The sequence below is a fragment of the Pseudomonas sp. ME-P-057 genome, from assembly GCF_030208975.1.
GTDB classification, from domain to species: Bacteria; Pseudomonadota; Gammaproteobacteria; order Pseudomonadales; family Pseudomonadaceae; genus Aquipseudomonas; species Aquipseudomonas lutea.
Genome location: NZ_JARVSX010000039.1, coordinates 55899 through 98618, shown reverse-complemented (window position 1 = coordinate 98618; position 42720 = coordinate 55899). Strand labels below are relative to the sequence as shown.

Below are 42720 nucleotides of genomic sequence, written 5' to 3'. Positions count from 1 at the left end.
CAATGGCGATGGCGCTGACGGATCGCGTTCGCGGGCAAGCGCGCTCCTACAGTGGGTTTGGGTCATCGCCCAATTCCGCGTTCGGCACCACGTCTTTAGCCGGCTTGCTGGCGAACGCGGTCGGTCAGAAACGTAGATGTCAGGCGATACAGCGCCTTCGCCAGCAAGCCGGATCCTACGGGAGATCTCCGGTGTAGACACGTCGGGCCAGGGCTGAAGCCCGAAGTCGACAAGACTGCGCCCCTCATCTGATCCGTATTTATACGCCTTAGCTGGGTCTGTACTGAAACAGCCTGAGCCCTGACAATCCTCCCAACCCCGGCCGATGGAGCGAGCCCGACCGGAGGGTGTCGCACCGGCTCGCCTCACTCTGTATCGCACGCTTTGCGTAGGAGATTTCATGGCCAAGCTCGCCATCTTTTTGTTCGGATTTCTTGCCCTGACCCTGATGATCGGTGCGCTGGCCACCATCTCGCCCGTCTGAACAGACCCATGCCCGCCACACCCCCGCAAACGGCAGATTGAAATCTGCTGTTTTCGTTTGCCTCCCTCCAACGCAAGCCTCCCATTCGCCATTCGCCATTCGCCATTCGCCATTCGTCCGTAGATCCCGGCGCACTCCCTTGACGGTTTTTTGTAACGGGACAATACTCGGCGCAGATTCATATAGATGACTACATAACTACAACAGCGAAGCGCCTCCATGAACCGACTCTCCAGTGATGTCCGCCTGCCGCTCTATCAACGTCTGCGTGACCAACTCGCCGAACAGATCGCCAACAATCGATGGCGGCCGGGCGAAGCCATTCCTACCGAAGCGGCGCTGTCGAGCGAGTATTGCCTGTCGACCGGTACGGTGCGCAAAGCCGTGGACATGCTGGTCAGTGAAAACATTTTGGAGCGGCAGCAGGGCCGCGGCACCTTCATCAGGCGGCCGCAGTTTCAGTCTTCGCTGTTCCGGTTTTTTCGTTTTCAAAGCGTCTCCGGCGAGCGCCAGGTGCCAGAGAGCCGCATCCTCTCCATCGAAGCGGTCAGCGCACCGTCTGCGGTTTCCCATGCCTTGGGCCTGCCGCTGGAGGCATCGGTCATTCGCCTGATCCGTGTGCGTCTGCTCGACGCTCAGCCGGTGCTTGCCGAAGAAATCTGGCTGCCGCAAGTGCAGTTTCAGACGCTGCTGGAAGTCGACCTGAGCCGCCAGGGCCCGCTGCTCTATCCGATTTACGAAGAGCTCTGCGGACAGGTGGTTGCCTACGCCGAAGAAACCCTGACCGCCGAAGCCATCAACGAGGTACACGCTCGTTTGCTGCAGGTGCCGGTCAACAGCCCTGTGGTGGTGATTGAGCGCCTGGCGCGCAATTACGCCGGGCAACCGCTGGAATGGCGCCGCTCGCGTGGGCATGCCAGCCACTTCCGTTACAGCGTGGACATCCGCTGAGCAGCGGACCCTGCTCACCGACATCAGCGCTCAAGCCCGTCATCAAAGAACAGGCTCTGCACCCCTGCCGCTTCACACTCATAAGGACAAAAAGCATGTTCAATTGGTATCGCCAAGTCACTCCGCGTGAACGCAAGACGTTCTGGGCCTGCTTCGGCGGGTGGTCGCTCGACGCCCTCGAAGTGCAGATGTTCGGCCTGGCCATTCCGGCGCTTATCGCCGCGTTCGCCTTGAGCAAAGGCGACGCCGGGCTGATCAGTGGCGTGACGCTGGTGACTTCGGCCCTCGGCGGTTGGGTCGGCGGTACGCTGTCGGATCGCTACGGCCGGGTGCGCACGCTGCAGTCGATGATCCTGTGGTTCTCGTTTTTCACCTTCCTTTCGGCGTTCGTGACCGGCTTCAGCTCGCTGTTGATCGTCAAGGCGTTGCAGGGTTTCGGCATTGGCGGGGAGTGGGCTGCAGGGGCGGTGCTGATGGCCGAAACCATCAATCCCAAGTACCGCGGCAAGGTCATGGGCACCGTGCAAAGCGCATGGGCGGTGGGCTGGGGGCTGGCGGTGGGTGTGTTCACCCTGATCTATTCGTTCGTGCCTCAAGACATTGCCTGGCGGGTGATGTTTCTGGTCGGCCTGCTGCCGTCGCTGCTGATTATCTGGGTGCGCCGCAATGTCGAGGAGCCGGACAGCTTCCAGCGCCTGCAAAAAGAAAACGCCATCCCGCAGAGTTTCTTCAAGTCCCTGGCCGGTATCTTCCGCCCGGAGCTGATCCGCGTGACGCTGCTCGGCGGTTTGCTGGGGCTCGGTGCTCACGGCGGTTATCACGCCGTCATGACCTGGCTGCCGACATTCCTCAAAACCGAGCGCAACCTGTCAGTGCTCAACTCCGGCGGCTACCTGGCGGTGATCATCGTCGCGTTCTGGTGCGGCTGCGTGGCCAGCGGCTTTTTGATTGACCGCATCGGCCGACGTCTGAACATCGTGCTGTTTGCCCTGTGCTGCGTGGTGACCGTGCAGTGCTACGTGTTCCTGCCGCTGACCAATACGCAAATGCTGTTCCTCGGCTTCCCGCTGGGGTTCTTTGCGGCGGGCATTCCGGCCAGCCTCGGTGCGCTGTTCAATGAGCTTTACCCCGCCGACGTGCGTGGCGCAGGGGTGGGCTTTTGCTACAACTTCGGCCGGGTGCTGTCTTCGGTGTTTCCGTTTCTGGTGGGCCACATGAGCGAATCGATGTCGCTGGGCTCGGCCATCGGCATCGATGCCGGGATCGCCTACGGCGTGGCCGTGATCGCCGCCCTGTGCCTGCCGGAAACCCGCGGCCGCAGCCTGGAGGGCAGCGCTTCTTCCATTCCTGCGGCAGACCCGCGCAGCGAAACCGCCCGCGCCTGATTCTTCCCGCCCGCGCGACGCCCTGTGCGTCGCGCATCTTCAGACAGATGAGATCAATGTCCGACATTTTTTCCACGCCCCTCGCGCCCATTCTTGGCATTGACGGCCATGCACACGTATTCAGCAGGGAGCTGGACCTGACATCGGCGCGACGCTACACACCGGGTTACGATGCCACGCTGGCGATGTACCTGGAACAACTTCAGCAGCACGGTCTGAGCCATGGCGTACTCGTGCAGCCAAGCTTTCTCGGCACCGACAATCGCTATCTGCTCGACGCGCTGCGGCAGGCGCCGGGGCAGTTGCGCGGGGTGGTGGTGGTCGAGCCCGACATCAGCCGCGCCGCGCTGGAGGAGATGTACCAGCTGGGCGTTGTCGGTGTGCGGTTGAACCTGATGGGGAAGGCGCTGCCGGATTTTGCCGAGCCGCACTGGCAGGGGTTTTTCGCCCACCTTGCCGCGCTGGACTGGCACGTCGAAGTCCATCGGCACGTCACCGACATGCCGGCGCTGCTGTCGGGATTGATGCCGTTCGGCGTCAGGATCGTCATCGACCATTTTGGCCGACCGGATGCCCGCTCCGGCCTCGATCAGCCGGGCTTTCGCGAGATGCTGGAGCTGGGCCGAGGCGGCCAACTGTGGATGAAAGTCTCCGGCGTTTATCGTCTGGGAGGCAGCGCGCAGGAAAACCTCGATTTCGCCCGCGCCGCGCTGCCGCTGTTGCTGGACACATTGGGCCCGCAACGCCTGGTCTGGGGAAGCGACTGGCCCCATACCCAGCACGAGGAACAGATCAGTTACGCCTCCGTGGTCGAGCAGTTGCGCGCACTGGAGTGCTCGCCACAACTCATGCGCTCATTACTCATCGGCGCGCCGCAGGTGCTGTTTGATTTTGCCCCGGTCGAGGCCTGATACCGCTGGAGCTGCCGAGACCCGGTCCGGTCCGGGCAACGTCAGCCTGCGCAGCCTGGCTCATGGGCGGCTGATGAAGGGCCGGTCAGGCGCGTCGCCTGGGCTCTGAATGTTGATGCGTCGGGCCTTCGCCCCCTGCGGCTCCACACGCAGCAGGAAAATCATCAGCAAACCGTTTTTGAAGGTCGCGCCTTGCACCTCGATGTGGTCAGCCAGATGGAACACCAGTCTGAAAGGCCCGTGCGCAATGCCCTGATGCAGGTAGGTCACGCCACCGTCGGTATGCGCCTCGCCGCCGCACACCGTCAGCACGTCTCTTTCAAGTGTCAGGTCCAGGTCGGCGGCGGCCAGGCCTGCCGTGGCGATCACGATCCGGTAATGATCGTTGCCATAGCGTTCGACGTTGTGAGGCGGGCCGCTGGCGTTTATCTCGCTGTGCAGCGCAGATTCGAAGAAGTCATTGAAGCGATCGAAGCCCACTGATTGCCGGAACAGCGGAGCCAGTGAAGCGGTGGTGGCCATGCCTGAATCTCCTGGAGATTGCCACGGTGGTCGAGAAGGCAATCGAGGCCGACTCTGCATTTAGAGTTAGGCTCAAGCGCCGCAAAATACAAGCACCGGCGTTAAATACTCCCCTGACAGAAGCGCTCTATCGTGCCCCAAGCATTTGCCTATTAGACGGCTGGCCCGAGTCGGCTAGTCTTGTGCGGGTGCTAGTCCGGGCCGTTTCGCTTACGGCCAAATAAAAAAGAAGGTGAGTAGACCATGTCGACCGAATCGAAATGCCCGTTCAACCACGCAGCCGGGGGCGGCACGACCAACCGTGATTGGTGGCCGAACCAGCTGAATCTCAAGATTCTGCATCAGCACTCGCCGCTGACTGACCCGATGGGCGAGGCATTTGATTACCCCAGCGCCTTCAAAAGCCTGGACTACGAAGCCGTAAAACGCGACCTGCTGGAAGTGATGACTCAGTCCCAAGACTGGTGGCCGGCCGACTTCGGGCACTATGGCCCGCTGTTCGTGCGCATGGCCTGGCACAGCGCCGGCACCTACCGCACCGGCGACGGTCGCGGCGGTGCAGGGGCAGGGCAGCAGCGATTCGCGCCGCTCAACAGCTGGCCGGACAACGTCAACCTGGACAAGGCCCGGCGACTGATCTGGCCGGTCAAACAGAAATACGGCAGCAAGATCTCCTGGGCCGACCTGATCGTGCTCACGGGCAACGTGGCGCTGGAATCCATGGGCTTCAAAACCTTTGGCTTCTCGGGCGGCCGTGCCGATGTCTGGGAACCGGACGAGGACGTGTACTGGGGCGCTGAAACCACCTGGCTTGGTGGTGAGGATCGCTACGGCGCGCACAAAGACATGCAGCAGCCCGGTGAGGGCACGCTGGTCGCCGAACCCGAGCATCACAGCGAAGAGCAGACCCGTACCGCCAACGGCGAACGCAACCTCGAAAACCCTCTCGCCGCCGTGCAGATGGGCCTGATTTATGTCAACCCCGAAGGCCCGGAAGGTGTGCCGGATCCGGCCGCATCGGCGCGTGACATTCGCGAAACGTTTGGCCGCATGGCCATGAATGATGAGGAAACCGTCGCCCTGATTGCCGGCGGTCACGCGTTTGGCAAGACCCACGGTGCAGGGCCTGCCGACAACGTCGGTGCGGAACCGGAAGCGGCCGGTCTGGAGGAGCAAGGCCTTGGCTGGCGCAGCAGCTACGGCTCCGGCAAGGGTGGCGATACCATCACCAGCGGCCTGGAAGTGACCTGGACCTCGACGCCGACCCGCTGGAGCAACGAGTATCTGGAAAACCTGTTTGGCTTCGAGTGGGAGCTGACCAAGAGTCCGGCCGGGGCGCATCAGTGGAGACCTAAAAATGGCGCCGGTGCAGGCAAGATTCCCCATGCCCACGACCCGGCCAAGCGTCAGGAACCGCGCATGCTGACGTCCGACCTGGCGCTGCGCGTGGATCCGGCTTATGAGCAGATATCCCGTCGCTTCCTGGAAAACCCGGATCAGTTGGCAGATGCCTTCGCTCGCGCCTGGTTTAAATTGACTCACCGTGACATGGGTCCGCTGGCCCGTTACCTCGGCCCGGAAATGCCTGCCGAAGAGCTGCTCTGGCAAGACCCGATTCCTGAGGTCAATCACCCGCTGGTGGATGCCACTGACGTGGCGGCGCTGAAGGAAAAAATTCTTGCTTCCGGTTTGTCGGTGTCGCAACTGGTCTCCACGGCCTGGGCAGCCGCTTCGACCTTCCGCGGTTCCGACAAGCGCGGCGGCGCCAATGGCGGTCGTCTGCGTCTGGCCCCGCAGAAGGACTGGGCGGTCAACCAGCCGGCGAATCTGGCGATTGTGCTGGAAGCGCTGGAGCGGATTCGCAGCGAGTTCAATACCTCACAGGCAGGGGGCAAGCAGATATCCCTGGCTGACCTGATCGTGCTTGGCGGCAGCGCGGGTGTCGAACAGGCCGCGAAAAATGCTGGCCACACCGTCAGCGTGCCGTTTACCCCAGGACGCATGGACGCTTCTCAGGAGCAGACCGACGTCGAGTCATTCAGCTTCCTTGAGCCCATCGCCGATGGCTTCCGCAACTACCTCAAGGGTCACTATCGGGTTTCGGCCGAGAAGCTGCTGGTCGACAAGGCGCAATTGCTGACCCTGACGGCGCCGCAGATGACCGTGCTGTTGGGCGGCCTGCGGGTTCTGGACATCAACGCCGGGCACAGCCGTCATGGGGTGCTGACCGACAAACCGGGTGCGCTGAGCAACGACTTCTTCAAGAACCTGCTGGACATGGGCGTCGAATGGAAGGGCGTTTCGGGTGGCGATCAACTCTTCGAAGCTCGCGACCGCAGCACCGGCGAAGTCAAATGGACCGGCACCCGGGTCGATCTGGTGTTCAGCTCACACGCTCAACTGCGCGCGGTGTCCGAGGTGTACGCCAGTGCGGACGGGCAGCAAAAGTTCGTCGAGGATTTCGTTGCCGCCTGGACGAAAGTGATGAACCTGGACCGCTTCGACCTGGCTTGATATCAGGTTTATGCGCGGTTGAGGGCTTCATAGCCGAGGCCTCCTAAACGGAGGCGCGGTTCAGCACGCCATAACAACGCCTCCGCAATGGAGGCGTTGTTTTGTTCGCTAATGATGGGGCGCTGCCGAAATCAACTGTAGGAGCCGGCTTGCTGGCGAATGCGGTGGGTCAGCGCCGCAAGTGCCGACTAACGAAATCGGTTCGCCAGCAAGCCGGCTCCTACAGGTTTGAACATGTGAGACCTGAACCCCTTCGCCCTGGCTTGAGGTCAGGGTTTCCCGGCGTTCAGCACGCCATAACCAACGCCTGCGAAATGGAGGCGTTGTTTTGTGCGCTGATGATGGATGCTGCCGAGCTCAAGTGTAGGAGCCGGCTTGCTGGCGAACGCGATGGGTCAGAACCGCAAGTGCCGACTGATAGAGCCGTCTGGCCAGCAAGCCGGCTCCTACAAATGCGTGGCGTTGCGGCTGACGTGTATTTGCCCGGATCCCGCCCCCCGCTGATGCCGAGTCGGTAATGCTCAGCCGCGCATCTGTTTCATTTTGTGACGTCGGATAGGCGCCATTCAGCTGCTTGCGAATACTGCACGGCGCTGGATTGTTGTGAGTTCCTGAAACGACGGGTGTGACAATGGATACGAATGAAAGACGGATCTCGGATGAAGCTGTTGTGTTTGCCAAGGCCAACAGGAAGGTAATTGCCAAGAGGCTAACGGATCCTTCGGTATACCTTTCAGAGGATGCGCCAGTTTCAGTATTTATGGCGGGATCGCCTGGGGCCGGGAAGACCGAAGCGTCATTGGAGTTCCTCTCGCGATTCGGCGGCTCTGTGCTGCGCATTGACCCTGATACCTACCGCACGGAATTACCCGGTTATACCGGCAGCAATTCATCACTGTTTCAAAGGGCAGTGTCTGTTTTGGAGTCCGCCGTTCTTGATAAGGCACTGCGGTTGCAGCAATCTTTTCTGCTGGACGGGACAGCGTCAAACTTTGACACGGTCTCGCTCAACATTCGGCGCTCGCTGAAACGGGGTCGGTTCGTGCTAGTGCTTTATGTTTATCAAAATCCGGAAAGAGCTTGGGAGTTCGTCCAGGCGCGAGAGCGAATTGAGGGCCGGAATATCCCGTTGCGAGGATTCCTGGATCAGTATTTCGCAGCTCGAGAAGTGGTCAATCGTTTGAAATACGAGTTCGGGCGTACCGTAACCGTGGATATTTTCATCAAGAATCATGACGGTTCTACGAAGGCTTACCTTTAGAACATCCAGCAAATTGACACCCACATACCCGAAACCTATGATCGGGCTTCGCTTGAGCGCAGGCTTAACTGCATGAGGTACGAATGATGGCCGCTCCACAAAAACTTAAAACAGTGAAGTCGACGCCGTTTTCCGACTTTGTCCGCAACGCCACCTTCGAGGAGAAGGAACGGGTTTACCTGGAGGTCATGGAGAAAGCCTGGGCGCGGCAGGAAAAGATCATCGAGCAAGCCCGGAAAATGTAACACCCCCCAATAAACGAAGCTGCCCTTGAGGCGGCTTTGTCGTCTCAGCGGCCCAAGCCGCAAGCATTCAAGCCAGTGCCAACACCCGTCGACACTCCAGCACCAGACTCGCGCCGCCCGACGGGCTGCTGCCGATGCGCAGTTTGAAGCCGTGCAGGTTGACGATCGCGGCGACGATGGACAGGCCCAGGCCGAAGCCGCTTTGCTGATTACCGTTTTCGCTGCGGTAGAAACGTTTGAACACCGCCTCGCGCTCGGCGTCCGGGATGCCGGGGCCGGTGTCCTGTACTTCGATGAACGTGGTGTCGCCTTCGGCGCGAGCGATGAGCAAAACCTGCCCGCCCGGCGGGGTAAATTTGATCGAGTTGCTCAGCAGGTTGGACAGTGCCTCGAACAACAGCGCCCGATCGCCCACCAGCGGGGGCAGCGTTTCGGCCACTCTGAGTTGCAGGGAGACGCGGCCTTCCTCGGCCAGTGGCAGGTAAAAATCGTGCAGCTCCTGCAACAGCGGCTTGGGGTCAAGCTGCCCGAACGCTGAACGGCGCTGATGATCCTCAAGCTCGGAGATCCTCAGCAGGCCCCGGAAGCGTGCCATCAATGTGTCGGCATCGGCGATCACCAGGGCCATTTGCTCGCCCAGTGGCGAGTCTTCCGGCGACTGCTGTTGAATCCGGTAAAGCTGCGCGCGCAGGCGGGTGAGCGGAGTACGCAGATCATGGGCGATGTTGTCGCAGACGCCTTTGACTTCGTTCATGAGCCGCTCTATGCGGTCGAGCATGGCGTTGACGATGTCGGCGAGCATGTCCAGCTCGTCGCGACGGTCCGACACCGGCAGGCGCTTGGCCAGATCGCCGGTGACAATCGCCTCGGCGCTCACCTGTATCGCCCGGATACGCCGCAGGGGCCGCCGACCCAGCAGGTGCCATCCGGCGATGCCGGGAATGATCGTCAACGATATGCCCCACAGCAGCGCGCGCAGGATAAGCGTCGTCACGGCAAACAGCGAGCCGTTGTCGCGCACCAGCACCAGCCAGCGATCATCCATCGTGTGAATGGCCACGGCATCGCAGCCGGAGCTTGGCAGATCAGGGTCGTCGGAATCGATGCATGTCTCGAGCTCCTGGATCGCTCCGGTCAGCTTGAGGCCCTGAGGAATACTTTGGATCGGGCCGCTGATGGGCTGCAGGTCTTTGTCGAACAGGCCGTAGGCGTCGACCGAGCGGATGTCGAACTTGTCGCTGGTTTTGAGCGCATCGTCCAGTTGCGCGCCCTCAAAGCGGGAGAACAGCTGTTGGCGCTGCATCAGCGAGTGGCGGGCGAGGGTGTTGAGGTAGCTGGTGACTTCCCAGTACAGCACCCCCATCAGGATGCTGCTCCAGGCAACGAACAAGAAACTGTACAGCGCCAGCAGCCGGCTGCTGGAGGAGCGCCAGCCCTTAGACGGGTTCGGCAATGACATAACCTGAGCCTCGAACGGTACGTATCAGCGGCGTCAGGGTAGGGGGATCGATTTTCTTGCGCAAGCGCCCGATGTGGACGTCGATCAGGTTGGTGCCGGGGTCGAAGTGATAACCCCAGACTTCTTCGAAAATCATCATGCGGGTGATGATCTGGCCGCTGTTGCGCATCAAAAATTCCAGCAGCTTGTATTCGGTCGGCAGCAGGTTCAGGGGCTGGCCGGCGCGGCTTGCTTCACGGGTGATGAGGTTGAGCTCAAGGTCGGCGACCTTGAGCATGGTCTCGGCCTGAGTCCCCGCATTGCTGCGGCGCAGCAATACTTCTACCCTGGCCGCCATCTCATCGGAGGCGAAGGGTTTGGACAGGTAGTCGTCGCCGCCGGCCCGCAACCCGCGCACGCGTTCATCGACATCGGACAAGGCGCTGATCATCAGGATGGGCGTAGCGATACCCAGGGCGCGCATGGTGGTGACAATGGCCAGGCCGTCGACTTCCGGGAGCATGCGATCAAGGGTAATCAGGTCGTAATCGCCGCTCACGGCACGCACCAGGCCCTCGCGACCGTTGTCGACCCAATCCACTTGCAGCCCGTGGCTGCTCAGCTCGGCAACGATTTCCTTCGCCGTGACGGCATCGTCTTCGATTGTCAGAATTCGCGTCATGGGAAGTCAGGGCCATGTGAGGGACAGAAGGCTGCAGTTTGCCTCTAAACGCTGTCGGTTTTTCTTAAAAATAATTTAAGAAGGGCATGAGGCCATGTTTGATGCTAGCGGGCGCGCCGAAGGAGGAGCACGCCGCGCCGTCAACCTGTGGGAGTGAGCTTGCTCGCGAATGCGTCCTGTCAGGCAATCATTCACCAACAGGTCCGACGCCTTCGCGAGCAAGCTCACTCCTACAGGATAAGTGCCAGGCTGACACGCAGCCACCCGCCCGGGCCTCAAGCGCCTTTACGTTCAGTTTCAGCCTTGGTCGGTGCGTCTTCTCGCTGATCCTTCTTCAGCGCTTTTTTCGAGCCTTTCTTGTCCGGCGTGTCGCCCTCGCTTCGGATCTGCGCGTGGCTGATCAACGCGAAGATAAAGCTGCCGCCGATAATGTTGCCGGCCAGGGTCGGGCCTGCGAACACCAGCCAGAAGTCTTTCCACGGCAGTTCACCGGCGAACACCAGGTACGACACTTCCGCCGAGCCCACGACGATGTGGGTGAAGTCACCCAGCGCCATCAAGTACGTGATCATCACGATGATGCCGATCTTGGCGGTTTCCATCGACGGGATCATCCACACCATGGTGGCGATCATCCAGCCGGAAATGATGCCCTTGGCGAACATCTGACCGCTGTCGTTCTCCATCACCTTGCGGCCGATTTCGAGGAAGGCCTGGTCGGTCTTGGTATCAAAGATTGGCAAGTGCAGCATGACGTACGCCACCAGCAGCGTGCCGCACAGGTTGCCCACCAGCACCACGCCCCACAGCCGGAACAGACGGGCGAAGTTGTTAAGGGTGGGTTTGCTCATGACCGGTAGCACGGCCGTGAGGGTGTTTTCGGTGAACAACTGCTGACGCGCCAGAATGACCGCCAGGAAACCTGCGCTGTAGCCCAGGCTGGCGATGACTTTAAAACCGTCGCCGTCGGGCAGGCGTGAATTCAACAGACCCATGGCCATCAATGACAGCCCCATGGTGAGGCCAGCCGCGAGGGCCGACCAGAACAGCGCTGCCACGTTGCGCTCCAGTTCCTGATCGCCCTGCATGCGGATCGTTTCATGGAGGACGGCTGCACGGGGTGGCTGGTTTTCGTCGATTTCACGTTCTTCTTCCGGCGTCAGGCCGGGGGTCTTGCCGTCTGGTTCGTGTTCCATGGTGATCCTGTGGAGAGGCGGAGGCATGCGGTCGATGGGAGGCGGCGGTTCACTTGCACAAGCTTGCTGCGCGGCGCTGATGCTTCAGACACAATCCGTTACCCGTCGTTCGCCAGCGGCGACTGCCTTTTCACTGACCCTGGAGACCCTCCGTGACCCTTCATATCCGCGACGCAACCCGAGCCGACGCTGCCGTCATCCTGGGATTCATCACCGAGCTTGCGATCTACGAAAAGGCCGAACACGAAGTGACGGCCAGCGTTGCCGACATCGAACGCAGCCTGTTTGACGAACCGTCGCCGGCCAAGGCGTTGATCTGCTTGCAGGACGGGCAGCCTATCGGGTTCGCGGTGTACTTCCTCAGCTACAGCACATGGCAGGGCCGCAAAGGTCTTTATCTGGAAGACCTGTTTGTGTCAGCCGCCCACCGGGGTGTCGGCGCCGGCAAACGGTTGTTGCGCCACCTGGCGAAGATTGCCCACGACAGCGGCTGCGGCCGGTTTGAGTGGAGCGTGCTGGACTGGAACCAGCCGGCGATCGATTTCTACCAGTCAATCGGCGCCGCGCCACAGGACGAGTGGGTCCGCTACCGGATGGAAGGGGAGGGATTGAAGCGCTTTGCGTTGGGGCTGGATTGAAGCGCTTATCGAAGGTGCGCACATCGTGCATAGACCCTGATGTTGATCGCGACCCGTTGTAGGAGCGCGCTTGCCCGCGAATTGCGGTGGGTCAGTCGCACCTGTTCGGCTGACCCTCCTCGTTCGCGAGCAACCGCGCTCCTACAATAATTTGCGGTGAGTCAGGCAGATCGGCGATGCCGACCCGTGGACACTGGATGTTTAGCTGGTCAGAGCTGCGCTGTCGATCCAGGTGACCCCCGCCAGCGCCATGTCCTTCCAGGCCTGGTCCAGCGAGCCATTCAGGTCGATGGCCTTGCACGCGTCGGCAATCACCCAGGTGTTGAACCCTGCAGAACGCGCATCCAGCGCAGTCCATGCCACGCAGAAATCCAGGGCCAGTCCAACCACGTAGACGCTGTCGATGCCGCGCTCGCTCAAATACCCCGCCAGACCGGTACGCGTGGCGCGGTCGGCTTCGACAAACGCCGAATAGCTGTCGATGCCGGCATTGCAGCCTTTGCGCAGGGTGAGTTGCGCATGAGGAATGTCCAGGCCGGCATGCAACTGCGCCCCGTGACTGCCTTGCACACAGTGATCAGGCCACAAGGTCTGTGTGCCGTAAGGCAGCGTGATGTTGTCGAACGGCGCGCGGCCGGCGTGGCTGGAAGCAAAGGACACATGGCCGCGGGGATGCCAGTCCTGCGCCAACACCACATTGCGAAACTGCGCCCCGAGCCGGTTGATGATCGGCACCAGCGCATCGCCCTCGGCCACGGCGAGCGCACCACCGGGCATGAAGTCGTATTGCATGTCGATTACCAGCAAGGCGACACGCGGGTCGTCGGGGAGTCGGGAAAGTGGCGGGGTCATCATCGAATCCTGCATGCAATGGAGGGGGCGGCGTCAGGCAAACACACGAATCGCTGCGCCGGCGTGCCAGGCCTGGATGTCTTCGATCATCTGTCTGAAGAACATCCGGTAGTTGTTCTCGGTGACATAGCCCACATGGGGCGTGGCCACCACGTTTGGCAGCGTGCGGAACGGATGGTCGGCAGGCAGTGGTTCGACGCTGTAGACATCCAGGGCAGCCCCGGCAATCTTCCTGTTTCTGAGCACGTCGATCAGCGCGTCCTCGTCGACAATCGGGCCGCGGGCGGTATTCACCAGATACGCCGTTGGCTTCATCCGGTTCAGCGAATCGGCGTCGACCAGGCCACGGCTGCGCTCGCTGAGCACCAGGTTCACCGACACTACGTCAGCCTGCTCGAACAGCGCCTGCTTGCTCACACAGGTCACGCCATGCTCGGCCGCGCGTTCAGGGGTAAGGTTTTCGCTCCAGGCGATTACCTTCATGTCGAAGGCTTTGCCGTAACGAGCGATTTTATGGCCGATGCTGCCCAGCCCGACGATGCCCAGGGTCTTGCCGTACAGGTCACTGCCAATGCCGATCTGCCAGTTGCCGGCGCGCAGGGAGTTGGCTTCGTCCACCAGATTGCGCGTGACCCCCATGATCAGCGCCCAGGTCAGCTCCGGCGCCGCGTATTTATAGCTGTCGGTGCCGACCACCGTGATGCCCAGGCGAGCAGCGGCTTTGAGGTCCAGCGCGGCATTGCGCATGCCGCCGGTGACCAGCAGTTTCAGGTTGGGCAATTGGCTCAGCAGGGCGTCGTCAAAAAGGGTGCGTTCGCGCATCACGCAGATGATCTGGAAGTCTTTAAGGCGGGCGACCATGGACGCCGTGTCGGCCGGGTAGTCGTGCAAAAAGCTGACCTTGCCGATGGGCTTCAAGACCCCCCAGTCCACAACGTTTTCAGCGACCGATTGCCAGTCGTCGAGTACGGCGATGTTCAGCCCGGAATCCTGAGTCATTGAGCGAGGCCTCGTTCAGCAGCGATGTTGGATTTTGTGGCGCTCACAGTACGCCTGAGCGGTTCACTCTGGAACCCCGAAACCGAGTCGACCGATTCAACTCGATCTGTAGGAGCCGGCTTGCTGGCGAATGCGTCGGGCCAGGGGCGGAAATGTCCGATGACTCAATGGGTTCGCCAGCAAGCCGGCTCCTACAGGTCCGCCAATGGCATCAATTAAACAGCCCCGCCGCGATGTTGATCGAGAAGCCCAGAATGGAGGTGTTGAAGACAAACCCGATCAACGACTGCGCCAGCACCACTTTGCGCAGGCCGCGCGTGCCCACACCGACGTCCGACGTTTGCACGGCGACGCTCAGTGTGAACGAGAAATACAGAAAGTCCCAGTAGTCGGGGTTCTCCTCGCCATCAGCAAAGCGCAAGGCCGGCTTCTCCCCGCTCCAGGTGTAGAAGACCCGCGCGTAATGCAGGCTGAACACCACGCCAATCAGCAGCCATGAGCCGACGATGGTGAACCCGGTGAAGGCGTAATGCAGCGCCTTGTCACTGTCTTTCATGTCCTGAATGCCGGCCAGCTCAAGAATGATTGCCGCCAGGCTGGCAATCGCTGCCACGCACACGACGAACAGCACCAGACCGGCATTTTCGTCCTCGATTTCCGCGACCCGGCGCACGTCTTCAGCGCTGGATTTGAAGGTGCGCCGCATGATCATCGCCATGTACAGCCAGCCGGCGACGTTCCAGCCAATCAGGCATTTGCTGATCACCGAAATGTCGGGGGCAACGACCGCGCTGGCGATACCCGCGGCGAAGCCCAGGGCAGTGGCAATGGTCAGGCGAGGGTGAGTCTTGGTCAGGCGGGGCATGGAGGACGTCACGGCAGTGAGATGCGCGAACAGTAGCACGCGGCCGCTACAGGGGAAGATGAAGAAAAACGGCGCGCAAGGGGTTACGCGCCGGTCGCCATTTGGCAGTGTACGTGGGCCCGCTCAAGCAAGCGTCCAAGGGTCAGGCCCGGACGCTCAGCATGAACAGGTCGGCTTGAGGGAATCAGCGGACCAGGCAAGGCTGCTTGTTGTTGAACGCCCAGTTGGGCACCAAAAATTGCATCGCGACGCTGTCGTCCCGCGCGCCCAGGCCCATGCCTTTATAGAGCTCGTGGGCCTTGGCGACTTGGTCCATGTCGATCTCCACACCCAGCCCCGGCTTCTTCGGCACCTGCACATTGCCCCCAATGATCTGCAGCGGCGCCTTGGTCAGGCGCTGGCCGTCCTGCCAGATCCAGTGGGTGTCGATGGCGGTGATGTTGCCCGGCGCGGCGGCAGCGGCGTGGGTGAACATGGCCAGCGAGATGTCGAAATGGTTGTTGGAATGCGAGCCCCAGGTCAGGCCCCATTCGTTGCACATTTGCGCGACCCGAACCGAGCCTTGCATGGTCCAGAAATGCGGGTCCGCCAGCGGGATGTCCACCGACTGCAGCTGAATGGCGTGGCCCATCTCGCGCCAGTCAGTGGCGATCATGTTGGTCGCGGTGCGCAGGCCTGTGGCGCGGCGGAACTCCGCCATGACTTCGCGGCCCGAGTAGCCGTTTTCAGCGCCGCATGGGTCTTCGGCGTAAGCCAGCACCTTGTGCTGATCGCGGCACAGCCGTACGGCTTCCTTCAACGACCATGCGCCGTTGGGGTCCAGGGTGATGCGCGCTTTCGGGAAGCGCTCGGCCAGCGCAGTCACCGCTTCTATTTCCGCGTCGCCGCTGAGCACGCCGCCCTTGAGTTTGAAGTCCTCGAAGCCGTATTGCGCATACGCCGCCTCGGCCAGACGCACCACGGCTTCCGGGGTCAGGGCTTCTTCGTGGCGCACGCGGAACCACTCGTTGTCGGCATCGGGTTCGGTGCGATAAGGCAAGTTGGTTTTGTGCTGGTCACCGACGTAAAACAGGTAGCCGAGCATCTTCACTTCATCACGCTGCTGGCCTTCACCAAGCAGCGCCGCCACCGGCACTTCAAGGTGCTGACCGAGCAGGTCCAGCACCGCCGCCTCGATACCGGTGACCGCATGGATGGTGATGCGCAGGTCGAAGGTCTGCAGCCCGCGGCCGCCCGCATCGCGTTCGGCGAAGGTACGGCGCACGTCGTTGAGAATCTTCTGGTAGTTGCCAATGCTGCTGCCGACCACCAGCGAGCGCGCGTCTTCCAGGGTCTGGCGGATCTTCTCGCCGCCCGGTATCTCGCCCACCCCGGTGTGGCCGGCGTTGTCCTTGAGAATCACGATATTGCGAGTGAAATACGGGCCGTGGGCGCCGCTCAGGTTGAGCAGCATGTCGTCGTGGCCAGCGACCGGGACGATCTGCATGTCGGTGATGACGGGGGTGCTGCCGGAATTCTGTGCGTTCATGGCTAAATCCTTAGTGATACCGAGCGCGGCGGGCGCGCTGTCTTAACGGGTTCAGAGGTCGCAGGCGTTAGGTATGGCTGGGTGTCACGTCGGCCTTCGCCACTGGCAATGCACCGGGCTTTGGCGTAGTGCGCACGGTGAACACCAGAATCGCGGCAATGATCGAGGTGGCGGTCAGGCCATACAGACCGCCCTGGATCGAGCCGGTCTGCTGCTCAAGAATGCCGAAGGTGGTCGGTGCGACGAAGCCGCCCAGGTTGCCCACCGAGTTGATCAGCGCGATGACCCCTGCGGCAATCCGCGCATCCAGGTAGCCCTGAGGGATGGGCCAGAACAGCGACGATGCCGATTTGAAGCCCATCGCCGCGAAACAGATGGCGACGAAGGCAAACACCGGCCCGCCCGTGGTCGACATGAACATGCCGGCCGCCGCAATCAACAAGGCCACCGCGACCCACGCCTGCTGGTGCTTCCACTTGGCCGACAGCGAGGCGAAGCCGTACATGCAGACGATGGCGATGAACCAGGGGATCGAGTTGAACATGCCAACCTGGAAGTCCGTCAGGTCGCCCATCTTCTTGATGATGCTCGGCAGCCAGAAGGTGGCGGCATAGATGGTCAACTGGATGAAGAAGTACATCAGGCAGAACAGGATGATCTGCGGGTCCTTGAGCAATTTGCCAATCGACAGTTTCACCGGGTTGGCCGCTTCGCGCGCCCGTTGCTCCTCGTCGATCGCGCCGACCAGCGCGTCTTTTTCGGCCTCTGTCAGCCACTTGGCGTCATGGGGTTTGGAGTCCAGCCAGAACCAGACAAAGAAGCACAGACCGACCGAGAACATCCCTTCGATGAAGTACATCCACTGCCAGCCGTGAAAGCCCAGGCCTTCGATCTGCAGCAGCAGGCCGGACAACGGGCCCGAGATCAGCGAAGCGAATGCCGAGCCGCTGAGGAAGATGGCGATGGCCTTGCCCCGTTCAACGCCAGGCAACCAGCGGGTGAAGTAGTAGATCACGCCCGGGAAGAAGCCGGCCTCGGCCACGCCCAGCAGAAAGCGCAGGATGTAAAAGTGGGTCTCAGTCTGGATGAACGCCATGCCGGCCGCCACCAGGCCCCAGGTCAGCATGATTCGGGTCAGCCAGATACGCGCGCCGACTTTTTGCAGGAGGATGTTGGAGGGCACTTCGAACAGCGCATACGCGATGAAGAACAGGCCGGCACCGAAGCCGTAGGCCGCCGCACCAATACCCAGATCATGTTCCATGTGGCTACGCACGAACCCGATATTGACCCGGTCGATGTAGTTGACGATGAACATGATGACGAACAGCGGCAGGATGTGTCGTTTGACTTTCGAGACCGCCGATTGCAGGACGGAATCGTTGGCGTCATCCGCCCGTGATGAGGATGTGTTCACTCTGGTAACTCCCACTGATTATTTTTATGCGGGTGGTTAAGCTTTTGTGTGTGACAAGGTGTGACCCTGTTGCCAGTCATCATACAAGTTGGGCTTGGGTTGGCAACCGTATTTGTTAGGGTTGTCGCAGGTATTTCATCGGCTTAGTCTGGCCTGTCTGACAAGTTGAATGAGTGCAACGCGGCGCTCGAAATCCTGTATTTTCGGGACTCCCAACGGTGTTCTGTTGGCCTGACCGCGTTAGCTGCAGAGCGTCTGCGAGCGAGTACCGGTCAAGAAAATACAAGTGGACAGCCCATCACGAGTTCGGTCGTTGATCGACTGCTTATAGGACAACCCCATGAATACCGTCGAACCGTTGCCGCCCAAGCGCCGCCAGCACAGCCTGGCCACCGATCTGGTGACTGATCTCAGTCAGCGCATCCTGATGGGCACGATTGCGCCCGGCGCAAAGCTGCCGTCCGAGAGCGAGATCGTTCGAGAGCATGGCGTCAGCCGCACGGTGGTGCGCGAGGCGATTTCCAAGCTGCAGGCGTCCGGGCTGGTCGAGACGCATCAGGGCAAAGGCACCTACGTGCTGGCGCGTGCGGAGCAGAGCGCGCTGCATTTGAAGGTCGAAACCGCGTTCAGCGTGCGGCATATCATCGAGTTGCGCATGGGCCTGGAAACCCAGGCAGTCGCACTGGCTGCGCAGCGGCGTACCCATGAGCAACTGGCGGCAATGCGTCTGGCGCTGGACGATTATCAGGACCTGCTGGCGAAGGACGACAGTTGCGTCGAGGCCGACCGCCGCTTTCATCTGCTGATCGCTGAAGCGACCGGCAACCCGTATTTTCTGGAGATCCTGCAGAACCTCGGCAACGCCGTCATTCCCCGCAGCCGCATCGCCTCCAGTGAGCGTGCCGGTGCGAGCCTCACCCACCATGCGTACTTGGCCAACCTCGAACACGAGGCCATCCTCGCGGCCATCCGTCGTCAGGACCCCGACGCCGCTCGTGCCGCCATGTGGACACACCTGAGCAACAGCCGCGAACGGCTTGCGCCCGCCGAGTGACAAATCGACGCGTTACTGGACGTGGCGAGGTGCCTGACCCCGCCCGGGTCCTTCCGGCCGGGAAGCGGCAGGGCGGATCAGCGTCGTTCTGGGTGATGGCATGTGACGCTTTCCCGGCTAAAGCCGGTCCCACAGGGGGAACGCATTCTGATAGTGGGTCCGGCTTCAGCCGGGAAGAGGCCGTTGCGATCACTCCCAATTTTGGGGCGTATGGCTTGCCCGGCTAAAGCCGGTCCCACAAGGGGTACGCATTCTGATAGTGGGTCCGGCTTCAGCCGGGAAGGCGTCGGGTGTTACACCGTCACAGGTAAGGCATGTCGACTGGCACATTCGTCCGCCAACGAATCAGCCAGCCGGTGCCTACAAGCTGGATTATCTATGCCCCAACACCTCCAGCATCACTCTGGACTGCCATTCGAAATATGGATTGAAGGTCAACCGGGCAAATATTTTGCCCGGTTCGCGATGACCCCAATCGGAATACCACACCGGCTCGCCACTCAGGCATTTCTGCATGTCCGCCGCCTGCTGACCGTTCCAGCAAATTCGCTGGCTGCCGTCGACGCCATACAACGGATCGGCAGGGGTAAACATCAGCCCCATGTGGGAAAACTGCGCGATTCGGTACTCGGGCAAGTAGTCGTTGCGCACCAGCACCCTGGGCGATGCCTGGGAAGCTGCCGGGGCATTGCCATACCAGATCAACCGACTGGCCGGGCTGGTGAAGCGTGCATTGAAAGTGTCCAGCACGTAGCCCGTATCAAGCACCGAATCGTGTTCGGTGATTGCCACAAACACCGGCTTGTCATAGACCGCCTGATGCACATGCTTCTGGGCCAGCAAGGCACTGCGATAGAACTGGGCGAAGCCATTGGTGGGCACGTTGAGGTAGCGCACCGGCGTCTGCATCGGACGTACGCCATCATCGGGCTTCGCCAGCCAGGGGCGGAACCAACCAATGTATTGGGTGAGCCAGGCGTAGGTGTTTTCCGGTTTGAACGCAGGGGAAAACAGCACCAGCCCGGCGATTTCAGGATGCTCGTAGGCGTAGTCCACTACCAGATTGGCGCCTGTCGAAAACCCGCCCAGATAGACTGTCGGCACTTCCTTTTCAAGAATTTGAATCTGCTCGCGGACCACACGCTGCCACTGCTTGAGGGTGACATCCAGCATGTCGGCGGGCTTGCTGCCATGCCCGGGTAGCAGCACCGTGCGCACCAAAAAGCCCTGCGCTGCAAGGGACGCACCGACATCGTTGAATGACCAGGGCGAATCGCCCAGGCCATGGACCAGGAGAATGCCGCGAGTGGCAGGTGTTTGAGGTCGCCATTCCTGCGGCGCGTTCCATTCGATCTCGGCCGCATGATTCGAGGTCTGGAACGACCGGTTCGCCTTCATCCACGCGATGGTCTGCTGGCGATACTCGGCAAAACTTGCCTGGCCCAGCGGCTGATCGCTCGCGGCGCAGGCCTGCAGTGCCAACGCGCAGAGGAGGAGGGGGAGGCGGTGCAAAACCAATTCGAACTTCACCCGCTCAGATATCGAGCTGATCAGGACGAATGCCGAATGCCTGGGCAATTTTTTCACGCGTCAACTTGCGCGGGCGGGCCACTGATTCCTGCTGCGCATAGGCGGGCTGTGAGATGCCAAGGCGGCCTGCGACTTGTTCCTGGGTAAGTTCGAGATATTCACGCCACGCGCGGATGGGGGTGGCGCCATCTACAATTCGGCTTACGACTTCGTGGGGAATCAGATCCCCAGTACCCTGTTGGCTGAGGTACTGCTCGTAAGGGATGACGACAAACGCAGGCCTGCCATCCGGGCCGTTGATTATCTGGATGTTGTTAATAGGTGCGCTCATCGCGTTTTCTGACCTCCTGAACACTCACAATTCTCACCCCGCCGTCCCAGTCAAATAGCACACGGTAGTCACCTACTCTTAACCGGTAGCCATGTGACTGATCAGCGATTTGACCTGAGCGACATCTGGCATCGACTCCAGCTTGCTCACCGCGTCTCTGATATGTACTTGATGCCTTGTGTGGAGCTTCAAGAGTTGTTTCACGGCTTTCCTCGTCCATGCAATTCTATTCATGCGTCCTTATAAGACTTCCATAAGTCTGGGCTGGATATTACTTATAGCGGAGGGGCCATGCTAGTCGCCAATCGCGCCGGCACCAAGATTCAGGCAGACTCCAGACACCCCAAAAACAAGACCTGATGTGTATGACCTCCAATTCACACTGCTCCACGGCGGCCTCTCATGTTCGCCCTTGATCACACCCTTGCTCAGGACATTGTCGATCGGGCGATGGCGATCCTGCCGTGCAACGTCAACGTTATGGACTACCTCGGCATTATCATCGGCAGCGGTGAGGCCGAACGGCTGTACACGCGTCATGAAGGTGCGCAACTGGTGCTCGCCAACCGCCGTGTCGTGGAAATCGATTCACACGCGGCAACCCAGCTCGACGGTGTGCGTGCCGGGGTCAATCTGCCGCTCATGCTGGATGACAAACTCATCGGCGTGCTCGGCATTAGCGGTGATCCAGACGAGGTGCGGGTGTACGCCGAGCTGGTAAAGATGACCGCCGAGATGCTGATGGAGCATCGACGCCAGCAGGCCGATCGGCAGTGGCGGCAGCAGCGTGGCGAAGACCTGCTCTCGCGGCTGTTGCTCGGCGACAGCAATGCGCACTTGATTGCCGAGGCTGAGCAGTTGGGGCTGCAGCCGCAGTTGCCGCGCCAGGCGGTCGTGTTCGAACTGCCCGAAGGGGCGACCTGCGCCGGTTCGCTCTGCGCATGGCTGAGCGCCCGTTACGCCAACAGTTGGTGCCTGCCCTGCGAACCGGGACTGATCCACTGGTGCCGCGCGGTCGGCAAGGATCGCGACGACGCCCTGTTGCTGGAGCAATGTGCCGAGCAGGGCTGGCCCGTGGAGCGGATGGCGACTGTCGAGCCTTCGTCGGATTTGGCCTCCCTGCGCAGCGCGTGCACCGCCGCGCGTGATCTGATTGATTACGCCCGGCATGTCTGCCCGTCACTGAAATTACTTCGCCTGCCCAGCCATCGCCTGGCGTTGTTGTTCTGGCGCAATCGGCACGACTGGCTGGCCGAAGGCATCGCTGAGCCCATCCAGCGCCTTGAAGATAACCCCCAACTGCTCGACACCCTGCGCGCCTGGTTCGACTACAGCGGCGAGAGCCGGGCGTGCGCCGACGCGCTGGGCATCCACCGCAACAGCTTGCGCTACCGGCTTGAGAAAATTGCCGAACTGACCGGCTGCGACCCTTATCGGACCGAAGACCTGTTGCGCTTGTACCTTGGCGCGCAGATCGTGCCCCGCTAGGTAGGCCTCTACGACGATCACCACCCGCCTGCAGTTGTTCAAATGACCGACCGTTGGCGCGCTCCGTTGTGCAAGCGTAAGGCGCCGCGGTCGGGCGAAAGTGCGACCATCGGGTGAACGGCAGGTTTCGCCGTCCAGTCAGTTCCGACCGTGCAGTCAATTACGACCGTCCAGTCGGCCAGACGCGTCCAAAACACAGATCGGCCATCGCCAAGGAGAATCGCATGAAAGTCGTCATCGCCCCGGATTCGTTCAAGGACAGCCTCAGCGCCCAGGCCGTCGCTCAGGCCATTGCCGGAGGGCTCAGGGAGGTATGGCCGGACGCCCGGCTGATCGAATGTCCGATGGCCGATGGCGGCGAGGGCACCATCGACGCGGTACTGGCCGCCTGCGACGGGCAATGGATGAGCGTGCAAGTCAGTGGCCCGCTGGGGCAGCCGGTTCAGGCGCAATGGGGCTGGCTCGCAGCATCGCGCACCGGGATCATCGAGATGGCCATGGCCAGTGGCCTGCAGTTGTTGAGCCTGGAGCAGCGAGACGCGACAGTGACCAGCACGTTCGGCACCGGTCAGCTCATCAACGCCGCGCTGGACGCTGGCGCCGAACGGATCATTCTGGCCATCGGCGGCAGCGCGACCAACGATGCCGGCACCGGCATGCTTTCGGCGCTGGGCGCGCGTTTTGTCGATCAGCACGATCAACCACTCGTTGCCGGCGGCCTGGCCTTGCAGCAACTGGCGCGCATCGACCTGAGCGGTCTCGACCCACGATTGAGCAGCGTGCAGTTCGAGGTGGCCGCCGACGTCAACAACCCATTGTGCGGCGTGCAGGGCGCTTCGCACATCTTCGGTCCACAGAAAGGCGCTTCCCCCGAGCAAGTGCTGGCCCTGGACGCCGCTCTGGCACATTTCGCCCGTCACTCTGCGCAGTCGCTGGGCAAAGACGTAAGCGAATACCCCGGCAGCGGCGCGGCCGGCGGCATGGGCTTTGCGGCAAAGGCTTACCTGAATGCCTCGTTCCGGCCAGGCGTGGAGGTGGTCGCTGACCTGACCGGCCTGGCCGAAGCCCTCGAAGGCGCTGATCTGGTCATCACCGGTGAGGGCCGCTTCGATGCGCAGACGTTGCGTGGCAAAACGCCGTTTGGCGTCGCCCGGATTGCTCGGCGCAGCAACGTGCCGGTCATTGTGTTGGCCGGCACGTTGGGCGAGGGATACGCCGAGCTCTATGGGCATGGCATCAGTGCGGCGTTCGCGGTGACCAGCGGGCCGATGACGCTGGAGGCTGCCTGCGCCAACGCGGCCACGCTGCTGCATGACCGGGCGCGCGACCTGGCGCAGCTGTGGGCCCTCGCCGCTCGCTGAGCTGAGCTGAGCTGGGCATGGGCAAGCGCGACACGTGCAGTGATCGCGCCCTGCAACCTGCTTGCCGATCAGGCAGTTTTCAAGTGCGTGACAGGGATCGGGCTGCGCATCAACCCGCCGACCAGCGCCGCCGCGAACAGCGCGACAAGGCCGGAAACCCAGAGCACCGAGCCGAAGCCAGTGACGAACGCTTCCCGGGCCAGCGGTTGAATCATTGCTCGTGCGCCGGGCTGCAGTGTTTGCAGCGCGGCGGCCATGTCGCCGGCCACGACGCGCGATGCGATGTATTGTGCCTGGCTCAGCAGATCGGGCGCGGTGCTCGCCAGTGTGTCGTTTAACTTGGCCAGCGTTGCGCTGGCCAGCAGCGCGCCATACACCCCGATGGCCAGCATGATCGCGCTGAAGCGCATGGTCGTGCTCATTCCTGAGGCCATGCCCGTGCGGTCGCGGGGAACGCACGCCATGATGTTTTTCTGCGTATCGCCATTGAGCAGTCCGGCGCCGGCACCGGTCACCGCCATGGCCGCCGCGAACGCAGGATAACCCCCAACGCCGGTTGCCCAGGCGCAGACCAGGTTGCCCACTCCCACGAGGGTCAAGCCCAGCGCCATCATCGCCGCCGGGGACAAGTGCCGGGACAGTGTCGGCCCCAGACGGGGCAACAACAGCATGGTGACCGCGAAGGGCAGCATGCCCAGGCCCGAGTCGATCGCGCTGAAACCCAGACCGTTCTGCAGATAAAACGGCAGCAGCGTCATCATCACCTGGGCGCAGCCGGCGTAAGCGAACATGCCGAGCAAAGCGCCGATGAACCTCGGGTATCTGAACAGCTGCAAGTCGACCATGGGCCGACGCTGCATGCGTTCCACGATTACAAACAGGGCGAGTAACAGTGCGCCTGCGGCCAGGCGCACAGAGGTGAGCGGGGCGCCCCAGCCGATTCGATTGGCCTCGATCAGCCCCCAGATCAGGCTCAGCAGGCTGGCGCTGAAAAACAGGCTGCCCCACGGATCAAGTCGTGCCGACTGCTCGTTGCGCGACTCGTCGATGTTGCGCATGACCAGTGTCAGCAAGCCCACGCCCACCGGCAGGTTCAGGTAGAAAATCCAGCGCCAGCCCATCAGCTCGGCGATCAGGCCGCCGATGGTGGGCGCCGCCGTCATCGCCACGCCCATGCATGCACCCCAAAGCGCCCAGGCCCTGGCGCGCTCGGCTTCGTCGTGAAAAACATGGCCAATGGTCGCCAGCGCCGAGGTCAGCAGCAGCGCGGCGCCAATGCCTTTGATCGCCCGGGCGATGTCGAGGTAAACAATGTCAGGCGCCGCGCCGCAACCCAGCGACGCCAGGATGAACAGCACCAGCCCCGTCAGCAGCATGCGCTTGCGGCCGAACCGGTCGGCCAGGCTGCCGGTCGGCAGCAACAGCGCGGCGAACGCCAGCATATAGGCGCTGATCACCCATTCGATGTCGGCGAACCCGGCGTTCAGATCGCGGGCGATGCTTGGCAGCGTGACGGCGACAATGTTGGTGTCGAGCACGATCAACGCGCACACGCCGGAGGCCGTGAGCAGGGTCTTGCGGGGGCTGGCGTGAGACATGTTCGGGACTCCGGGGCCGTTAGGTGCTGGCTAAGGGGGCTGGCTGACGATGCAAACGTGGAGACACGTCCACGTCGTCGATCCAGCGCTAGAGTAAGCGCGCATGGCCTATGCTCTGTTACCCGTCGTCCGCTATTTCATTACCTGAAAGGTAACGCTCCATGGAAATACGTCACTTCCGTTACTTCCTGGCGGTCGCCCGGCACCGGCATTTCACCCGCGCCGCCGAGCAGCTGGGCATCGCGCCCCCGACGCTCACGCGCCAGATCCAGGACCTGGAAAACGCACTGGGCACTCGCTTGTTTCTGCGTGAGCAGCGGGAAGTCAGGCTGACCGAAGCAGGGCGGGCATTGCAGATCGAAGCGGAGCTGGCAGTGCGGCAATTTGAAACCGCGCAGTTCAATGTCCAGCGCGCCGGACGCGGCGAGGCCGGCCGGATAGAGTTGGGCTATGTCGCCTCAGCGGTGTTTTCGGGGGTGCTGCAACGGCATGTGGGTGAGTTTCGCCAGCGCCATCCGGACGTCGAGTTCAGCATCATCGAACACCTCATGCCGACGCTGCCCCGGCGAATAGAAGAAGGCCGGCTGGATGTCGGGTTCATCCGCTCCCCCATGCAATTGCCCGACGCCCTGAACGCCGTGGAACTGTTGACGGAAGGATTTGTGCTGGCGCTGCCGGACACCTGCTGGCTCGGCAAACTCAAGGTCATCAACGCGCAGCATGTGCAAAACGAGACTTTCATCCTGCCCGAGCAAATCTCCGGCACCCTCGAAGTTGCAGCCCATGGCGGCTTCGCGCCAACACTCGGCCCGCAACCGGGAAGCCTGGTATCAGTGATCGCCCTGGTCAGCCTCGGCCAGGGCATAGCAGTGGTGCCCGAATCGGTGGTCAATCACATCCGCTTGCCCAACGTGCTCTACCGCCCCCTGGAAGACTGCCGCCCGACCTCATCGCTGTCGCTGATCCACCGACGCCACGAAAAGGCCCCGGCCACGATCCGCTTCATCGAACACATCAAAGCCGCGCCCACACCCTGAGCCCAACCGCCCGCAAAAAGGCAAAAGCTTCCCGGCTAAAGCCGGTCACACAAAAAGCAACGCGGCCAGTCAGTAGGACCGGCTTCAGCCGGGAAGCCTTTGATCTTCCCTAAACGCGCTTTTGATCTTGTTCTTGATCTTCAAATGCAAAAAGCCCAAACACCGCCAATCGCGACTTGGGTGCAGGCTGAACGCAGGTCTTGCGCAGTGGGCCGAGCGGCATGGATGCCGCGAGAGCCGCCCCCCGCCATGGATGGCGGATGGCGGCGGGCCCACGGAGCAAGACCGAAGTGAGGGAACCCCGACGAAGGAGGGGCCAAACCAGGAGCAAGCACCTTTGGTTACTTGGGGTGCTTTTCCAAGTAACTCGCCGAAGGCGAAACCCGAGGCCGTTAGGCCGACGCCCCTGATCTTGATCTTGATCTTGATCTTGATCTTGATCTTGATCTAGATCCTGATCCAGAAACCGCTAAACCTTAGCCGCCTCCGGCACCCGCCCATACACATCAGTGAACCGCACGATATCGTCCTCACCCAAATACTCGCCGCTCTGCACCTCAATCATCACCAAATCAATCACCCCCGGATTGACCAGACGATGAGTATGCCCAGGCTTGATGAACGTCGACTCATTAGTGTCCAGCATGAACTCATCGTCATTATTGGTCACAAGCGCCATACCACTGACCACGATCCAGTGCTCGCTGCGGTGATGATGCATCTGCAACGACAGCGACGCCTGCGGCTTGACCACGATACGCTTGATCTTGAAACGCTTGCCTTCCTCCAGCACCGTGTACGTGCCCCACGGGCGAGTCACCGTGTTATGCAACAGATACGCCGGATGCTGCTGACGCTTGAGCTCCTGCGCGATGATTTTGACTTCCTGACTGCGGTCAGCGTCGGCAATCAACAACGCATCCGGGGTGTCAATGATGATCAGGTTATCCAGACCCACGCCCCCGACCAGCCGCTTCTTCGAGTCGATGTAACAATTGGTCACGTCATGCAGAACGACCTGACCGTTGCACTGGTTCCCGTTTTCATCGGCCGAGGACAGCTCGCGAATCGCGCTCCACGAACCGATATCGCTCCACCCCAACGCGCACGGCACCACCGCGACCTTCTGCGAATGCTCCATCAGGGCGTAATCAATCGAGATATCCGGCGCCAGCGCAAACGTCGCGCTGTCCAGTTCGATTTGCAACTCGTTGCGACCTTCCTTGGTGTTGCATCGCGCCAGGCATTCACGGACAGCCGCAAGCACCTGCGGGGCGTGGATCTCCATTTCCGCCAGCAGCACGTCCACACGCATGCAGAACATGCCGGCGTTCCACAGATGCAGCCCGCCTGCAACGTAGTCCTGCGCCGTCGCAGCATCGGGTTTCTCTACGAAGCGTGCGACCTGAAACGCCTCGCTGCTGAGCGCCTGGCCTTTTTCGATGTAGCCAAAGCCGGTCTCGGCACGGGAGGGGATGAGCCCGAACGTGACCAGCCAGCCCTCGTCGGCCAGCTTGCTCGCGCTCTTTACCGCTGCACCAAACGCAGCCACGTCGTTGATCAGCTGGTCGGCTGGGAGAATCAGCAACTGCGCGTCGTCGCCATGACGCGCCTGTGCGTGCAACGCGGCCGCAGCGATGGCAGGGGCGGTGTTGCGGCCAGAGGGTTCAAGCACGAATTCCAGCGGCAGGTTGCGTTTGTTGAGCAAGCGATAGTCATCAACGGTGCGGAAATACACCTCTCGATTGGTGACGGTAAGCACGCTCTCAACGCCGTCCAGTTGGCTGGCACGGTTGAAGGTCTTCTGCAGCAGGCTTTCGCCATCCGGCATGCGCATGAAGAACTTGGGCATGGCTTCACGCGAAACAGGCCACAACCGGGTGCCGGCGCCGCCAGCGATAATGCAGGGAATAAGAGTGCCCATCAGAAAACCTCGTGGGTAGAGAGCACTGCCGCAACAGCGCGCTGTAGAAAGTTTGAATCGAAGCGGGCGGCGCGTTTCACACAATAAAAACGCTCCCCGATTAAAGGGCGGCTCAGGTACAAGGCGTTTACGCCTCCGGTAGACGGCCCTGAAGAAGACACATACACGGCGTTTGGGTACAGCTGCATAGGTCTCCCTACCTCTTCGATCCATGAATCAGTGACTGAACGGCTGCCTTTGCAACACGCTAAAAGTCAATAAAATGACCTTTTTGAGCGGGTTGCTCGGATTAGCCAATTATTTGTCGATTAAGCACTTTCCGTCTGCGGTTTTCAAGTGTCTGTAACGATTCGTTAACGCCTCTCGTCCTTTATTTACGGGTGTGAACGGGGCCAACCGGCGCGATCCGTCACCGCCAATGGCGGGTTTTTGGGACAGCCAGTCAAGGTAAGTCTTTGGGCTATAAGGCTTTTTGCCAGCATTTGCGGAGATGCCTTCGCAGACGGTTGCGCTTTGTCCGGTTTCTCCCATGTCCATCGGCTCATTGCGCTGCGACTAAAAGATTTATCGGTTGCCGGGCTTTTTTCGTAGCGCGTGCGGTCAACTCATCACGCATCAACTCGTACACGTAGAGGGAAGGGATATGACAGCGCGCAGGGCATTACTGATTCTCCATGGCAAGCAGGCGCTCAACGACGATGTCCGCGCAGCGGTAGAGCGCAAGCGCACTCACGGCTGGGAACTCGATGTGCGCGTCACCTGGGAAGCCGGTGATGCCCAGCGGCTGGTGCGAGAAGGCTTGGCCGCAGGCCATCGGCAGATCATCGCCGGTGGCGGCGATGGCACGCTGCGCGACGTCGCCGAGGCCCTGGCGCTGTCGGAAGTCGACGCCAGCCTGGTAATCATGCCGCTGGGCACCGCCAACGACTTTGCCCGTTCGGCCGGGGTTCCGCTGGAACCCGAGCGAGCCCTGGACCTGCTGGACGTACCGGCACGTGCAGTGGACATGGGAGCCGTCGGCGAGCAGATGTTTCTGAACATGGCCACCGGCGGCTTTGGCAGTCAGGTCACTGCCAACACCTCCGAGGACCTGAAGAAAATCCTTGGCGGCGCGGCCTATCTGTTCACCGGGTTGACCCGGTTCAGTGAGCTGACCGCCGCCTCTGCGGAACTGACCGGCCCCGATTTTCACTGGCAGGGCGACTTGCTCGCGCTGGGGATTGGCAACGGACGTCAGGCTGGAGGCGGTCATCCGCTGTGCCCGGAGGCGCTCGCCGACGACGGCCTGCTGGATATCAGCATCCTGCCAGCGCCTCAGGAGGTGGTCAGCACCCTGAGAAGCCTGCTCGAAGGGGGGCTTGGTCTGGACAACATGTTCGTCCGGGCGCGGCTACCTTGGGTGGAGCTTAAATCGGCGCAAGGGCTGACCATCAATCTTGACGGCGAACCGTTGCGTGGCGATGCCAAGCGTTTCGAAGCTCGACCGGGGGCGCTGCGCGTGCACCTGCCGTCTCACTCACCCTTGCTGGGCCAGACCCGGCAACTCGCCTGAGCCTGTGACAGCCGCTCACACTTCACTGGGGGCGGCGAACTCCAGGTTGGGCGAGCTGCGCCGTTCCGCGCCTGCGGGCCGCTCCAGTGCACCGGTTCGGCCTTCCTGCCGTTTGCCCAACTCGCACAGGCAAGCCAAAACGCCCAGTAGAGCACGCTGTTCGCTGTCGTCCAGTGCCAGCAAGCCGGTGTGCGGGTCGATCAGTTCCAGCTGCCAGCCCATCAACGCCAGGCAGTGCTCAAGGGTGTGCCGGACCAGAGGGTGCAAGTGCCCTGAAGCGCTGGCGAGGCGGATCAGCCCGCTCAGCTCCCGGGCAAACGCGCTCAGGGTTTGAATGCCGTGGGTACCGGCTTGCGCTGCAAGTTGCTGCAATGCCGTCAGCAGGCCCTCCATTGCGTCGCGATCATCGCTGATCAGTGCCAGGTGATCGAGGCAGTCGCCAGCGCGGCACATGAGCACGTGGCTGTCGCTGAAAAAACCTGCGTGCAACCGTAGCCAGTCATTGCCATTGCGCATCTGCAATATTCCCTTTCTCAGCGTTGCGGTATCGGATCACGGACAGCGAGTGGCACAAAGTAATGTTGATGCTACAGGCACGTCTGTAGGGCGTTTCTGATTGTTTCCTGTGGGCGATGAAGAAGCGTCCCTGTGCACCTCCAGCCCGTTGCGGTCAATCGTCCGAAAACCGTGGCCGACGCCTGCGGGCAGGGCTGTACGGGATACTCAGGTTCGCGCAGTGATGTTATTGTGGCATCACTTACGGCGCACACTTGATTTTCCCGATTAAGGTCTGTCATGGCGCTGCCGATAAAGGGTAGGCGGACTTACTTGAACCCTGCTCCAGGAGCAACAGATGGCTGGCATTCTCGACACAGTAGACCAACGTACACAGCTGGTAGGTGAGAACCGCCTGGAAATTCTCATGTTCCGCCTGGCTGGCCGTCAGTTGTTCGCAATCAACGTATTCAAGGTTCAGGAAGTCCTGCAACTGCCCAAGTTGACGCTCATGCCGCAACGTCACCCGTTCGTGTGCGGCGTGGTCAACCTGCGCGGCCAGACGCTGCCGGTGATCGATCTGTCCCAGGCCATCGGCATGCGCCCTCTGGTACCGGGCCCGTCGAGCACGATCATCGTCACCGAGTACAACCGCTCGGTGCAGGCGTTCCTGGTGGGTGGGGTCGATCGCATCGTGAACATGAACTGGGAGGCGATTCTGCCGCCTCCGACCAGTGCCGGTCGTCAGCATTACCTGACCGCGATCAGCAAGGTTGACGACCAGTTGGTCGAAATCATCGACGTCGAAAAAGTGCTGGCCGAAATCGTGCCTTACAGCGCCAAGGTCTCCCGTGACAAGCTGGACGATCCGGTCCTTTCACGTGCCGTTGGCCGCGAAGTGTTGCTGGTGGACGACTCCAACGTGGCGCTTTCGCAACTGCGCGACACCCTGGGTCAGTTGGGCGTGAAGATGCACGTTGCCCGTGACGGTCTGAAGGCCCTGAACATGCTCAAGGCCTGGGCCGACACGGGCGAGGTCATGACCGACAAACTGCTGATGGTCTTTACCGATGCTGAAATGCCGGAGATGGACGGATATCGCCTGACCACCGAAATTCGTAATGACGCGCGTTTGCGCGGTTTGTATGTCGTACTGCACACGTCTTTGTCCGGCAGCTTCAACGAGTCCATGGTCAAGAAGGTCGGCTGTGACAATTTCCTGTCCAAGTTCCAGCCGGACAAGCTGGTCGATGTAGTTCGTGAGCGTTTGATGCTCGATAACTGAGCCATCCTTTTTTTGAGCCCCTTGCTGTATGGAGGGGCTTTTTTGCATCTGTACCGCTTGCTTTCCCGACGCCTCGTATAGAGTGACGCCTTTCTGCTCTGGCATAAGGACGCGTACATGTTGCACCTCAGCGCGCTGTATCGGTATCCCCTCAAATCCTGCATGGCCGAGCCGCTGCAGCAGGCCGGCTTCGATGAGTTGGGCATGAGCGGCGACCGTCGCTGGATGCTGGTGGACGAGGCCAGTGGCCGGTTCTACACCCAGCGCGCGCTGCCGCAGATGGCCCAATTGTCGGTGTTATGGACGGGCGATGTAGTGACGTTGTCCGCGCCAGGTCTTGGCAGTCTGGACGTGCAAGTGCCGGCGGATGAAGAAGCTAACTTGCGCGGCATTACGATCTGGCGCGACAGCTTTCGGGTGCCCGATGCGGGCGAGGAGGCGGCGCGCTGGGTCAGTGCGTTGGTGGGCAAGCCGACGCGGCTGGTGCATGTTCCGAAAGCCCGGGCACGCTGGCTGCCCTCCGGTTATGGAACGGTCGAAGACCGTGTCGGGTTCGCTGACGGCTTTCCGCTGTTGTTGATCGGGCAGTCGTCGCTGGAAGACTTGTCGCAAAAAGTCGGGCGCCCTCTGGAGATGCTGAGGTTCCGTCCCAACCTGGTGGTCTCCGGGGCTGAAGCGTTCGCCGAGGATGGCTGGAAGCGGATTCGCATCGGCGACGTAGAGCTGCGGGTGTTGAAGCCCTGCTCGCGGTGCATCATGACCACGATGGACCCGGCCACCGGTGAGCGAAGCGCTGACCGCGAGCCGATGACCACGCTCAAAACCTATCGAGAAAGAAACGGGGAGATCTGGTTCGGGCAGAATCTGGTGAGCGATGGGCCTGGGCAGGTCGAGGTCGGCATGCCGGTGGAAGTGCTGGAGTAACGCGAGCCTGGCACATCAGTCATGCAGCCCTCCTGGCCAACACCCGTCATGCAGAACCTGCACGCACCTGCGCAGGTCATGCTGAACCGGCACATCTCTACTGTAGGAGCCGGCTTGCTGGCGAACGCGGTGAATCAGACGCTGCTGCGTTGAACGCCTGACCGTGTTCGCCAGCAAGCCGGCTCCTACAGGTCGATGAGGTCCAGGATTACTTTTTCGCATCAGCGACGCGGGTTTCAGACTGTTGGAGTGATAGCGGCGGGCGATATTGACCGCAAGGCCACGCGGCTTTTATGCAGGCTTCTGGCCGACGCAAGTCGTGGAGCCTGCGCATACCTACTGTAGGAGCCGGCTTGCTGGCGAACGCGGCGGATCATACACCGCTGCGGTGATGGCTAACCGTGTTCGCCAGCAAGCCGGCTCCTACAGGTTCATCTAACCCTACTGGCCCGACTGGCCTGGGCAATGATGGCATCGATTCGGTGCTTTCTGCCTAAAGCCTGTCTCACGATGCCTGTCCAGCCTCACAAATCATCAAAAAACCGTTCATGCCAGTCCACCAGCGGCTGCGGTGAATTGAGCTTTTGACCGTAGATGACTGCGTACGACAACACGTTTTGCACGTATTGACGTGTTTCGTCGAACGGGATGCTTTCAACCCAGACGTCGAAAGCCAGGTGATTGGCGCCCCTCAGCCATTGGCGGACACGGCCCGGGCCGGCGTTGTAGGCGGCCGAGGCGAGAACCCGGTTACCGTTGAATTGCGCATGCACCTGGCTCAGGTAGGCGGCACCAAGCTGGATGTTTTTGTCCGGGTCGAGCACCTGCGCCGGCGAGGCCAGCGGGATGCTGAATTTGCGGGCGGTCTCTTTGGCGGTGGCGGGCATCAGCTGCATCAGGCCGCTGGCGCCGACGCCGGACCGTGCGTCGTCCATGAACGCGCTTTCCTGACGAGTGATCGCAAAGACCCAGCTGGAATGCAGCCCGCGAACCTGAGCCTCGCGCACCAGGGTGTCGCGGTGAGCCATGGGGAAGCGGATATCCAGGTCGTCCCAGTACTGCGCCTGGCTGATGGTGCGGATGGCCGGGAAGTACCAGTGCATGTCGTACGCAAGCTTGGCCTGGGCGACCATTTCGTCCCGGCTGAAGCGACGGGTGACGTGGTACCACTCGCGGCGACCGTCGACGATCTGCCCGCGGTCATAAAACTCCAGCGCACGGCGCACGCCCGGCGTGTTGCGCACTTTGGCGATCAGCGCCTGGCTCATCACCAGGGGCTTGTTGTTGAGCATGTACGGCGTCTGGATGCGGTCGGCGGCAAGAAAGCCGTAGAAGTCACGCTCCTTGGCAACGGTCTTGTACAACCCCGGCAGCAGCGGGCTGTTGGGCTGGGCCAGTTCCAGCGAGCGTGCCTGCCAGTAGCGCCAGCGGTTTGTGGTTGCCAAATCCTGGGGCAGGCGACGCGTCAACTCGTAGGCGTCGCTCCAGCGGCCCAGACGCAGTAAAAGGCGCAGGCGCCATTCAGTGACCGTATTGTCACGCAGGTCCGGGTCGTATTTGGTCATCACCTCAAGGGCGCGACCGTCGTAACTGCGGGCCAGCGTCAGACCGATTTCCTTGGCGATCTGGACCTGTTCTTCATGGGAAAAATGCAAAACCGGCGCGTAGCTGTCGAGCAGTTCCATCGCGCGCTGCGGGTCCTGTTTGGCCAGTCGGCGCAGGCCCAGGCCAACCACATCGGACATCGCCTCGTCGGCCGGCATGAACTGCCCCTGGTTGTTGACCATCTCGGGCTTTTGCGCCACGGCGATCAACAGACGGCCCTGAGGCGCCAGGGTGGTCATGCTGTTGACCAATTGCGTGGCGAGGGCGTAGTTGCGCACCTGGGCGGCGAGCTTGGCGCGTTGCCAGCGCTTCTGTTCGGTCAGTTGACCCTCAATGGCCCACTGGGTGAAAAACGTGTCGCAAGCCGCCGGCAGGGTTTTGCCGGTCATCCAGGTCTTTTCCGCGTTTGCGTAGCCTTCTGACTTCTGGCCATGGCCGAGCTGATACGAGCCATAAAGACAGTCGAGTTCGACGAAATTGAGCTTGGGGTCGTAGTACTTGACGAAAGGCTGCCAGTCGCCGCGTGACGCCAGAAGCCGCAACCAGCGCAACTTCATGTAGTTGGCCTGGGGCAGGTCGCCATGCTCGGCGAAGAACTTCTCGACCTCTTCATTGCTCGCGCCGTTCAGCCGCGCCGTCAGCTCGTCGTAGGCCAGGTATGGCTCGAGCGGGTAATCCGCAAGGGCCGCTGCGTAGGTGCGATAGGGGCCGCCGTCGCCCTTGGCCAGCGCGCGTTTGGCTTCATCGTAATACTGGCGTTGAGTGGTGAGATCGACCGCTTGGACGGACTGGGCAGCGGTGGCCGACAGAAGCAGGCAGGACAAAAGGCTGAACAAACGACTGCGCATGAGACTTCCGTGCAGATGAATCGTGAAAAGTGGCGCTAGCTTAGCGTGTTGCCCGCGTCGGTTGAAGCGCTGCCGCACCGGTTGTGATGGATGGGAACGCAGCCGTTCTGAAATCGGCTGGCTGGCGGGTTCGGACGACGTCCTGTCATCGATTAGCCGCCCCTCTGCCGGGTTATCTCAGGTAGAATGCGCGCCCGGTTTTTGGAGAAGCTCATGACCCTGCTCAAATTCAGCGATGTGTCCCTTGCGTTCGGCGCCATGCCGTTGTTGGACAAGGTGTCCTGGCAGATCGCCCGTGGTGAGCGGGTCTGCATCATCGGCCGCAACGGCACTGGCAAATCCAGCATGTTGAAGCTGGTCAAGGGTGTGCAGATGCCCGACGACGGCAATGTCTGGCGCGCGCCCGGCCTGAAGATCGGCGAATTGCCACAGGAGCTGCCGGTCGCCGACGGCCGCACCGTGTTTGACGTCGTCGCCGAAGGCCTTGATGGTGTCGGCGAGCTCCTCGCTCAGTATCATCACCTGAGCCAGAACATCGTTACCGCCGAAGACCTCGACAAGCTCATGCATGTCCAGTCGGACCTCGAAGCCCGTGACGGCTGGCGCCTGCAGCAGCTGGTAGACAGCACGCTCAGCCGCCTGCAACTGCCTGCAGACAAAACCCTCGCCGAGCTCTCCGGTGGCTGGCGTCGCCGTGTGCTGCTCGCCCAGGCCCTGGTCTCCGAACCCGACCTGCTGATGCTCGACGAGCCCACCAACCACCTGGACATCGGCGCCATCGCCTGGCTCGAAGAAGCGCTGAAGGAATTCCAGGGCGCGGTGTTGTTCATCACCCACGACCGTTCCTTCCTGCAAAACCTGGCCACCCGTATTCTGGAACTGGATCGCGGCGGTCTGATCGACTGGAATGGCGATTACGCCAGCTTCCTGGTGCACAAGGAAGCCATGCTGGCGGCCGAAGAGACCGCCAACGCCTTGTTCGACAAGCGCCTGGCCCAGGAAGAAGTGTGGATCCGTCAGGGTATCAAGGCTCGTCGTACCCGTAACGAAGGTCGTGTGCGCGCCCTCAAGGCATTGCGTGTCGAACGCAGCGACCGCCGCGAACGCACTGGCAAAGCCAACATCCAGCTCGACACGGCCGACAAGTCCGGCAAGCAGGTGATGGTCCTCGACAATGTCAGCTTCGCCCACCCGGGCGGCCCGATGCTGATCAAGGACTTCTCCATGGTGCTCCAGCGCGAGGACCGCATTGGTCTGCTCGGGGCCAACGGTACCGGCAAGACCACGCTTCTGAAGCTGATGCTCGACAACCTGCAGCCCACCAGCGGTAGGGTTGAAGTGGGTACCCGTCTTGACGTCGCCTATTTCGACCAGTTGCGTCATCAGCTCGATCTGGAAAAGACCGTCATCGACAACGTGGCCGAAGGGCGCGACTTCATCGACATCGACGGTCAGAGCCGCCACGTCCTCAGCTACCTCGGCGACTTCCTGTTCAGCCCGCAGCGTGCCCGCACGCCGGTCAAGGCGTTGTCGGGCGGCGAGCGTGCCCGTCTGTTGCTGGCCAAACTGTTCAGCAAACCGGCCAACCTGCTGGTGCTCGATGAGCCAACCAACGATCTCGACGTCGAAACCCTCGAGTTGTTGGAAGAAGTGCTGTTGACCTTCAAAGGCACCGTTCTGATGGTCAGCCACGACCGGGCATTCCTCGACAACGTCGTCACCAGCACACTGGTGTTTGAAGGCGAGGGCAAGGTTCGCGAATTCGTCGGCGGCTATCAGGACTGGATTCGTCAGGGCGGTTCGCCGCGCTTGCTCGGTGTCAGTGACAGCAAGTCCGGAAAGTCCGAACTGGCGACTGCGGTGGTGCAGGCGGCGCCGGTTGCAGCGGCAGAAATGCCCGTTGCCAAAAAGAAGCTCAGCTACAAGCTTCAGCGTGAACTCGAAGCGCTTCCGGCCCAGATCGATAGCGTTGAGGCGCAGATGGCAGCCCTGACCGCCGAGATGGCCGAGCCGGGTTTCTATCAGCGTCCTGCCGAGCAAACCACAGCGGTGATGGCGCAGCTTGAGAGCCTGCAAGGCGAGCTGGATGGTCTGCTTGAGCGTTGGGCCGAGCTGGACGAGTAATCGACAACCTGCAGCAATTAAAAAGCCCGGTCCTTTTTCAAGGGCCGGGCTTTTGTTTGCAGGCGCGGATCAATCGACGCGTTTGACCAGTCGTACCGCCAGCACGTCGCACGGCGCACCGTGCAGCACGTCGTTGGCAGTCGAACCCAGCAGCAGCGACAAGCCATGACGGCCATGGCTGCCGACCACGATCAAATCAACTCGGTGTTCCTTAGCCAGGTTGTGGATTTCAGTACGCGGCTGGCCATAGGTCAGATGACTGTCGCCGGTTTTTACGTCAGGGTATTTCAGCTTCAACGCTTCCAGCTTTTCCTTGGCCTGGTCGAACTGTTGTTGCTGCAGCTGCGACAAATCCATGGGCACGTCGCCGCCAAAGGCCATGGCCATCGGCTCGACGATATGCACCAGCGACAGTTTGGAGCCGCTGGCCAGTGCCAGCGCCATGGCTTTTTTGATGACCGGATCGCACTCTTCAGTGAGGTCCACGGCTACCAGGATATGTTCATAGGACATGGGGTGTTCCTTCTGAGGTCTGCGATGGTTTTGATTATGGCTCTTTTCACGCGCCTCTGGCACGCCAAGCTGTTCCGTCCGGCGCTTGCGGCGGCGGGGGGCGTACAAATATGACGGTGTGGATCATCCTGTCAATCATTGCAGTGGTTTTAAGTCCGCTGGTCTGGTTGCGTCCCTCGCGTTCGCAGAGCGGACGCATGGCCATGCGCATGGCCGCGCGGCGGATGGGCCTGGCGATGCAACTGATTCCCCAGGAGTGGCCGCACTGGCTGCCCACCGAGCCTCCGAGCCCTTGCCCCCAGTATCACCGGCCACGCTCCGCGCGGACGCCTGACACCTGGGTGTATTGGCAGATGGAGGAGGGCGTGTGGGTCAATCAGTGGCGCGAGCCCTGCGCAGATCCTCGCCTGCTCGCGCAGTTCAGTACCCTGCCGGCAGACGTGTACAAGGTCGAAGCGGGCCAACAATTGATAGCTGTGTACTGGGCCGAGCGGGGTGAGCCCGAAGTGTTGCAACGAATTGCAGCCGCGCTGAAGGCCTTGGCCTGACGCCTCCGGTAGCTGAATCGCGCGCATTAAAAAGCCCGATAACATCATCGGGCCGGGGTTGGCCAGGCAGGCCGTAATTCATGTTGGGTGCGGTGCAATGCCGCCTACCCGTTACGCTCTCTTCAACGTTGCGACGTTGCGACGGTCGAAACGACCCGTATTGAGGCGCAGCGAACTGAATGTAGACCTTAATGGTGCATTTGTCTGCTGATCTTTTCCTCCATCGCCACGCCTTGCTTGTGCCTGCATCTGACTCGTCAAAGGGCTCGGCAGACGATCAGGCTCTTGAATGGCGTCGTATCAGACGCATTTTTTACCTGCGATTTGCCTGTTTTGCCCGCTGCCTGTCGAATTGACAATTGCTGGAATATGGCCGAAGGTAGCCGCACCCAAATCAAACGGGCGTATGAATTGAGCGTTTGTCATAAACCGCTCTTTTTTCGCGCTCGAACCGAGTCGACGGGGTGCCTGGCGATTGGTGTTCGCCTCGACGGAAACGTCTTGAATTTCGCCGGATCCCAGCGTCTGACACGTATTGTTCAGCTTCCATATCGTGGAGATCAGTTGATGATTTACGAAGGTAAAGCCATCACGGTTAAGGCTCTTGAAAGTGGCATCGTCGAATTGCAATTCGACCTCAAGGGTGAGTCCGTCAACAAGTTCAACCGTCTCACCCTCAACGACCTGAGTCAGGCCATCGAAGCCATCAAGGCCGACAGCACGATCAAGGGCGTCATCGTCACCAGCGGCAAGGACGTGTTCATCGTCGGCGCCGATATCACCGAATTCGTCGATAACTTCAAGCTGCCGGACGCCGAGCTCGTTGCGGGTAATCTGGAAGCCAATAAGATCTTCAGCGCGTTTGAAGACCTCAATGTGCCAACCCTCGCTGCGATTAACGGCATCGCACTCGGCGGCGGCCTGGAAATGTGCCTGGCGGCTGACTTCCGCGTCATGTCCGCCACCGCCAAAGTCGGGCTGCCTGAAGTGAAGCTCGGCATCTATCCGGGTTTCGGCGGCACGGTTCGCTTGCCGCGTCTGATCGGCGTCGACAACGCCGTCGAGTGGATCGCTTCGGGCAAAGACAACACCGCTGAAGACGCGCTTAAAGTGGGCGCTGTCGATGCAGTGGTCGCGCCGGAAAAGCTTCAGGAAGCCGCGCTGGATCTGATCAAGCGCGCCATTTCCGGCGAGTTCGATTTCAAGGCGAAGCGTCAGCCCAAGCTGGACAAGCTCAAGCTCAATGCCATCGAGCAAATGATGGCCTTCGAGACCGCCAAAGGTTTCGTGGCAGGCCAGGCCGGGCCGAATTACCCGGCGCCTGTCGAAGCCATCAAGACCATCCAGAAAGCCGCCAACTTCGGTCGCGAAAAAGCGCTGGAAGTGGAAGCTGCCGGTTTCGTGAAAATGGCCAAGACATCGGCCGCCGCGAGCTTGATCGGTCTGTTCCTGAATGATCAGGAGCTGAAAAAGAAAGCCAAGGTTTATGACCAGGTCGCCAAGGACGTGAAGCAGGCCGCCGTGTTGGGCGCCGGCATCATGGGTGGCGGTATCGCCTATCAGTCGGCCGTCAAAGGCACGCCGATCCTGATGAAGGACATTCGTGAAGAGGCCATCGCACTGGGCCTGGGCGAAGCGTCCAAGCTGCTGGGCAAGCGTGTCGAAAAGGGCCGCCTCACCAGCGCGAAGATGGCCGAAGCGCTTAATGCGATTCGTCCTACGCTGTCTTACGGCGATTTCGGCACCGTTGACCTCGTCGTTGAGGCCGTGGTCGAAAACCCGAAGGTCAAGCAGGCCGTTCTGGCTGAAGTGGAAGCACAGGTGGGCGAGGACACGATTCTGGCCTCCAACACCTCGACCATCTCCATCAGCTTGCTGGCCAAAGTCCTCAAGCGTCCGGAAAACTTCGTCGGCATGCACTTCTTCAACCCGGTGCACATGATGCCGCTGGTTGAGGTCATTCGCGGCGAGAAGTCCAGCGAAGTCGCGGTGGCGACCACCGTGGCCTATGCCAAAAAGATGGGCAAGAACCCGATCGTGGTCAACGACTGCCCGGGCTTCCTGGTCAACCGCATCCTGTTCCCGTATTTCGGCGGCTTCGCCAAGCTGGTCAGCGCCGGCGTGGACTTCGTGCGCATCGACAAAGTCATGGAAAAATTCGGCTGGCCAATGGGCCCGGCGTACCTGATGGACGTGGTCGGCATCGACACCGGCCACCATGGCCGCGACGTCATGGCGGAGGGTTTCCCGGACCGCATGAAAGACGATCGCCGCACTGCCGTTGACGCGCTGTACGACGCCAACCGCCTGGGCCAGAAGAACGGCAAGGGCTTTTACGTCTACGAGACCGACAAGAAGGGCAAGCCGAAGAAAGTGGTCGACGCTTCCGTTCTCGAAGTGCTTAAGCCAGTGATCTACGAACAGCGTGAAGTCAGTGACGAAGACATCATCAACTGGATGATGATCCCGCTCTGCCTGGAAACCGTGCGTTGCCTGGAAGACGGCATTGTCGACAGCGCTGCCGAGGCCGACATGGGCCTGATCTACGGCATCGGGTTCCCTCCGTTCCGGGGCGGTGCGCTGCGTTACATCGATTCGATCGGTGTCGCTGAATTCGTTGCCCTGGCTGACCAGTACGCTGATCTGGGCGCTTTGTACCACCCCACTGCGAAGCTGCGTGAAATGGCCAAAACCGGCCAGCGCTTCTTCGGCTAAGTGCCCAACGAACAGGTGAAGATATGAGCTTGAATCCGAGAGATGTGGTGATTGTCGACTTCGGTCGCACACCCATGGGCCGCTCCAAGGGTGGCATGCACCGCAACACCCGCGCCGAAGACATGTCGGCGCATCTGATCAGCAAACTGCTTGAGCGCAACAACAAGGTCGACCCGGCGGAAGTCGAGGACGTGATCTGGGGCTGCGTCAACCAGACCCTGGAGCAGGGCTGGAACATTGCGCGCATGGCGTCGCTGATGACACAGATCCCGCACACGTCTGCTGCGCAAACCGTGAGCCGCCTGTGCGGGTCCTCCATGAGCGCGCTGCACGCCGCGGCCCAGGCGATCATGAGCAACAACGGTGACGTCTTCGTCATTGGCGGTGTCGAGCACATGGGCCATGTCGGCATGATGCACGGTGTGGACCCCAACCCGCACATGTCTCTGTACGCGGCCAAGGCCTCCGGCATGATGGGCCTCACCGCCGAAATGCTGGGCAAGATGCACGGCATCACCCGCGAAGCTCAGGATGCTTTTGGCGTGCGCTCCCACGCACTGGCGCACAAGGCCACGCTGGAAGGGAAGTTCAAGGACGAAATCATCCCGATGCAGGGTTATGACGAGAACGGCTTCCTGAAGATGTACGACTTCGACGAGACCATTCGTCCGGAGACGACGCTCGAAAGCCTGGCTGCGCTCAAGCCTGCGTTCAACCCCAAAGGCGGCACGGTCACGGCCGGTACCTCGTCACAAATTACCGATGGCGCGTCCTGCATGATTGTCATGTCCGGACAGCGCGCCATGGACCTCGGCATCCAGCCTCTGGCGGTCATTCGCTCGATGGCGGTGGCGGGTGTCGACCCGGCGATCATGGGTTACGGACCGGTTCCGGCCACCCAGAAAGCGCTCAAGCGCGCAGGCCTGAGCATCGCTGATATCGACTACTTTGAGCTCAACGAAGCGTTCGCTGCACAGGCCCTGCCGGTGTTGAAAGATCTGAAAGTGCTCGACAAGATGGACGAGAAGGTTAACCTGCACGGCGGCGCCATTGCCTTGGGCCACCCGTTCGGTTGCTCGGGAGCACGTATTTCCGGCACCTTGCTCAACGTGATTAAGCAGCAGGGCGGCACCCTGGGTGTTGCCACCATGTGCATCGGGCTGGGTCAGGGAATCACCACCGTATTCGAACGCGTTTAAACGCTGTCAGTGTGCGAGCCGGGGCCTGGTGCCCCGGCTTTTGTTTTTTCCGGAAATGTATTTTTGATTCTTTTTTTTCCTGTTATTCCCGAGGTTGCCCGCATGCCGCTCCAGCCAGGTCTGTACCGTCACTACAAAGGCCCCGAGTACCGTGTTTTCGGTGTCGCGCGGCATTCCGAGACCGAGGAAGAAGTAGTGTTTTATCAGGCCCTGTATGGCGAATACGGTCTGTGGGTACGCCCTTTGAGCATGTTTCTACAGTCAGTTGAGGTTGACGGCGAGCAGGTGCCGCGCTTTGCTTTGGTTCAGGCCGAACCGGATCTTTTTCCTCGGGCCTGAGGCGGGACCTTGCATTAGCCATTGCTTGACCTCACCTTTCAGCCACTATATATAGCGGGGCCTCGACGGCTTCGACGTCTTTTTTCTTGCATTAGGAATTTTCCGATCCATGGGCAAATCGCTGGTCATTGTGGAATCCCCGGCTAAGGCCAAGACCATCAACAAGTACCTGGGCAACCAGTACGTGGTGAAGTCGAGTATCGGCCATATCCGAGACCTGCCCACCAGCGGTTCGGCTAGCGCCTCCAAAGAGCCTGCTGCCAAGCGCGGCAAAACCGCGTCCGAAGCGCCTGCGCTGTCGCCCAAGGAAAAGGCCAAGCGCCAGCTTGTGGCGCGCATGGGTGTCGACCCGGATCACGGCT

General features: G+C 61.1%; 36 protein-coding genes and 1 pseudogene (1 of these 37 cut by a window edge). 20 read left to right on the top strand and 17 right to left on the bottom strand.

The genetic code is table 11. The features are described 5' to 3' along the window. The first annotated feature begins 703 nt into the window (after positions 1-703). The 3 genes from QRN48_RS21530 to QRN48_RS21520 all read left to right on the top strand — a co-directional run bounded on the left by QRN48_RS21530 (position 704) and on the right by QRN48_RS21520 (position 3731). Positions 704-1435 (top strand): GntR family transcriptional regulator, encoded by a 732-nt coding sequence (locus QRN48_RS21530; RefSeq protein WP_191945952.1) that lies wholly within the window; start codon positions 704-706, stop codon positions 1433-1435. Positions 1436-1530: 95 nt separating this feature from the next. Next, positions 1531-2820, top strand: a complete 1290-nt coding sequence (locus QRN48_RS21525; protein ID WP_350310478.1) for an MFS transporter — start codon at positions 1531-1533, stop codon at positions 2818-2820. A 56-nt stretch (positions 2821-2876) separates the two neighbouring features. Beyond that, positions 2877-3731, top strand: a complete 855-nt coding sequence (locus QRN48_RS21520) for an amidohydrolase family protein (RefSeq protein WP_285353110.1) — start codon at positions 2877-2879, stop codon at positions 3729-3731. A gap of 60 nt (positions 3732-3791) precedes the next feature. Here the strand turns inward: QRN48_RS21520 and QRN48_RS21515 are convergent, their stop codons facing one another. Next, positions 3792-4253, bottom strand: coding sequence for an Hsp20 family protein (locus tag QRN48_RS21515; protein WP_285353108.1), 462 nt, complete (start codon positions 4251-4253; stop codon positions 3792-3794). 243 nt (positions 4254-4496) lie between these two features. On the opposite strand from QRN48_RS21515, the gene katG reads away from it, so the two are divergent. From katG to QRN48_RS21500, 3 genes are all read left to right on the top strand, one after another. Continuing rightward, complete coding sequence (gene katG / locus QRN48_RS21510; RefSeq protein WP_285353106.1) at positions 4497-6767, top strand: catalase/peroxidase HPI; 2271 nt, start codon at positions 4497-4499, stop codon at positions 6765-6767. 631 nt (positions 6768-7398) lie between these two features. Beyond that, the gene (locus QRN48_RS21505) at positions 7399-8028 is read left to right on the top strand and encodes a zeta toxin family protein (RefSeq protein ID WP_285353103.1); all 630 of its coding nucleotides are present in this window, start codon (positions 7399-7401) and stop codon (positions 8026-8028) included. An 83-nt stretch (positions 8029-8111) separates the two neighbouring features. Beyond that, positions 8112-8273, top strand: coding sequence for a hypothetical protein (locus QRN48_RS21500; RefSeq protein ID WP_191945990.1), 162 nt, complete (start codon positions 8112-8114; stop codon positions 8271-8273). A gap of 67 nt (positions 8274-8340) precedes the next feature. Here the strand turns inward: QRN48_RS21500 and QRN48_RS21495 are convergent, their stop codons facing one another. The 3 genes from QRN48_RS21495 to QRN48_RS21485 form a co-directional block, all read right to left on the bottom strand. After that, complete coding sequence (locus tag QRN48_RS21495) at positions 8341-9732, bottom strand: sensor histidine kinase (RefSeq protein ID WP_191945946.1); 1392 nt, start codon at positions 9730-9732, stop codon at positions 8341-8343. Continuing rightward, entirely contained in the window at positions 9710-10393 is a 684-nt protein-coding gene (locus QRN48_RS21490) for a response regulator transcription factor (protein WP_037011241.1), read from the bottom strand. Before QRN48_RS21490 ends, QRN48_RS21495 begins: the two co-directional genes overlap by 23 nt. A gap of 275 nt (positions 10394-10668) precedes the next feature. Further along, the gene (locus QRN48_RS21485) at positions 10669-11589 is read right to left on the bottom strand and encodes a formate/nitrite transporter family protein (RefSeq protein WP_052075169.1); all 921 of its coding nucleotides are present in this window, start codon (positions 11587-11589) and stop codon (positions 10669-10671) included. Positions 11590-11741: 152 nt separating this feature from the next. On the opposite strand from QRN48_RS21485, the gene QRN48_RS21480 reads away from it, so the two are divergent. Further along, positions 11742-12227, top strand: coding sequence for a GNAT family N-acetyltransferase (locus QRN48_RS21480; RefSeq protein WP_285353097.1), 486 nt, complete (start codon positions 11742-11744; stop codon positions 12225-12227). Positions 12228-12428: 201 nt separating this feature from the next. Here the strand turns inward: QRN48_RS21480 and pncA are convergent, their stop codons facing one another. From pncA to QRN48_RS21455, 5 genes are all read right to left on the bottom strand, one after another. Further along, positions 12429-13079, bottom strand: coding sequence for a bifunctional nicotinamidase/pyrazinamidase (pncA, locus tag QRN48_RS21475; RefSeq protein ID WP_285353095.1), 651 nt, complete (start codon positions 13077-13079; stop codon positions 12429-12431). 33 nt (positions 13080-13112) lie between these two features. Beyond that, positions 13113-14078, bottom strand: a complete 966-nt coding sequence (locus QRN48_RS21470; protein ID WP_285353093.1) for a D-2-hydroxyacid dehydrogenase family protein — start codon at positions 14076-14078, stop codon at positions 13113-13115. 211 nt (positions 14079-14289) lie between these two features. Further along, on the bottom strand, positions 14290-14943 hold the full coding sequence (locus QRN48_RS21465; protein ID WP_037011232.1) for a DUF1345 domain-containing protein: 654 nt from the start codon (positions 14941-14943) through the stop codon (positions 14290-14292). Positions 14944-15127: 184 nt separating this feature from the next. Continuing rightward, entirely contained in the window at positions 15128-16471 is a 1344-nt protein-coding gene (gudD, locus tag QRN48_RS21460) for a glucarate dehydratase (protein ID WP_191945941.1), read from the bottom strand. Between the two features lie 67 nt (positions 16472-16538). Beyond that, positions 16539-17888, bottom strand: a complete 1350-nt coding sequence (locus QRN48_RS21455; protein WP_037011227.1) for an MFS transporter — start codon at positions 17886-17888, stop codon at positions 16539-16541. A gap of 340 nt (positions 17889-18228) precedes the next feature. Between QRN48_RS21455 and QRN48_RS21450 the strand changes: the two genes are divergently transcribed. After that, entirely contained in the window at positions 18229-18942 is a 714-nt protein-coding gene (locus QRN48_RS21450) for a FadR/GntR family transcriptional regulator (protein ID WP_285353089.1), read from the top strand. A gap of 372 nt (positions 18943-19314) precedes the next feature. Here QRN48_RS21450 and QRN48_RS21445 read toward each other — a convergent pair whose 3' ends face one another. The 3 genes and pseudogenes from QRN48_RS21445 to QRN48_RS21435 form a co-directional block, all read right to left on the bottom strand. Further along, on the bottom strand, positions 19315-20460 hold the full coding sequence (locus QRN48_RS21445) for an alpha/beta hydrolase (protein ID WP_285353117.1): 1146 nt from the start codon (positions 20458-20460) through the stop codon (positions 19315-19317). A 16-nt stretch (positions 20461-20476) separates the two neighbouring features. Next, a complete protein-coding gene (locus QRN48_RS21440) occupies positions 20477-20803 on the bottom strand; it encodes a helix-turn-helix domain-containing protein (protein WP_285353087.1) in 327 nt (108 codons plus the stop codon). Further along, positions 20787-21037: pseudogene (locus tag QRN48_RS21435) on the bottom strand (type II toxin-antitoxin system RelE family toxin). Before QRN48_RS21435 ends, QRN48_RS21440 begins: the two are co-directional and overlap by 17 nt. A 168-nt stretch (positions 21038-21205) precedes the next feature. Here QRN48_RS21435 and QRN48_RS21430 point away from each other — a divergent pair. Together QRN48_RS21430 and QRN48_RS21425 are read left to right on the top strand one after the other, a co-directional pair. After that, positions 21206-22291 carry a sugar diacid recognition domain-containing protein gene (locus QRN48_RS21430; protein ID WP_285353085.1) on the top strand — a complete coding sequence of 362 codons (1086 nt, stop codon included), beginning with the start codon at positions 21206-21208 and terminating at the stop codon, positions 22289-22291. Positions 22292-22515: 224 nt separating this feature from the next. Beyond that, the gene (locus QRN48_RS21425) at positions 22516-23652 is read left to right on the top strand and encodes a glycerate kinase (RefSeq protein WP_285353083.1); all 1137 of its coding nucleotides are present in this window, start codon (positions 22516-22518) and stop codon (positions 23650-23652) included. 68 nt (positions 23653-23720) lie between these two features. Here the strand turns inward: QRN48_RS21425 and QRN48_RS21420 are convergent, their stop codons facing one another. After that, positions 23721-25250 carry an MFS transporter gene (locus QRN48_RS21420; protein WP_285353081.1) on the bottom strand — a complete coding sequence of 510 codons (1530 nt, stop codon included), beginning with the start codon at positions 25248-25250 and terminating at the stop codon, positions 23721-23723. A gap of 161 nt (positions 25251-25411) precedes the next feature. Here QRN48_RS21420 and QRN48_RS21415 point away from each other — a divergent pair, with 161 nt between their 5' ends. Beyond that, positions 25412-26287, top strand: coding sequence for a LysR family transcriptional regulator (locus QRN48_RS21415; RefSeq protein ID WP_285353080.1), 876 nt, complete (start codon positions 25412-25414; stop codon positions 26285-26287). A 469-nt stretch (positions 26288-26756) separates the two neighbouring features. Here the strand turns inward: QRN48_RS21415 and QRN48_RS21410 are convergent, their stop codons facing one another. Next, on the bottom strand, positions 26757-28211 hold the full coding sequence (locus QRN48_RS21410; RefSeq protein WP_191945932.1) for a mannose-1-phosphate guanylyltransferase/mannose-6-phosphate isomerase: 1455 nt from the start codon (positions 28209-28211) through the stop codon (positions 26757-26759). Positions 28212-28854: 643 nt separating this feature from the next. On the opposite strand from QRN48_RS21410, the gene yegS reads away from it, so the two are divergent. Next, positions 28855-29763: a lipid kinase YegS gene (gene yegS, locus QRN48_RS21405; protein WP_285353078.1), complete on the top strand. Its 909-nt coding sequence runs from the start codon at positions 28855-28857 to the stop codon at positions 29761-29763. Positions 29764-29778: 15 nt separating this feature from the next. On the opposite strand, the gene QRN48_RS21400 is transcribed toward yegS, so the two are convergent. Continuing rightward, complete coding sequence (locus QRN48_RS21400; RefSeq protein WP_285353075.1) at positions 29779-30279, bottom strand: hypothetical protein; 501 nt, start codon at positions 30277-30279, stop codon at positions 29779-29781. A gap of 337 nt (positions 30280-30616) precedes the next feature. Here QRN48_RS21400 and QRN48_RS21395 point away from each other — a divergent pair, with 337 nt between their 5' ends. Together QRN48_RS21395 and QRN48_RS21390 are read left to right on the top strand one after the other, a co-directional pair. Continuing rightward, entirely contained in the window at positions 30617-31543 is a 927-nt protein-coding gene (locus QRN48_RS21395; RefSeq protein ID WP_037011210.1) for a chemotaxis protein CheV, read from the top strand. Between the two features lie 117 nt (positions 31544-31660). Beyond that, positions 31661-32467, top strand: coding sequence for an MOSC domain-containing protein (locus QRN48_RS21390; RefSeq protein WP_285353072.1), 807 nt, complete (start codon positions 31661-31663; stop codon positions 32465-32467). Positions 32468-32991: 524 nt separating this feature from the next. On the opposite strand, the gene QRN48_RS21385 is transcribed toward QRN48_RS21390, so the two are convergent. Next, entirely contained in the window at positions 32992-34920 is a 1929-nt protein-coding gene (locus QRN48_RS21385; protein ID WP_285353070.1) for a transglycosylase SLT domain-containing protein, read from the bottom strand. 213 nt (positions 34921-35133) lie between these two features. Here QRN48_RS21385 and QRN48_RS21380 point away from each other — a divergent pair, with 213 nt between their 5' ends. Further along, positions 35134-37044: an ATP-binding cassette domain-containing protein gene (locus tag QRN48_RS21380; protein ID WP_285353068.1), complete on the top strand. Its 1911-nt coding sequence runs from the start codon at positions 35134-35136 to the stop codon at positions 37042-37044. A 69-nt stretch (positions 37045-37113) separates the two neighbouring features. Here QRN48_RS21380 and QRN48_RS21375 read toward each other — a convergent pair whose 3' ends face one another. Continuing rightward, on the bottom strand, positions 37114-37557 hold the full coding sequence (locus QRN48_RS21375; RefSeq protein ID WP_037011205.1) for a universal stress protein: 444 nt from the start codon (positions 37555-37557) through the stop codon (positions 37114-37116). 110 nt (positions 37558-37667) lie between these two features. On the opposite strand from QRN48_RS21375, the gene QRN48_RS21370 reads away from it, so the two are divergent. From QRN48_RS21370 to topA, 5 genes are all read left to right on the top strand, one after another. Beyond that, positions 37668-38105, top strand: a complete 438-nt coding sequence (locus QRN48_RS21370) for a hypothetical protein (protein ID WP_191945926.1) — start codon at positions 37668-37670, stop codon at positions 38103-38105. Positions 38106-38672: 567 nt separating this feature from the next. Then, entirely contained in the window at positions 38673-40820 is a 2148-nt protein-coding gene (gene fadB, locus QRN48_RS21365) for a fatty acid oxidation complex subunit alpha FadB (protein WP_285353065.1), read from the top strand. A gap of 23 nt (positions 40821-40843) precedes the next feature. Continuing rightward, complete coding sequence (fadA, locus tag QRN48_RS21360; protein ID WP_285353062.1) at positions 40844-42019, top strand: acetyl-CoA C-acyltransferase FadA; 1176 nt, start codon at positions 40844-40846, stop codon at positions 42017-42019. Positions 42020-42121: 102 nt separating this feature from the next. Beyond that, positions 42122-42358, top strand: coding sequence for a DUF1653 domain-containing protein (locus tag QRN48_RS21355; protein ID WP_037011200.1), 237 nt, complete (start codon positions 42122-42124; stop codon positions 42356-42358). 109 nt (positions 42359-42467) lie between these two features. Then, positions 42468-42720, top strand: the 5' end (the start) of a protein-coding gene (topA, locus tag QRN48_RS21350; protein ID WP_037011197.1) for a type I DNA topoisomerase. 2351 nt of this gene lie beyond the right edge of the window; only the first 253 of its 2604 coding nucleotides appear in the window; it begins with the start codon at positions 42468-42470; the stop codon falls past the right edge of the window.

Coding starts and splice junctions, on each gene's coding strand:
- QRN48_RS21530 (WP_191945952.1), top strand. CDS start 704: ATGAACCGACTCTCCAGTGATGTCCGCCTGCCGCTCTATCAACGTCTG.
- QRN48_RS21525 (WP_350310478.1), top strand. CDS start 1,531: ATGTTCAATTGGTATCGCCAAGTCACTCCGCGTGAACGCAAGACGTTC.
- QRN48_RS21520 (WP_285353110.1), top strand. CDS start 2,877: ATGTCCGACATTTTTTCCACGCCCCTCGCGCCCATTCTTGGCATTGAC.
- QRN48_RS21515 (WP_285353108.1), bottom strand. CDS start 4,253: ATGGCCACCACCGCTTCACTGGCTCCGCTGTTCCGGCAATCAGTGGGC.
- katG (WP_285353106.1), top strand. CDS start 4,497: ATGTCGACCGAATCGAAATGCCCGTTCAACCACGCAGCCGGGGGCGGC.
- QRN48_RS21505 (WP_285353103.1), top strand. CDS start 7,399: ATGGATACGAATGAAAGACGGATCTCGGATGAAGCTGTTGTGTTTGCC.
- QRN48_RS21500 (WP_191945990.1), top strand. CDS start 8,112: ATGATGGCCGCTCCACAAAAACTTAAAACAGTGAAGTCGACGCCGTTT.
- QRN48_RS21495 (WP_191945946.1), bottom strand. CDS start 9,732: ATGTCATTGCCGAACCCGTCTAAGGGCTGGCGCTCCTCCAGCAGCCGG.
- QRN48_RS21490 (WP_037011241.1), bottom strand. CDS start 10,393: ATGACGCGAATTCTGACAATCGAAGACGATGCCGTCACGGCGAAGGAA.
- QRN48_RS21485 (WP_052075169.1), bottom strand. CDS start 11,589: ATGGAACACGAACCAGACGGCAAGACCCCCGGCCTGACGCCGGAAGAA.
- pncA (WP_285353095.1), bottom strand. CDS start 13,079: ATGACCCCGCCACTTTCCCGACTCCCCGACGACCCGCGTGTCGCCTTG.
- QRN48_RS21470 (WP_285353093.1), bottom strand. CDS start 14,078: ATGACTCAGGATTCCGGGCTGAACATCGCCGTACTCGACGACTGGCAA.
- QRN48_RS21465 (WP_037011232.1), bottom strand. CDS start 14,943: ATGCCCCGCCTGACCAAGACTCACCCTCGCCTGACCATTGCCACTGCC.
- gudD (WP_191945941.1), bottom strand. CDS start 16,471: ATGAACGCACAGAATTCCGGCAGCACCCCCGTCATCACCGACATGCAG.
- QRN48_RS21450 (WP_285353089.1), top strand. CDS start 18,229: ATGAATACCGTCGAACCGTTGCCGCCCAAGCGCCGCCAGCACAGCCTG.
- QRN48_RS21440 (WP_285353087.1), bottom strand. CDS start 20,803: ATGAGCGCACCTATTAACAACATCCAGATAATCAACGGCCCGGATGGC.
- QRN48_RS21430 (WP_285353085.1), top strand. CDS start 21,206: ATGTTCGCCCTTGATCACACCCTTGCTCAGGACATTGTCGATCGGGCG.
- QRN48_RS21425 (WP_285353083.1), top strand. CDS start 22,516: ATGAAAGTCGTCATCGCCCCGGATTCGTTCAAGGACAGCCTCAGCGCC.
- QRN48_RS21420 (WP_285353081.1), bottom strand. CDS start 25,250: ATGTCTCACGCCAGCCCCCGCAAGACCCTGCTCACGGCCTCCGGCGTG.
- QRN48_RS21415 (WP_285353080.1), top strand. CDS start 25,412: ATGGAAATACGTCACTTCCGTTACTTCCTGGCGGTCGCCCGGCACCGG.
- QRN48_RS21410 (WP_191945932.1), bottom strand. CDS start 28,211: ATGGGCACTCTTATTCCCTGCATTATCGCTGGCGGCGCCGGCACCCGG.
- yegS (WP_285353078.1), top strand. CDS start 28,855: ATGACAGCGCGCAGGGCATTACTGATTCTCCATGGCAAGCAGGCGCTC.
- QRN48_RS21400 (WP_285353075.1), bottom strand. CDS start 30,279: ATGCGCAATGGCAATGACTGGCTACGGTTGCACGCAGGTTTTTTCAGC.
- QRN48_RS21395 (WP_037011210.1), top strand. CDS start 30,617: ATGGCTGGCATTCTCGACACAGTAGACCAACGTACACAGCTGGTAGGT.
- QRN48_RS21390 (WP_285353072.1), top strand. CDS start 31,661: ATGTTGCACCTCAGCGCGCTGTATCGGTATCCCCTCAAATCCTGCATG.
- QRN48_RS21385 (WP_285353070.1), bottom strand. CDS start 34,920: ATGCGCAGTCGTTTGTTCAGCCTTTTGTCCTGCCTGCTTCTGTCGGCC.
- QRN48_RS21380 (WP_285353068.1), top strand. CDS start 35,134: ATGACCCTGCTCAAATTCAGCGATGTGTCCCTTGCGTTCGGCGCCATG.
- QRN48_RS21375 (WP_037011205.1), bottom strand. CDS start 37,557: ATGTCCTATGAACATATCCTGGTAGCCGTGGACCTCACTGAAGAGTGC.
- QRN48_RS21370 (WP_191945926.1), top strand. CDS start 37,668: ATGACGGTGTGGATCATCCTGTCAATCATTGCAGTGGTTTTAAGTCCG.
- fadB (WP_285353065.1), top strand. CDS start 38,673: ATGATTTACGAAGGTAAAGCCATCACGGTTAAGGCTCTTGAAAGTGGC.
- fadA (WP_285353062.1), top strand. CDS start 40,844: ATGAGCTTGAATCCGAGAGATGTGGTGATTGTCGACTTCGGTCGCACA.
- QRN48_RS21355 (WP_037011200.1), top strand. CDS start 42,122: ATGCCGCTCCAGCCAGGTCTGTACCGTCACTACAAAGGCCCCGAGTAC.